The sequence below is a fragment of the Arthrobacter sp. SW1 genome (assembly GCF_001766675.1).
In the GTDB taxonomy this organism is placed as follows: domain Bacteria; phylum Actinomycetota; class Actinomycetes; order Actinomycetales; family Micrococcaceae; genus Arthrobacter.
Map to the genome: position 1 here is coordinate 111,762 of NZ_MJLT01000056.1, position 55,627 is coordinate 167,388.

56 protein-coding genes (2 of these 56 only partly in view) are annotated in these 55,627 nt (G+C 66.9%); 34 read left to right on the forward strand and 22 right to left on the reverse strand.

Annotation, left to right across the window (positions count from 1 at the left end; translation table 11 throughout):
- Window positions 1-252 carry the final stretch of a hypothetical protein gene (locus BIU82_RS16545; protein WP_216099037.1) on the forward strand. It extends 1,002 nt beyond the left edge of the window, so only the last 252 of its 1,254 coding nucleotides appear in the window; its start codon lies off the left edge, out of view; the stop codon is at window positions 250-252.
- Here BIU82_RS16545 and BIU82_RS16550 read toward each other — a convergent pair.
- Entirely contained in the window at window positions 218-1,468 is a 1,251-nt protein-coding gene (locus tag BIU82_RS16550) for an aromatic acid/H+ symport family MFS transporter (RefSeq protein ID WP_070350550.1), read from the reverse strand. The genes BIU82_RS16545 and BIU82_RS16550 overlap by 35 nt on opposite strands.
- Window positions 1,469-1,658: 190 nt before the next feature.
- Here BIU82_RS16550 and BIU82_RS16555 point away from each other — a divergent pair, with 190 nt between their 5' ends.
- Complete coding sequence (locus BIU82_RS16555; protein ID WP_070350551.1) at window positions 1,659-2,429, forward strand: IclR family transcriptional regulator; 771 nt, start codon at window positions 1,659-1,661, stop codon at window positions 2,427-2,429.
- 67 nt (window positions 2,430-2,496) lie between these two features.
- On the forward strand, window positions 2,497-3,681 hold the full coding sequence (locus BIU82_RS16560; protein ID WP_070350552.1) for a 4-hydroxybenzoate 3-monooxygenase: 1,185 nt from the start codon (window positions 2,497-2,499) through the stop codon (window positions 3,679-3,681).
- Between the two features lie 88 nt (window positions 3,682-3,769).
- On the opposite strand, the gene BIU82_RS16565 is transcribed toward BIU82_RS16560, so the two are convergent.
- Entirely contained in the window at window positions 3,770-4,798 is a 1,029-nt protein-coding gene (locus tag BIU82_RS16565; protein WP_074466461.1) for an ornithine cyclodeaminase, read from the reverse strand.
- Window positions 4,799-4,935: 137 nt separating this feature from the next.
- Between BIU82_RS16565 and BIU82_RS16570 the strand changes: the two genes are divergently transcribed.
- Window positions 4,936-5,367, forward strand: a complete 432-nt coding sequence (locus BIU82_RS16570; protein ID WP_070350634.1) for an Lrp/AsnC family transcriptional regulator — start codon at window positions 4,936-4,938, stop codon at window positions 5,365-5,367.
- Window positions 5,368-5,441: 74 nt separating this feature from the next.
- Window positions 5,442-6,338: an SDR family oxidoreductase gene (locus tag BIU82_RS16575; RefSeq protein WP_070350554.1), complete on the forward strand. Its 897-nt coding sequence runs from the start codon at window positions 5,442-5,444 to the stop codon at window positions 6,336-6,338.
- Between the two features lie 19 nt (window positions 6,339-6,357).
- Here the strand turns inward: BIU82_RS16575 and BIU82_RS16580 are convergent, their stop codons facing one another.
- Window positions 6,358-6,951 carry a histidine phosphatase family protein gene (locus BIU82_RS16580; RefSeq protein ID WP_070350555.1) on the reverse strand — a complete coding sequence of 198 codons (594 nt, stop codon included), beginning with the start codon at window positions 6,949-6,951 and terminating at the stop codon, window positions 6,358-6,360.
- 78 nt (window positions 6,952-7,029) lie between these two features.
- Window positions 7,030-8,934 (reverse strand): FAD-binding monooxygenase, encoded by a 1,905-nt coding sequence (locus BIU82_RS16585; RefSeq protein WP_070350556.1) that lies wholly within the window; start codon window positions 8,932-8,934, stop codon window positions 7,030-7,032.
- Window positions 8,935-9,113: 179 nt separating this feature from the next.
- Here BIU82_RS16585 and BIU82_RS16590 point away from each other — a divergent pair, with 179 nt between their 5' ends.
- Both BIU82_RS16590 and BIU82_RS16595 read left to right on the forward strand, forming a co-directional pair.
- Complete coding sequence (locus BIU82_RS16590; RefSeq protein WP_070350557.1) at window positions 9,114-9,617, forward strand: hypothetical protein; 504 nt, start codon at window positions 9,114-9,116, stop codon at window positions 9,615-9,617.
- A gap of 254 nt (window positions 9,618-9,871) precedes the next feature.
- Window positions 9,872-10,954 carry an FUSC family protein gene (locus BIU82_RS16595; protein ID WP_290439154.1) on the forward strand — a complete coding sequence of 361 codons (1,083 nt, stop codon included), beginning with the start codon at window positions 9,872-9,874 and terminating at the stop codon, window positions 10,952-10,954.
- A gap of 16 nt (window positions 10,955-10,970) precedes the next feature.
- Here BIU82_RS16595 and BIU82_RS16600 read toward each other — a convergent pair whose 3' ends face one another.
- Window positions 10,971-11,534, reverse strand: a complete 564-nt coding sequence (locus BIU82_RS16600) for a YdeI/OmpD-associated family protein (RefSeq protein ID WP_070350558.1) — start codon at window positions 11,532-11,534, stop codon at window positions 10,971-10,973.
- Between the two features lies 1 nt (window position 11,535).
- Window positions 11,536-11,961, reverse strand: a complete 426-nt coding sequence (locus BIU82_RS16605) for a VOC family protein (protein WP_070350559.1) — start codon at window positions 11,959-11,961, stop codon at window positions 11,536-11,538.
- A 195-nt stretch (window positions 11,962-12,156) separates the two neighbouring features.
- Here BIU82_RS16605 and BIU82_RS16610 point away from each other — a divergent pair, with 195 nt between their 5' ends.
- The 7 genes from BIU82_RS16610 (at window position 12,157) to BIU82_RS16640 (ending at window position 19,102) form a co-directional block, all read left to right on the forward strand.
- Window positions 12,157-13,632, forward strand: a complete 1,476-nt coding sequence (locus tag BIU82_RS16610; protein WP_070350560.1) for a fumarylacetoacetate hydrolase family protein — start codon at window positions 12,157-12,159, stop codon at window positions 13,630-13,632.
- Window positions 13,625-14,311, forward strand: a complete 687-nt coding sequence (locus BIU82_RS16615; RefSeq protein WP_070350561.1) for a GntR family transcriptional regulator — start codon at window positions 13,625-13,627, stop codon at window positions 14,309-14,311. Before BIU82_RS16610 ends, BIU82_RS16615 begins: the two co-directional genes overlap by 8 nt.
- Window positions 14,312-14,323: 12 nt before the next feature.
- Window positions 14,324-15,835, forward strand: a complete 1,512-nt coding sequence (gene hpaE / locus BIU82_RS16620) for a 5-carboxymethyl-2-hydroxymuconate semialdehyde dehydrogenase (RefSeq protein ID WP_070350562.1) — start codon at window positions 14,324-14,326, stop codon at window positions 15,833-15,835.
- A gap of 34 nt (window positions 15,836-15,869) precedes the next feature.
- The gene (hpaD, locus tag BIU82_RS16625; RefSeq protein WP_070350563.1) at window positions 15,870-16,952 is read left to right on the forward strand and encodes a 3,4-dihydroxyphenylacetate 2,3-dioxygenase; all 1,083 of its coding nucleotides are present in this window, start codon (window positions 15,870-15,872) and stop codon (window positions 16,950-16,952) included.
- A gap of 29 nt (window positions 16,953-16,981) precedes the next feature.
- Window positions 16,982-17,767, forward strand: coding sequence for a 2-oxo-hept-4-ene-1,7-dioate hydratase (hpaH, locus tag BIU82_RS16630; protein WP_070350564.1), 786 nt, complete (start codon window positions 16,982-16,984; stop codon window positions 17,765-17,767).
- Entirely contained in the window at window positions 17,752-18,579 is an 828-nt protein-coding gene (locus tag BIU82_RS16635; RefSeq protein WP_083292398.1) for an HpcH/HpaI aldolase/citrate lyase family protein, read from the forward strand. The genes hpaH and BIU82_RS16635 overlap by 16 nt, the downstream gene beginning before the upstream one ends.
- Window positions 18,580-18,670: 91 nt before the next feature.
- A complete protein-coding gene (locus tag BIU82_RS16640) occupies window positions 18,671-19,102 on the forward strand; it encodes a hypothetical protein (protein WP_139146664.1) in 432 nt (143 codons plus the stop codon).
- A gap of 24 nt (window positions 19,103-19,126) precedes the next feature.
- On the opposite strand, the gene BIU82_RS16645 is transcribed toward BIU82_RS16640, so the two are convergent.
- From BIU82_RS16645 to purB, 6 genes are all read right to left on the reverse strand, one after another.
- The gene (locus BIU82_RS16645; protein WP_070350636.1) at window positions 19,127-20,455 is read right to left on the reverse strand and encodes a potassium transporter TrkG; all 1,329 of its coding nucleotides are present in this window, start codon (window positions 20,453-20,455) and stop codon (window positions 19,127-19,129) included.
- A gap of 194 nt (window positions 20,456-20,649) precedes the next feature.
- Entirely contained in the window at window positions 20,650-21,006 is a 357-nt protein-coding gene (locus BIU82_RS16650) for a nuclear transport factor 2 family protein (RefSeq protein WP_253182820.1), read from the reverse strand.
- Between the two features lie 47 nt (window positions 21,007-21,053).
- The gene (locus tag BIU82_RS16655; RefSeq protein WP_070350567.1) at window positions 21,054-21,935 is read right to left on the reverse strand and encodes a hypothetical protein; all 882 of its coding nucleotides are present in this window, start codon (window positions 21,933-21,935) and stop codon (window positions 21,054-21,056) included.
- Between the two features lie 77 nt (window positions 21,936-22,012).
- The gene (locus tag BIU82_RS16660) at window positions 22,013-22,516 is read right to left on the reverse strand and encodes a GNAT family N-acetyltransferase (RefSeq protein ID WP_070350568.1); all 504 of its coding nucleotides are present in this window, start codon (window positions 22,514-22,516) and stop codon (window positions 22,013-22,015) included.
- A 104-nt stretch (window positions 22,517-22,620) separates the two neighbouring features.
- Complete coding sequence (locus BIU82_RS16665; RefSeq protein ID WP_070350569.1) at window positions 22,621-23,277, reverse strand: histidine phosphatase family protein; 657 nt, start codon at window positions 23,275-23,277, stop codon at window positions 22,621-22,623.
- Window positions 23,278-23,419: 142 nt separating this feature from the next.
- On the reverse strand, window positions 23,420-24,859 hold the full coding sequence (gene purB, locus BIU82_RS16670; protein WP_070350570.1) for an adenylosuccinate lyase: 1,440 nt from the start codon (window positions 24,857-24,859) through the stop codon (window positions 23,420-23,422).
- Between the two features lie 199 nt (window positions 24,860-25,058).
- On the opposite strand from purB, the gene BIU82_RS16675 reads away from it, so the two are divergent.
- Window positions 25,059-25,367, forward strand: a complete 309-nt coding sequence (locus tag BIU82_RS16675) for a hypothetical protein (protein ID WP_139146665.1) — start codon at window positions 25,059-25,061, stop codon at window positions 25,365-25,367.
- The gene (locus BIU82_RS16680) at window positions 25,367-26,824 is read left to right on the forward strand and encodes a hypothetical protein (RefSeq protein ID WP_070350571.1); all 1,458 of its coding nucleotides are present in this window, start codon (window positions 25,367-25,369) and stop codon (window positions 26,822-26,824) included. Before BIU82_RS16675 ends, BIU82_RS16680 begins: the two co-directional genes overlap by 1 nt.
- A 12-nt stretch (window positions 26,825-26,836) precedes the next feature.
- Here the strand turns inward: BIU82_RS16680 and BIU82_RS16685 are convergent, their stop codons facing one another.
- Window positions 26,837-27,265, reverse strand: coding sequence for a phage holin family protein (locus BIU82_RS16685; protein ID WP_070350572.1), 429 nt, complete (start codon window positions 27,263-27,265; stop codon window positions 26,837-26,839).
- 123 nt (window positions 27,266-27,388) lie between these two features.
- Here BIU82_RS16685 and BIU82_RS16690 point away from each other — a divergent pair, with 123 nt between their 5' ends.
- The 4 genes from BIU82_RS16690 to BIU82_RS16705 all read left to right on the forward strand — a co-directional run bounded on the left by BIU82_RS16690 (window position 27,389) and on the right by BIU82_RS16705 (window position 32,360).
- Window positions 27,389-28,507, forward strand: a complete 1,119-nt coding sequence (locus BIU82_RS16690; protein ID WP_070350573.1) for a histidinol-phosphate transaminase — start codon at window positions 27,389-27,391, stop codon at window positions 28,505-28,507.
- A gap of 143 nt (window positions 28,508-28,650) precedes the next feature.
- Complete coding sequence (gene pdhA / locus BIU82_RS16695; protein WP_070350574.1) at window positions 28,651-29,847, forward strand: pyruvate dehydrogenase (acetyl-transferring) E1 component subunit alpha; 1,197 nt, start codon at window positions 28,651-28,653, stop codon at window positions 29,845-29,847.
- The gene (locus tag BIU82_RS16700; RefSeq protein ID WP_070350575.1) at window positions 29,847-30,827 is read left to right on the forward strand and encodes an alpha-ketoacid dehydrogenase subunit beta; all 981 of its coding nucleotides are present in this window, start codon (window positions 29,847-29,849) and stop codon (window positions 30,825-30,827) included. The genes pdhA and BIU82_RS16700 overlap by 1 nt, the downstream gene beginning before the upstream one ends.
- Before the next feature lie 12 nt (window positions 30,828-30,839).
- On the forward strand, window positions 30,840-32,360 hold the full coding sequence (locus BIU82_RS16705) for a dihydrolipoamide acetyltransferase family protein (RefSeq protein WP_070350576.1): 1,521 nt from the start codon (window positions 30,840-30,842) through the stop codon (window positions 32,358-32,360).
- Between the two features lie 106 nt (window positions 32,361-32,466).
- On the opposite strand, the gene BIU82_RS16710 is transcribed toward BIU82_RS16705, so the two are convergent.
- The 3 genes from BIU82_RS16710 to BIU82_RS16720 all read right to left on the reverse strand — a co-directional run bounded on the left by BIU82_RS16710 (window position 32,467) and on the right by BIU82_RS16720 (window position 34,750).
- Window positions 32,467-32,805, reverse strand: a complete 339-nt coding sequence (locus BIU82_RS16710) for a hypothetical protein (RefSeq protein ID WP_139146666.1) — start codon at window positions 32,803-32,805, stop codon at window positions 32,467-32,469.
- Between the two features lie 206 nt (window positions 32,806-33,011).
- Window positions 33,012-33,443 carry a universal stress protein gene (locus BIU82_RS16715; protein WP_070350578.1) on the reverse strand — a complete coding sequence of 144 codons (432 nt, stop codon included), beginning with the start codon at window positions 33,441-33,443 and terminating at the stop codon, window positions 33,012-33,014.
- Window positions 33,440-34,750, reverse strand: coding sequence for a PLP-dependent aminotransferase family protein (locus tag BIU82_RS16720; protein WP_070350579.1), 1,311 nt, complete (start codon window positions 34,748-34,750; stop codon window positions 33,440-33,442). The genes BIU82_RS16715 and BIU82_RS16720 overlap by 4 nt, the downstream gene beginning before the upstream one ends.
- A 149-nt stretch (window positions 34,751-34,899) precedes the next feature.
- Here BIU82_RS16720 and BIU82_RS16725 point away from each other — a divergent pair, with 149 nt between their 5' ends.
- Window positions 34,900-35,883 carry a hypothetical protein gene (locus tag BIU82_RS16725; RefSeq protein ID WP_253182821.1) on the forward strand — a complete coding sequence of 328 codons (984 nt, stop codon included), beginning with the start codon at window positions 34,900-34,902 and terminating at the stop codon, window positions 35,881-35,883.
- Window positions 35,880-36,416: a hypothetical protein gene (locus tag BIU82_RS16730; RefSeq protein ID WP_070350581.1), complete on the forward strand. Its 537-nt coding sequence runs from the start codon at window positions 35,880-35,882 to the stop codon at window positions 36,414-36,416. Before BIU82_RS16725 ends, BIU82_RS16730 begins: the two co-directional genes overlap by 4 nt.
- Here BIU82_RS16730 and BIU82_RS20075 read toward each other — a convergent pair.
- Together BIU82_RS20075 and BIU82_RS16740 are read right to left on the reverse strand one after the other, a co-directional pair.
- The gene (locus BIU82_RS20075; protein WP_253182822.1) at window positions 36,411-37,256 is read right to left on the reverse strand and encodes a GerMN domain-containing protein; all 846 of its coding nucleotides are present in this window, start codon (window positions 37,254-37,256) and stop codon (window positions 36,411-36,413) included. The genes BIU82_RS16730 and BIU82_RS20075 overlap by 6 nt on opposite strands.
- A gap of 380 nt (window positions 37,257-37,636) precedes the next feature.
- Window positions 37,637-38,212 carry an NAD(P)H-dependent oxidoreductase gene (locus BIU82_RS16740; protein ID WP_070350582.1) on the reverse strand — a complete coding sequence of 192 codons (576 nt, stop codon included), beginning with the start codon at window positions 38,210-38,212 and terminating at the stop codon, window positions 37,637-37,639.
- 125 nt (window positions 38,213-38,337) lie between these two features.
- On the opposite strand from BIU82_RS16740, the gene BIU82_RS16745 reads away from it, so the two are divergent.
- The 9 genes from BIU82_RS16745 to BIU82_RS16785 all read left to right on the forward strand — a co-directional run bounded on the left by BIU82_RS16745 (window position 38,338) and on the right by BIU82_RS16785 (window position 48,568).
- A complete protein-coding gene (locus BIU82_RS16745; RefSeq protein ID WP_070350583.1) occupies window positions 38,338-38,955 on the forward strand; it encodes a TetR/AcrR family transcriptional regulator in 618 nt (205 codons plus the stop codon).
- Between the two features lie 276 nt (window positions 38,956-39,231).
- Window positions 39,232-40,215, forward strand: coding sequence for an ABC transporter permease (locus tag BIU82_RS16750; protein ID WP_070350584.1), 984 nt, complete (start codon window positions 39,232-39,234; stop codon window positions 40,213-40,215).
- Window positions 40,215-41,183, forward strand: coding sequence for an ABC transporter permease (locus BIU82_RS16755; protein ID WP_070350585.1), 969 nt, complete (start codon window positions 40,215-40,217; stop codon window positions 41,181-41,183). Before BIU82_RS16750 ends, BIU82_RS16755 begins: the two co-directional genes overlap by 1 nt.
- Window positions 41,180-43,426, forward strand: a complete 2,247-nt coding sequence (locus BIU82_RS16760; protein WP_070350586.1) for an ABC transporter ATP-binding protein — start codon at window positions 41,180-41,182, stop codon at window positions 43,424-43,426. The genes BIU82_RS16755 and BIU82_RS16760 overlap by 4 nt, the downstream gene beginning before the upstream one ends.
- A 76-nt stretch (window positions 43,427-43,502) precedes the next feature.
- A complete protein-coding gene (locus BIU82_RS16765) occupies window positions 43,503-45,209 on the forward strand; it encodes an ABC transporter family substrate-binding protein (protein WP_070350587.1) in 1,707 nt (568 codons plus the stop codon).
- 101 nt (window positions 45,210-45,310) lie between these two features.
- Window positions 45,311-46,369, forward strand: a complete 1,059-nt coding sequence (locus BIU82_RS16770) for a Gfo/Idh/MocA family oxidoreductase (RefSeq protein ID WP_070350588.1) — start codon at window positions 45,311-45,313, stop codon at window positions 46,367-46,369.
- Window positions 46,370-46,506: 137 nt separating this feature from the next.
- On the forward strand, window positions 46,507-47,220 hold the full coding sequence (locus BIU82_RS16775; protein WP_070350589.1) for a hypothetical protein: 714 nt from the start codon (window positions 46,507-46,509) through the stop codon (window positions 47,218-47,220).
- Between the two features lie 134 nt (window positions 47,221-47,354).
- Window positions 47,355-47,903, forward strand: coding sequence for an RNA polymerase sigma factor (locus BIU82_RS16780; protein ID WP_070350590.1), 549 nt, complete (start codon window positions 47,355-47,357; stop codon window positions 47,901-47,903).
- The gene (locus BIU82_RS16785; RefSeq protein ID WP_070350591.1) at window positions 47,900-48,568 is read left to right on the forward strand and encodes a hypothetical protein; all 669 of its coding nucleotides are present in this window, start codon (window positions 47,900-47,902) and stop codon (window positions 48,566-48,568) included. Before BIU82_RS16780 ends, BIU82_RS16785 begins: the two co-directional genes overlap by 4 nt.
- Window positions 48,569-48,726: 158 nt before the next feature.
- On the opposite strand, the gene BIU82_RS16790 is transcribed toward BIU82_RS16785, so the two are convergent.
- Together BIU82_RS16790 and ald are read right to left on the reverse strand one after the other, a co-directional pair.
- Complete coding sequence (locus tag BIU82_RS16790) at window positions 48,727-50,145, reverse strand: HNH endonuclease signature motif containing protein (protein WP_083292399.1); 1,419 nt, start codon at window positions 50,143-50,145, stop codon at window positions 48,727-48,729.
- A 117-nt stretch (window positions 50,146-50,262) separates the two neighbouring features.
- The gene (gene ald, locus BIU82_RS16795) at window positions 50,263-51,381 is read right to left on the reverse strand and encodes an alanine dehydrogenase (protein WP_070350592.1); all 1,119 of its coding nucleotides are present in this window, start codon (window positions 51,379-51,381) and stop codon (window positions 50,263-50,265) included.
- Window positions 51,382-51,772: 391 nt separating this feature from the next.
- Here ald and BIU82_RS16800 point away from each other — a divergent pair, with 391 nt between their 5' ends.
- On the forward strand, window positions 51,773-53,113 hold the full coding sequence (locus BIU82_RS16800) for a cation:dicarboxylase symporter family transporter (protein ID WP_070350593.1): 1,341 nt from the start codon (window positions 51,773-51,775) through the stop codon (window positions 53,111-53,113).
- A gap of 9 nt (window positions 53,114-53,122) precedes the next feature.
- Window positions 53,123-54,337 carry a helix-turn-helix domain-containing protein gene (locus tag BIU82_RS16805; RefSeq protein ID WP_070350594.1) on the forward strand — a complete coding sequence of 405 codons (1,215 nt, stop codon included), beginning with the start codon at window positions 53,123-53,125 and terminating at the stop codon, window positions 54,335-54,337.
- Window positions 54,338-54,359: 22 nt separating this feature from the next.
- Here the strand turns inward: BIU82_RS16805 and BIU82_RS16810 are convergent, their stop codons facing one another.
- Both BIU82_RS16810 and BIU82_RS16815 read right to left on the reverse strand, forming a co-directional pair.
- The gene (locus tag BIU82_RS16810; protein ID WP_070350595.1) at window positions 54,360-54,581 is read right to left on the reverse strand and encodes a hypothetical protein; all 222 of its coding nucleotides are present in this window, start codon (window positions 54,579-54,581) and stop codon (window positions 54,360-54,362) included.
- A gap of 95 nt (window positions 54,582-54,676) precedes the next feature.
- Entirely contained in the window at window positions 54,677-55,102 is a 426-nt protein-coding gene (locus tag BIU82_RS16815) for a helix-turn-helix domain-containing protein (protein ID WP_070350596.1), read from the reverse strand.
- Window positions 55,103-55,431: 329 nt separating this feature from the next.
- Between BIU82_RS16815 and BIU82_RS16820 the strand changes: the two genes are divergently transcribed.
- Window positions 55,432-55,627: the 5' end (the start) of a LacI family DNA-binding transcriptional regulator gene (locus BIU82_RS16820; RefSeq protein ID WP_070350641.1), read on the forward strand. The gene runs 821 nt beyond the window's last position; 196 of the gene's 1,017 nt are visible here — the first part of the coding sequence; the start codon lies at window positions 55,432-55,434; its stop codon lies beyond the right edge, outside the window.

The window sequence follows — 55,627 nt, forward strand, 5'->3', positions numbered from 1 at the left end:
TACCGCGACGGCGGCTGGGCCGCGACGTACGCCTCCGTGGTCTCGGTGGCGCCCGCCGCCGTCCTGATGAGCAACGGTTCCTGGACGGGGATCATCGGCGGGGCCGTGCTGGGCGCGGTCCTTGCCCCGCCGCTGGCCCGGGCCGCGGCCGCCCGCCTGCCGAAGGACTTCCATCCGTCCATCGGCAACGTGACGGCCATGGCCGTGGCCACTGCGGTCAGCGTGCCGGTTCTAGGACTGCTTCCTGCATAGCGGGCGACGTGGCGCGGGGGATGAGCACCAGGCCGGCAACGGCGAGCACCGCTGCTCCGGCGAAAACGTAGAAGCCCGCCGGGTAGGCGGCACCCGTGGCCACCAAAGTGCCGGTGACGGCCGGGCCCACGATCGCGCCCAAGCGGCCCACGCCGGCGGCGAAGCCGAGCGCAGTCCCGCGGAGGCGGGCCGGGAACAGCTGGCCCACCCAGGCGTAGACCAGCACCTGCGAGCTGAAGACGAAAACGCCGGTGACGAACACGGCCGCGTTCAGCAGGAACTCGTTGGGGATCTTGATGCTGAGGGCACCCAGCAGGACCGCCGACAGCCCGAACCACAGCAGCACCACCTTCCGGGTGCCATGCCGGTCGGCCAGGATTCCGGCCAGTACCAGCCCGGCCACCGCACCGACGTTCAGCACCAGCAGCAGCGTCAGCCCGGTGCTCACGGGGTAGCCGGCGGCCGCCATCAGCTGGGGCAGCCAGGTGTTCAGGCCGTAGACCAGCAGCAGGCCCATGAAGGACGCGATCGCGACGCCGAGCGCCACCAGCGGATACGGCTTGTGGATGAGGTCCCGGAAGCCGGTCCTGTTCGCGCCCGCGGAATGCCCGACGGCGGAGCCCGGCTTGGTGACGACCCCCGGCAGGGACTCGGGTAGCTTCGCCCACAGGAACGGCAGGAGGACCAGTCCGGCCACACCGCCGATGATGAACATGAGCCGCCAGTTTGGAATCACCAGGATCGCCAGGAACGCCGTGGCTACTGCGCCTACGTGGTAGCCGGTCATGGTGCGGGTGGTGGACTTTCCGCCGGAACCGGCCGGGGCGTAGTCGTTCATGTAGGCCAGCGCGGCGGGCAGGCAGGCGCCCAGCCCGACGCCGGCCAGCAGGCGCAGGACCGAGAAGGTGGTCACGTCCGGGGCCACTGCGATGGCGAGCGTGAAGAGGGAAAAGCCGGCAACGCAGGCGATGAGCAGTTTCCGCCGGCCGAACTTGTCCGAGAGCGGGGCGATGAACAGCGCGCCGAGGCCCACGCCCACCAGGGAGATGGTGGCGGCAAAGGTGGCGGCGACGGCGTTGAAGCCAAGGTCGCCGCTCTTGATGAGGGTGGGGATGACGGGGCCGAGCACCACCAGGTCGAATCCGTCCAGGACCATGGCAAGCCAGCACAGCCACACGGGCCACTGGGATCGGCGGGAAGATGGCAACGTTGACATGCTGACCTCGGCGTTGGTTGGGGAGACTGCCGGCCGCTCCGTCGTCGGCCGGTACGAATGTTCTAGCACCGCGGTGTGTGATCCCCGCCACGGCTTACCATTGAATGGAATTCGCGCGGGGTGGATTTCGCGGCGGTGGCGCCTGCCGCCGACGGGCGGGGCCTTCCGTCGGCAATGAAGGAGTGGCAGCGTGGCCAATTCGGTATCCGGGGACTCGGTGGTGGACCGGGTGGTCCGCGTCATTGAAGCGTTCCCCGAGGACGCCGATGCACTGCAGCTCTCCGAACTGGCCGAACGCGCGGGGCTGCCCCTCTCCACGGCGCATCGCCTGGTCCGCCAGCTCGCAGGACATGGGCTGCTGGAGCTTGGCGCCGGTGGACATGTCCGTTTGGGGCTGCGTTTCTGGGAGCTCATCAACCGCAATTCGCCCACCTTGGCCCTGCGCCAGGCGGCCATGCCGTTCATGGAGGACATCCAGCAGGTGCTCAAACAGAACGTGAACCTCGGCGTGCTGGAAGGCTGGGAGGTCCTGTTCGTGGAACGGCTTTCGCGTCCGGGTTCGGTGGTGAACCGTGCGCGGGTCGCCGGGCGCATGCCGGTGCACATTTCCTCGGCCGGCATGGCGCTCATGGCGTACCAGCCGCGCGGGCTCCAGGCGGAGTACCTCGAACAGTTCGAGGATCCGGAAGGAAAGGTGACGGCCGACGTCGTACGCCACCGGCTCGCGGAAGCCGTCCAGCTGGGGTACGCGCAGCTGGCAGGCGTGGTGGATCCGGAGACGTGGGGCATCGCCGTCCCGGTGCTGGACTCGAAGAAGCGCGCGGTGGCGGCGCTCGGCGTCGTGGTCCCGATCGCCGAGGTGCGGCTGCAGGCGCTGGTTCCCGCACTCCAGACGGCGGCGCGAGGGATCGGGCGCCAGCTGGGCGCACATAGCCAATTCCATTCAACGGAATCCATGTAACGCCCGTCACCGGCCAGCGTCCACACTTGTTCCAGGCTCATCACACCGCAACGAAGCGAGGAACACCATGGCACGCACGCCGATCACCACCCAGGTGGCCATCATGGGCGCCGGACCCGCCGGGCTCATGCTTTCCCACCTGCTGGCCGGGCAGGGCATCGATTCCGTGGTGCTGGAAATCCGCAGCCGCCAGGCCATCCAGGAAACGGTCCGTGCCGGCATCCTGGAACATGGCACGGTCAACCTCCTGGTGGACTCCGGCGTCTCGGACCGCGTGCTGCGTGAAGGCGACCGGCATGACGGCATTGAGCTGCGCTTCAACGGCGAAAGCCACCGCATCGATTTCAAGGAACTGGTGGGCGAATCCGTCTGGCTGTACCCGCAGACAGACGTGTTCATGGACTTCGCCGCGCGGCGGGAAGCCGACGGCGGCGACGTTCGCTACAGCGTCACGGACACCAGCGTCCACGACCTCGAAGGCAAACCGAAGGTCTGGTTCACCGACGCCGACGGGCAGGACTTCGAACTCCAGGCCGACTTCCTGGTGGGCGCGGACGGCTCGCGCAGCCACTGCCGCCGCCGGATTCCGGAAGCGGCGCGTACCCAGTACTTCCACGAATACCCGTTCGCCTGGTTCGGCATCCTGGCCGAGGCGCCGCGCAGCTCCGAGGAACTGATCTATGCCAACTCCGAGCACGGTTTCGCGCTGATCAGCCAGCGCACCGAAAACGTCCAGCGCATGTACTTCCAGTGCGACCCCGCCGAGCGCGCCGAGGACTGGGACGACGAACGGATCTGGGCCGAGTTCCGCAAGCGCGTCAACGGCAACGGCTTCGAACTCAAGGAGGGCCCGGTCCTGGAAAAGATGGTCCTGCCGTTCCGCAGCTTCGTGCACGCACCGATGCGCCACGGAAATCTCTTCCTGGCCGGCGACGCCGCGCACACCGTTCCGCCGACCGGCGCCAAGGGCCTCAACCTGGCCATCAACGACGTCAAGCTGCTGTTCGAGGGCCTTGAATACTTCTACGGCTCCGGTTCCACCGCGCTTCTGGACTCCTATAGTGACCGCGCACTGGACCGCGTGTGGAAGGCCCAGCACTTCTCCTACTGGATGACCTCCATGCTGCACACCCCCACCGACGCGGACGACTTCGCCCGCGCCCGCCAACTCGGCGAGCTGCGGTCCGTGGTGTCCTCCGAGCACGGCCGCGCTTATCTGGCCGAGGCATACACCGGCTGGCCGGGGCGGTAGGGCCTCCCTTACGCCCTTAACGCCCGACGGCGGGTGGCCACCTCAGGTGACCACCCGCCGTCGGGCATTCTGCTTTCCTGAGCGGCGGTCAGCTGACCGGCGAGAGCGCGGCGACCAGGCTGAACAGGTCCTTCGGGTCCTCGGGGTTGGCCACGAGGTCGATCTCTTCGAAGAAGGCGGTTCCGGCCACGGCATCGCGGACGTAGCGCAGTGCCGAGAAGTCCTCGATGGCGAAGCCGACCGAATCGAAGATGGTGATCTGCTCCGGCGAAATGCGGCCCGGCTTGGTGTCGTTGAGGACCTCGTGGAATTCGGTGACGGGGAAGTCCGCGGGTAGCTGCTGGATTTCGCCCTCGATCCGGGTCTGCGGGGTGAATTCGACGAACACTTCGCCGCGGCGCAGGATGTCAGCGTCCAGTTCGGTCTTGCCGGGGCAGTCGCCGCCGATCGCATTCAAGTGCACGCCTTCGCCAATCAGCTCGGCGGTGAGGATGGTGGCCTGGGCCTTGTCCGCCGTGCAGGTGGTGATGATGTCGGCACCCTGGACGGCGTCCGCCGCGGAGGCGGCCACCGTGACGTTGAAGTCGAGCGGTTCGACGTTCTTGAGGAACTTCGCGACGGCGGCGGGATCGGTGTCCCAGACGCGCAGTTCCGTGATGCCCAGTGCACCGCGGAAGGCCAGGGCCTGGAATTCGGACTGGCTGCCGGCGCCGATCATCGCCATCACCTTGGATTCCGGGCGGGCCAGGCGGCGGGCCACCATGGCCGAGGTGGCGGCGGTGCGGAGTGCGGTGAGGACCGTCATTTCGGCCAGGAAGGTGGGGTAGCCGTTGTGGACATCGGCCAACACGCCGAAGGCCGTGACGGTCTGGAAGCCGCGGGCCGGGTTGGACGGGTGGCCGTTGACGTACTTGAAGCCATAGCTTTCGTGGTCACTCGTGGGCATCAGTTCGATGACGCCGAAGGGCGTGTGGCTGGCCACTCGTGCGCACTTGTCGAACTGTTCCCAGCGGCGGAAATCGTCCTCGATGTATTCGATCATCCCGGCGATGACCTCCGCGGGGCCCTGTTCGGCCACCCAGCGGACCATGTTCCGGACATCGACAAAACGCGCCACGGCGTCCTCGTTTCTCTAGGCATCACTTTTGCTTCGAGAAACAGTACGGAGGGGCGGTTTGCAAGCTCAAGGGCAGAATTGCCGACTTTCTGCCTTGCTCCTGAGCGAAATGCTGAGGCTGGATATACATTGTGTTCATGGCGGAACTCGATGACCTGGACCGGCGGCTGATTTCGGCGCTGCGCGAGGACGGCCGCGCGCCCGTGGCGGTGCTGGCCAGGAAGCTCGGCGTGGCCCGGGCTACCGTGAACAGCCGGCTCGAACGGCTGGTGTCCTCCGGCGCGGTAGTCGGTTTCTCGGTCCGCGTGCGCGATGAACTGGATCCCCTGACCATCCGCGCGGTGTCCCTGATCGCCGTCGAGGGCCGCTCCACGGACAAGGTCATCCGGCAGCTCCGCGGCTTCCCTGAGATCAGCGCGCTGCACACCACCAACGGCGGCTGGGACCTCGTGGCCGAGCTCCAGGTGGAAAACCTGCCCGCTTTCGACGCCGTGCTGGGCCGCATCCGCTCGATCGACGGCGTGGTGAACAGCGAAACGAGCCTGCTGCTGAGTTCGGTGCTGCGGTAGTTCTTGCGGCAGGGGTGTTGGGCCGCGACGCTCCGTGCTAGGACTGGGGGAGGAGCGTATTTCCGGGAGAACCCATGGCTGAAGAACAACCCGTCCTCGTCGTTGGAGCAACTGGATACCTTGGCGGCCAGGTGGTGGATACCTTGCTGGGCCGCGGCAAACGCGTGCGTGCGCTGGTCCGCCCCGCCTCGGACGCTCGGAAGCTGGAAAGCAAAGGCGTGGAGATCGCCCGCGGGGACATGCTCGACGTCGGCTCCCTCCTCAAGGCGATGACCGGCGTCGCGGCCGTCATCTCGACGGCGGCAGGCTACACGCGGAACGACAGGAATGCCGAGGCGATCGACACCTTCGGCAACGCCAACCTCGCCACCGCCGCCAAGCTGGCCGGTGTCCCGCGCTTCGTGCTCATCAGCATCCTCACGTGCGACCAGGCGCCGCAGGTTCCGCATTTTTGGCACAAGAAGCTGGCCGAGGACAAGTTCGAGGAACTCGGCGTCCCCTTCATCGCGCTCCGGCCGGGGGCGTTCTTCGACATGGTGGCCAAGGCGGGCGGAGACCCCTTCGAGAAGGGCCGGCTGATCTGGCTTGGCTCCAAGTCCACGCCCCTAAGTTTCGTCCTGAGCAGCGACCTCGCCGGGTACCTGGCCGACGCCGTGGAGGCGGACATTGCCGTGGGGGAGCGCGTGGACATCGGATGGAACCGGCCGCTGAGCATCCAGGAAGCGGCTGAGCTGGTGGCGTCCCGGAGCGGCAAGGACGTCAAGGTCCTTTCGATGCCGACGCCGGCCCTGCGCCTTGCCGGGAAAGTCACCGGAAAGTTCGCGCCCCTGGTGGCCGACATGGCGGCGATGTCCGCCTGGTTCGAGACCGGCCGGTACGTCGCGGACACGGGCCGGCAGGCCCAACTGTTCGGCGCCGTACCGGCACCGGAGGACGCCATTGCGCGCCTGGCGGTGAGCCTGGGGCACTAGTGCCGCTTGTTTTTGATCCTTAAACCTCGGCGCCGGCCAGGAGCCGCTCGCCGTTGAAGTATTCGAGGTCCCAGCCGTCCACGGGGTGGTGGTGGACCAGGTTGAGGGCGGCGTTTTCGACGCTCGGCAGGGTCTGGCCGGTCGCCTGGTTGAGGGTCAGCCGGATCAGGGTGCCGTGCGCGACCACCAGGACGCGCTTCCCGCTGAACTCCTCCGCGAGGCTCTCCAGGGCAGCCAGTCCGCGGGCCGCCGTCGACTCTTCGCTTTCGGCGCCTTCGAAGCCGCCCGGGATGCGCAAGGCATCCAGTTCGGGGCCGGCCTGCAGGCCTTCGGCCTTGCCGTAACCGCGTTCCATGAGGCCAGGCAGCCGGCGTGCCACGTCCAGGCCCAGCCCGGCGGCGATGATGTCCGCGGTTTCCGCGGCGCGGCTGAGCGGCGAGGAAACCACCACGTCCCAGTCCTGGCCCGAGAGCACGGCGACGGCGTCGCGCGCCTGTCCGCGTCCGACGTCGTTCAGCGGAATATCGGTGGCTCCCTGGAGGCGGCGTTCCGCATTCCAGTCGGTCTGGCCATGGCGGACGAGGGCGAACGTCGTAAGGGTCATGCCTTCCATTGTGCCAAGGCTGCCGCGCGGGCCCGGCGAGTGTGACGTTCCCTCCCGTGTTCAAACGGGAGGGAACGTCCCGCAACGCTACGCCGGAAGCCGGTGTCCCCGGACCTTTTCGGCAGAGAGGATCGGCGCAAAGAACGCGGCGAGTTCCGTCGTCGCGGTCAACGGCAGCACATTGGCGACGTACTGGTCCGGCCGGACCACCACCACAACGCCGCCGCGGTCCAGGCCGCGCAGCTCGAAGATGTCCGCTTCGGGGTCGGTGGCGTAGACCTTCTCGTAGTCGGTGAGCTTGAACGGGCCCACGCTCGGCTTGAACACCGCCGGCACCTTGCCGATGTCCACGCCGGTGTGCGGCTGCTGGTAGATCACCTTGAGGTCGAACCACGCGTCCGGATCAGCGTCCGACGGCGTCGCGGCCAGCGGCGAGTCCGGGGCCGTCGCGATCCACTCGGCGAAGTCCGCTACCGGGCCGGGTGCCCCGGCCTCGGCGGCGTCGGCGAAGACGTAGATGCGCCAGCGGCCGTCCGCCTTGGCGTGATGGCCGAGGTGCATCGGGTTGGTGTCGCAGACGCGGGCCACGGGAGCGGACTTGAAACGCTTGCCGATGGTGAAGCCCGTGGCGAGGTCCTGGTGCGTGGCCTCGCCGACGATCAGCGACGGCGTGTACTGAGTCATGAAGCCGGCAGGGAATTCCGCGGTGCGGACGTAGAACTCCTCGAGCTCCGAGGGGTCCTCGAACTCCTCCGGCTTCTTGGCCATCATGGACGACCATTCCTTGTCGAAGTCGATGAGGTTCTTCGCCACCACCTGGCGCTCCGCGGAGTAGGTGGAGAGCAGGCTTTCCGGGCTGCGGCCTTCGAGCACGTGGCCCAGTTTCCAGCCAATGTTGAAGCCGTCCTGCATGGAGACGTTCATGCCCTGGCCGGCCTTGGCACTGTGCGTGTGGCAGGCGTCGCCGGTGATGAAGACGCGCGGGGTGCGGGTGCCGAGCTGCTCCGGGAGGACGTCGTCGAAGCGGTCGGTCAGGCGGTGGCCCACCTCGTACACGCTGTGCCACGCGACGTTGCGCACGTCCAGGGTGTACGGGTGCAGGATCTCATTGGCCTTGGCGATGATCTGCTCGATGCTGGTCTGGCGGACCGCGTGGTCTTCGCCGGCTTCGCCCAGGTCAACGTACATGCGGAACAGGTGGCCGCCTTCGCGGGGGATCAGCAGGATGCTGCCGCTTTCGGCCTGGATGGCGCACTTGGTGCGGATGTCCGGGAAGTCGGTGACGGCCAAGGTGTCCATGACGCCCCAGGCGTGGTTAGCCTGGTCGCCGGCCATGGTGCAGCCGATCGATTCGCGGACCTTGCTGCGTGCGCCGTCGGCACCCACCACGTACTTGGCGCGGACCACCCGGTCCTGCCCCTCGAGGGGACCCGAAGTGTGGGTGAGGGTGACGCGCACGGGGTAGTCGCCGTCGTCGGCTACTTCAAGGCTGCGGAACTCATAGCCGTAGTCGGGCTTCATCCGGGCGGGCGAGTTGGCCATGAATTCGGCGAAGTAGTCCAGCACGCGGGCCTGGTTCACGATCAGGTGCGGGAATTCGCTGATGCCCGCGGGATCGTCCACGGCGCGGGCGGCGCGGTGGATCTTCGACGGATCCGCGGGGTCCGGCTTCCAGAAAGCCATTTCGGTGATGCGGTAGGCCTCGGCGGTGATGCGCTCTGCGAAGCCGAAGGCCTGGAAGGTTTCGACGCTCCGGGCCTGGATGCCGTCCGCCTGGCCGATCGCGAGGCGGCCGGGGCGGCGTTCGATGATGCGGGTGGTGACATCGGGGAACTGAGAGAGCTGGGCCGCTGTGAGCATGCCGGCGGGGCCGGTGCCCACGATGAGCACGTCCACTTCGTCCGGGAGTTCTTCGGGCCGGTTAAGTCCGACGCCGGCGGCCGGCTCGACGCGCGGGTCGCCTGATACGTAGCCGTGGTGGTGGAACTGCACGGGAGGTCCTCACTTCTTTGTGGGTTGTTCAAATATAGAACACACAGTTCTTTATTTGAACTCAAGTCTTGCTCACGACTGTACCGCGGTGTGACCTGGCTGACAAGGTGCGGGGTGTTGGTGGGGCCTGGGCTGCCGCCTGGCGGCGCGGACGGCCGTTCCGTCGGTACGCTGTGCCCATGGAACATGGGGGAGTATCCAGGAATCGGCGTGCCGTTGCTGCGGCGTGCGTGGGCGTAGTGGTTATCGCGGCCTACGCGGTGGTCGGAGCGATGCAGATCCTTGTGTGGAATCCGCTCGCAGCTGTGCCAGGCAAGAGCCTGGACCAGATCAGGAACGAAATGGCGGCGGCCGGAGGATCCTTGGGTGAACCGGTTGTGGGCGGCTTTGTGGCGATCGGCATCGCGCTGGCGCTGGCCCTGTTGGCAGGCGCCGCGTTGGGGCGGGTCAGGCCTGGACCGGTGATCGTCTTGGGCCTGGTGTTGCTGGTTCTCGGGGCGCCGGCGTACTGGATCGCCTCATTCGGCGCGGGCATGAGCATTGCGGACACCTTCGCCACCCACGGCGGTGATCACGCCCCGTGGGGCTGGATGCTTCAGTGGATCAGCCTCGGGGCGCTGGTCGGCTTGGCGGTATTTGCCGTCACTCTGGGGTTGCGGCGTCGCCGCCCGCGGGCAGCCTGAGGGCTGAACTAAGGGACCCGCTTTCGTGTTCCCGCGGGTAACCGCCCCGCAATGAGCGCGAAACGATTCCCCGATATGTTTTCTGGCGCCGGGCCAAGGTGAGCGGAAGTCCGGCTCGTCGGTGTCGCCGTTTCCCCGGCGTGCACCGCATGGCGGGCCGGAAGAAAGCAGTGTTTCCCATGTCCAGCCGCTTGTTGGCCTACGTCCGTGAGGGGTACCACCGTTGCCGGGCGTCGGCGGGCGAGGCGCTCAAAATGGCGGTTTGCGCTGTGACAGCCTACGTGTTTGCCGAACGCGTCCTGGGACACGCGAATCCGGTGTTTGCCGCGATTGCTGCCCTTCTGACCCTTCAATTTTCCTCGGACTGGCGCACGCGCCGCGCCCTGGATGTTGCCGTGGGCTGCGCGCTTGGCGTGGCGGCCGGTGTCTTCTTCACCGGCGTGTTCGGCTCGGGTCCGGCCCAGGCGGTCCTGATCGTTTTTGTCGCCGTGCTGATAGCCAGGTTCCTGAACAAGAGCGCGGTGTTCGCCACCCAGATGGCCATCCAGGCTGCCCTTGTCGCCATGATTCCTTCATCGCCAGGTTCCTTCTTGCCGACCGTCACCGATGCGCTGGTGGGCGGGGCTGCTGCATGGGTCATGACGATCGTCGCTCCGCAACGAGGCCTGCGAAGGCAGCGGAAGGCCACGCGGAAACTCGCATACGAAATTTCCGCCGTCCTCTACGGCGCTTCCCGGGCGCTCGACCTGAATGACTCATCCCTGGCGTGGCACGCTTTGATCCGCGCGCGCCACGGCGAGGCCGTTGTCGCGGAGGCCAATGAGGCCTTGGGCCGGGCCTTGGAAACCGCCACGATCTCCCCGCTGTACTGGCGGCACCGGGAAAGCCTCCGGGCGTCCCAGGCGGCGGTGGAGAAGCTGGATCTGGCGCTTCGGAACAGCCGGGTCTTCAGCCGGCGCCTCATTCATGCCATCAATGCGGTGGCGCTGTCGGATCGTGGAACGCTCCGCCTCTCTGCCTTCCTGAAACGTGCGGCGCGGGCAGTGACCGTCCTGGCGGACGGGCTGTGGGAACGGGACCGGCAGTTGCGCGAGGAAAAGGTTTCGCAGGCGCTGGATCGCTTGGTGGACCTTGGCGTCGAACTTGACCCCGCCCGCTTTGGGGCAGAAACGCTGGACGCCCAGGCACTGGTCATGACCTTCCGGCCCCTCATGATCGACCTGATGCAGGCCGCGGGAGCGAGCCACGCAGAGGCTCTCTCGTCGCTGCCCAGCCTGGGTGGGCTTCAGGGCGATTCCTCGCCGGAGGCCGTTTCTGCCCCTGCGGTGGAGAGTTAGTTGCTTGGGCTTATCGTTATGCCTCCTCCGCCAGTTTCCGTACGACGCCGGCCAGGAGCTTTGCGCGGAATTCCGGCGTGCGGGCCTTGAGCAGCGGGAGGATGAGGCTGTAGCGAGCGGTGCGGCCAAGCTTTTCGAAGACGACGGCGGCGGCCGGGTTCGCGGCAATTGCCGAAGCAACGTCGTCGGGAACTTCCGCCGTGCGCTGGGATTCGTAGGCCGCGTCCCAGCGGCCGTCTGCCTTGGCCGCCTCGATTTCCGCGAAGCCCGGCGGCTGCATCCGGCCGGCCGCAATGAGGGCTTCGGCCTTGCCGACATTGACCTTGGACCAGGAACTGCGTTTTCCGCGCCTCGAGTACCGCTGCAGGAAAGAGTCCTGGTCAAAGCCTTTTCGCTGGCCGTCAATCCAGCCGAAGCACAGCGCGGCGTCCAAGGCCTCCCCGATTGAGAGGAGCGGTGTGCCCGCCTTCTTCTTGCCGATCAGCAGCCAGGCCCCGGCTTCCGTGGAGTGGTGTGCCGCGAGCCAGTCCGTCCACTCGGCGCCGTTCCGGAAGGCGAGGGGTTCGCCGGAGATGACCATGTCAGGATTGCCTGCCCGCAAGGATGTCCAGGTAGTGCGGATTGCTCATGATGCCCAGCACATTGCCGAACGGGTCCACCACGGAGGCGGTGACGAATCCTGAGTCGCCACGCGGAGTGATGGGTTGGTGCTCCGTGGCGCCCAGAGTCAGGAGCCGTTCCACCGTTGCGGCGAGGTCGTCCACGTGCCAGTACATGATGGCTCCGCCGGGCCCGGCTTCCTGTTCGGCAGGTGGCCTGAAGCGGCTGTCGATAATTCCGAGTTCGTGCTGGTAGTCGCCCACCCGGAATTCCACGTAGGCAAGGGCTCCGTCCGGTCCCGGGCGCGTGAAGTAAGGCGCGAACCCCAGGAAGTCCTGGTACCAGGCCGCGGCGGCTCCGACGTCGTCGGCCCAAAAACTGATCGTGCTGAATCCCCTGAGGCTCACTCGGCTTCCTTTCCTGGTGTCCCGCCGGCCGGGCACCACGATTCCGTTGAAGCGAAGCGGGGTCAATGGCGAGGCAGGCTATATGTGGAAAATTCCTCCGAAAAAGGAGGTTGACGCAGCTCACACTCCGCGGCATAGTTTTCGTATACGATTTCGTACCTGATGGATGCTCGATGGCGAGGAGATGCTGTGCCGATGGAAGTTGTGCCGATGGAATCCGGGCTGCTTGCGCGGACGCGTAAGGTGATCGCCGTCCACATCAACTATCCGAGCCGTGCCGCGCAGCGTGGCCGCACCCCGGAGCAGCCGTCGTACTTCCTGAAGCCGGCGTCGTCCCTCGCGCTGGGTTCTGCGGACAATCCCGGCACAGTGGAGCGTCCGGCAGGCTGCGAACTCCTTGGCTATGAGGGCGAAATCGCGCTCATCATCGGCCGCAATGCGCGCCGTGTCAGCCTCGAAGACGCCTGGGGGTACGTCGAATGGGTCACCGCCAGCAACGATCTCGGCGTGTACGACCTCCGCTACGCGGACAAGGGCTCCAACCTCCGGTCGAAGGGCGGGGACGGCTTCACCCCGGTGGGTCCGGCACTCATCCCGGCCGCCGCCGTCGACCCCGCCGCGCTCCGCATCCGCACCTGGCACAACGGCGAGCTCGTCCAGGACGACACCACCGAAGACCTCCTCTTCCCCTTCGCGCGCCTCGTCGCGGACCTTTCGCAGCTGCTGACCCTCGAAGCCGGGGACATCATCCTCACGGGCACCCCGGCCGGTGCGTCCGTCGCGCTGCCCGGCGACGTCGTCGAGGTCGAAGTCAGCGGCAACGGCCTCAGCAGCGGACGCCTCGCCACCGGCGTCGTGGAAGGTACGACGCCGTTCGCCGCCTTCGGTGCGCAGCCCAAGTCGGATGACACCCAGCGGGAGGAAGCCTACGGTTCGCGCGAAGCGGCGGGGCTGGCGCCGGCCGCCAAACCGGGCCTCGATCCGGATCTGAAGAAGAAGCTTGAATCCGTAGCCACGGCAACCCTCTCCAGCCAGATGCGCAAGCGCGGGCTGAACAACGTCAGCATCGACGGCCTGCAGTCCACGCGCCCGGACCGCCGCGTCGTGGGCCTGGCCCGCACGCTGCGCTACGTTCCCAACCGCGAGGACCTGTTCAAGACCCACGGCGGCGGCTTCAACGCCCAGAAGCGCGCGGTGGAATCCGTGAACGAAGGCGAAATCCTGGTCATGGAGGCCCGCGGCGAAAAGGGCACCGGAACAGTCGGGGACATCCTCGCCCTGCGCGCCCAGGTGCGCGGCGCAGCGGCCATCATCACCGACGGCGGCGTGCGGGACTATTCTGCCGTGGCCGGCCTCGAGATTCCCACCTACTTCGCCAGCCGGCACCCCGCCGTGCTCGGCCGGCGCCACGTTCCCTGGGACACGGACGTCACCATCGCCTGCGGCGGCACCACCGTGCAGCCGGGCGACATCATCGTGGCCGACTCGGACGGAATCCTGGTGATTCCGCCGGCCATCGCCGCTGAACTCGTGGACGAATGCATCGCCCAGGAACGCGAAGAAGAGTACATCTTCGCGATGGTTGAACAGGGCCACAGCGTGGACGGGCTCTTCCCGATGAACGCCGAATGGCGCGCCAAGTACGAGGAATGGCGGAGGGATAATGACTGACTTTTCCTGGAGCTCCGGCGACGTCACCGTAGCCACGGGCAGCAAGTCCGAGCAGGCCTATGCCGCGGTGAAAGCCAAGATTGTGGACGGCGCGTATTCGCCCGGCTACCGCCTGGTACTGGCCAAGATCGCCGAGGACCTCGGTTTCAGCGTGGTCCCCGTCCGCGAAGCCATCCGCCGCCTCGAAGCCGAAGGCCTGGTGACGTTCGAGCGCAACGTCGGCGCCACCGTGGCCGGGATCGACCCCACCGAGTACCTGTACACGATGCAGACCCTGAGCATCATCGAGGGCGCGGCCACCGCGTTGTCCGCACCGCTCATCGGTCCGGTGGACATCACCAGGGCGCGCGCCGTGAACGCCGAGATGCGCGACTGCCTGGAACATTTCGACCCCGTCCGCTTCACCAGGCTCAACCAGGACTTCCACAGCGTCCTGTTCGAGCATTGCCCCAACCCGCACATCCTGGACCTCGTCCACCGCGGCTGGAACCGGCTCGCCTCGCTGCGGTCCTCCACCTTCCGCTTCGTCCCCGGCCGCGCCAGGGACTCGGTGGAAGAGCACGAAAACCTGCTCCAGCTCATCGAAACCGGAGCCGACGCGGACACGATCGAGAAGGCGGCCCGCCGCCACCGCGCCGCCACGCTGGACGCCTACCTCACCCAGACCACCCACCAGTAAGGACCTTCAACGATGACGACCTCCGTGGAAACCAGCACCCACTACGTTCCCGAGAACCTTCCCACCCACATCCAGCACTACATCAACGGCCAGTTCGTTGACTCCGTCAGCGGCAAGACCTTTGACGTCCTGGACCCGGTCTCCAACAAGAATTACGCCACCGCCGCCGCAGGCCAGCAGGAAGACATCGACCTCGCCGTCGCCGCAGCCCGCGAAGCCTTCGTCAATGGCCCCTGGCCGAAGATGAAGCCGCGCGAACGCGCACGTGTCCTGAACAAGATCGCCGACGCCGTCGAAGCGCAGGAAGCCCGCCTCGCCGAACTTGAAACCTTCGACACCGGCCTGCCGATCACCCAGGCCAAGGGCCAGGCATTGCGCGCTGCCGAGAACTTCCGCTTCTTCGCCGACCTCATCGTGGCCCAGTTCGACGACGCCATGAAGGTCCCCGGCTCCCAGATCAACTACGTGAACCGCAAGCCGATCGGCGTCGCGGGCCTGATCACGCCGTGGAACACCCCGTTCATGCTCGAGTCCTGGAAACTCGCCCCGGCACTGGCCACCGGCAACACCGTGGTCCTCAAGCCCGCCGAGTTCACCCCGCTCTCCGCCTCGCTCTGGGCACAGATCTTCAAGGACGCCGGCCTGCCGGACGGTGTGTTCAACCTGGTCAACGGGCTCGGCGAAGAAGCCGGCGATGCCCTCGTGAAGCACCCGGACGTGCCGCTGATTTCCTTCACCGGCGAAACCACCACGGGCCAGACGATCTTCCGCAACGCGGCCGCCAACCTCAAGGGCCTGTCCATGGAACTCGGCGGCAAGTCGCCGTGCGTGGTGTTCGCCGACGCCGACCTCGACGCCGCGATCGACTCCGCCCTGTTCGGCGTCTTCTCCCTCAACGGCGAACGCTGCACCGCCGGCTCCCGCATCCTCGTCGAACGCCCCGTCTACGACGAATTCTGTGAAAAGTACGCCGCCCGCGCCAAGAACATCGTGGTGGGCGACCCCCACGACCCCAAGACCCAGGTGGGCGCCCTGGTCCACCCCGAGCACTACGAGAAGGTGGCCTCCTACGTGGAGATCGGCAAGTCCGAAGGCCGCCTCCTCGCTGGCGGCGGACGCCCCGAGCACCTCCCCGAAGGCAACTACATCGCACCCACCGTGTTCGCCGACGTCGCTCCGGACGCACGGATCTTCCAGGAAGAAATCTTCGGCCCGGTCGTTGCAATCACCCCGTTCGAGAACGACGACGAAGCCCTCGCCCTGGCCAACAACACCAAGTACGGACTGGCAGCCTACATCTGGACCCAGAACCTGACCCGGGCCCATAACTTCTCCCAGAACGTCGAGGCCGGCATGGTGTGGCTGAACAGCCACAACGTCCGCGACCTGCGCACCCCGTTCGGCGGCGTCAAGGCATCGGGCCTGGGCCACGAGGGCGGTTACCGTTCCATCGATTTCTACACCGACCAGCAGGCCGTGCACATCACCCTCGGGTCCGTGCACACGCCCAAGTTCGGCGCCTAAGACTTCCAGACCCTTTCAACGAAGAGAGACCATCATGAGCACCGTCATCCCCAAGCCATCCGTCCCGGCTCCGGACATCGTCCGCTGCGCCTACCTGGAACTCGTCGTCACCGACCTCGCCAGGTCCCGCGCCTTCTACGTGGACCTGCTGGGCCTGCACGTCACCGAGGAAGACGAGAACACCATCTACCTGCGCTCCTTCGAGGAGTTCATCCACCACAACCTGGTGCTCCGCAAGGGCCCGGTGGCCGCGGCTGCCGCCTTCGCCTACCGCGTCCGCACCCCGGAAGACGTTGACGCCGCTGAGGCCTACTACAAGGAACTCGGCTGCCGCACCGAACGCCGCAAGGACGGCTTCACCAAGGGCATCGGCGACTCCGTCCGCGTCGAAGACCCGTTGGGCTTCCCGTACGAGTTCTTCTACGAGGTGGAACACGTGGAGCGCCTCACCCAGCGCTATGACCTCTACTCCGCCGGTGAGCTCGTGCGCCTGGACCACTTCAACCAGGTCACCCCGGACGTTCCGCGCGGCCGCAAGTACCTGGAGGACCTGGGCTTCCGTGTCTCGGAAGACATCAAGGATTCCGACGGCGTCACGTACGCCGCGTGGATGCACCGCAAGCAGACCGTGCATGACACCGCCCTGACCGGCGGCAACGGTCCCCGCCTGCACCACATCGCCTTCTCCACGCACGAGAAGCACAACATCATCCAGATCTGCGACAAGATGGGCGCCCTGCGCATCAGCGACCGGATCGAGCGCGGCCCGGGCCGCCACGGTGTTTCCAACGCCTTCTACCTCTACATCCTGGATCCGGACGGCCACCGCGTGGAGATCTACACTCAGGACTACTACACCGGCGATCCGGACAACCCGACGGTTACCTGGGACGTGCACGACAACCAGCGCCGCGACTGGTGGGGCAACCCCGTGGTCCCGTCCTGGTACACCGAGGCCTCCCTGGTCCTGGACCTGGACGGCAACCCGCAGCCGGTCATCGAGCGGGAGGACAAGTCCGAAATGGCGGTCACCGTGGGCGCCGACGGCTTCTCCTACACCCGCAAGGACGAAAGCGGCGAAGCGACCGAAGGCTTCAAGCTGGGCGCCCAGGTCTAGGTTCAGGGTTCCCTGAAGAAAGGAACGGCATGCTGGACGCGACAACGATCGAGGCCATCGCAGACGAACTGGTGGAAGCCGGCCGCAGCCGGACCCCCGTACCGCGGCTGACAGCGCGGTACCCGGAGATGACGGTGGAGGATTCCTACGCCGTCCAGCAGCTCTGGCGGCGCCGCAACGAGGACGCCGGGCGGGTGCTGGTGGGCCGCAAGATCGGACTCACGTCCAAGGCCATGCAGGCCGCCACGGGCATCACCGAACCGGACTACGGCGCCATCTTCGATGACATGGTCCTGGAAACCGGGTGTTCCGTGGAGTGGGACCGCTACACCCATCCGCGGGTGGAAGTGGAACTGGCGTTCGTGCTGAAGCAGGACCTGGCAGGGCCCGGCTGCACTATTTTCGATGTCCTGAACGCCACCGACTACGTGGTTCCGGCCCTCGAGATCCTGGATTCCCGGATCGAAATGGAGGGCCGGACCATCGTGGACACCATCGCGGACAACGCCGCGATGGGAGCGATGGTGGTGGGCGGGCGCCCGGTGCGGCCGGACGCCGTCGACCTCCGCTGGGTGTCAGCCATCCTGTACAAGAACCAGACGGTGGAGGAGACCGGGGTCGCCGCAGGCGTCCTGGACCACCCTGCCGCAGGCGTGCACTGGCTGGCGAACAAGCTCGCCGCGCACGGCGACGGAATGAAAGCGGGGGACATCGTCCTGGCCGGTTCATTCACCCGCCCGCTCTGGGTGTACAAAGGGGACACCGTCCACGCCGACTACGGACCGCTGGGAGCCGTCACATGCCGATTCGAGTAGAGCCCGAACGCACCTTCACCCAAGCCCTTGCCGACGCCGGGCGGCCGCTCGCAGGGATGTGGGTCTGCTCCGGCAGCCCGCTGATCGCCGAGATCTGCGCGGGGTCGGGCATGGACTGGCTACTGATCGACGCCGAACACAGCCCCAACGGACTCGAGTCCATCCTGGCGCAGTTGCAGGCGGTCCACGGCTATCCGGTCCAGGCAGTCGTGCGCCCGCCGTTCAACGACACCGTGCTCCTCAAGCAGTACCTGGACCTGGGCGTGCAGAACCTGCTCATCCCCATGGTGAACTCCGCAGAGGAAGCCCGTGCCGCCGTGGCCGCCGTCCGCTACCCGCCGCACGGGGTCCGCGGCGTCGGCTCGGCGCTCGCCCGGGCGTCGCGCTGGAACCGGATCCCGGACTACCTCGGCCGGGCCTCGGAAACCATCAGCGTCACCGTGCAGATTGAGAGCGAAGCCGCCGTTGCAGCGGTGGAGCAGATCCTGGCGGTCGACGGCGTGGATGCGGTTTTCATTGGACCGTCGGACCTCGCGGCGTCCATGGGGCTGCTCGGGGAACAGGAGCATCCCAAGGTGCGGGCCGCCGTCGAGCACTGCCTCGCCGCAGCGCAGGCGGCCGGCAAGCCGGCCGGCGTCAACGCCTTCAACGAGGCGACGGCGCGCGCGTACCTCGAGGCCGGTGCGTCCTTCGTGCTGGTGGGTGCCGACGTCGCGATGCTCGCCCGCGGTTCGGAAACGCTCGCGGCGAAGTTCGTGCCGCAACCAGACCAGGATCAAGAGTCCGACGGCGGAGCTCGCCCGAGTTACTGAGCGTCATTTACGGAGGCGGCGTTACCGGGCAGGACCGGTGCGCCCGTGTAGTGTCGAGGCACTATTGCAAAGCCGATATTGGGGAGCGTGGATGAAGCGTCAGTTGGTTCCGGTGGTTGCGGCAGCTCTTGGAGCTGCGCTTTTGCTGGGCGGGTGCTCGAACGCAACAGGGATCAAGGCACTGGACCGCACGGCGACAGCTGAAGATGCGCTACCGGACAATTTCGACGCAGCGCCTGCGAAACCTGACAGCAGCCGGCTCCTGACCACGCATGACGGCGTTAGGTACTTCGTGGCGCAAGGAAATGACGCCGGCACTGCCTGCGTTGCTGCCATTGCGGAGACCGCTTCGAAAGGCTCGGTTGCCGGCTGCGGCCCGTTCACTTCACCCACAGACGTTGTCAGCGTCACCTCGCAGGACAGGACCGAAACCAAACTCGTCCGCGACGGTTTCGAAAGCAAGAAGCTTGAATCCGAGGGCTGGACGAGGATCCACGACAATCTGCTCGTCAAGACGAAATAGGCACCAAGGCTGGACAAACCGGGACTAGCCGATGATCGGCCTCTCCTCAGGCAGGCGGAACAGCCGCGGCCGCGAGGATAGCGCCAAGGAGGACGCCACGGTGATGGTGCCGATGCGGCCCGTGAACATGAGGGCCATCAGTACCCACTGCGCGCTTTCGGGCAGATGGTAGGTGATGCCGGTGCTCACGCCCACGGTGGCGAACGCGGAGATCGATTCGAACAGCACTTTTTCCAGGCTGTAGTCGGTGAACATCAGCAGCAACAGGGTCCCGCTGATCACTGCGGCGACGCCGAGAAGCGCCACAGTGAGGGCCTGTCGCTGCACGGACGGGCTGATGGAGCGGTGCGCGATCGTCACCTGCTCACGGCCGCGGATTTCGTTCCAGATGGCGAAGCCGAGCACCAAGAAGGTGGTGACCTTGATGCCGCCTGCCGTTCCAGCGCTGCCGCCGCCGATGAACATGAGGATGTCCGTGACCATGAGGGTGTCGGAGGAGGCCACGCCGTAATCGATGCTGTTGAACCCGGCCGTCCGCGGGAACACCGTCCCGCCCAGGGCGCCGAGGATCTTCCCGCCCGTGCTCAGCGGGCCCAGGGTCTCCGGCCGGTTCCACTCGAAGGCCGCGAACGCCACGAAACCGAGCACCAGGAGCAGCAAGGTACCGAACACCGTCAGCCGCAGGTGTACGGTCCAGTCCTTGAACCGGGTCCCGCTGAGCAACTGGATGATCACCGGAAAGCCGAGGCCGCCCGCAACGATCGCCAGGCAGATCGGCACCAGGATCCACGGGTCTTCCGCGAAGCTGATCAGGCTGTCGCTGTACAGGGCGAATCCGGCGTTGTTGAACGCGGACACCGAATGGAACACGCCATGCCAGAGTGAGAAACCCGGGTCGTGCCCGTAACCGAGCCAGAAGCGGAGCGAGAGCATGACGGCGATCGCGGCCTCCACGGCAAGCATGATCCGTGCGACGCGCAGGAGCACAGAACGGACATCGCCGAAGTTGAGCGTGTGGGTTTCGGACTGGGCCACCAGCTGGCCGCGGAGCCCAAGGCTTTTCCGGACCAGAAGCGCCAGCAGCGTGGCCAGGGTCATGATGCCGAAGCCGCCCACCTGGATGAGCCCCAGGATGATGACGTGCCCGAACGGCGTCCAGTACGTCGCCGTGTCCACAGTGACCAGGCCGGTGACACACACGGCGGATACCGCGGTAAAGAGGGGAGCGAGGCCCGGGTCTGCGCCGGGATCCACGCGCGAGAACGGCAGCGCCAGTATCCCCGCACCGATCAGGATGACCAGCAGGAATGCGAGGGGCAGGGAGCGTACGGGGTGCAGCAGTGCACGGGCGATGCCGCTTTCCTTCTTTGGCCCGTGACCGTCCGGCCCCCGGAGTTTCCGCCCGGGTACCGGTCTCCACGTTCTCGACAACGGCTCCGACAACGCCGCACTCCTCCATAGGCCCTTGAGCGCAGGCACGAATCAGGCCGGCGCTCAGGGAGCCTAACACCGCAAAATCGGCGTGGACCGAGGTTTTAACGAAACCTTTACGCGGCTTTCCGCGCCATGTACCACTCGGTGAATTCGGAGGCCCGGCCGTCGGGGGCGAAGCGGATCACCCAGAGGTTGTCGTAACTGGGCTGCCCGTTGAGGTAGGTGGTGAGGCCCTGGACGAATGCAAGGTTCCCGTCCTGGCCCAGGAGGGTCCATTCGAAGGTCCAGTCTTGCGGGGTATCGCCCGCACCGATCCAGCCGTCCACGATTTCGTCATGTCCAAGCCACGGCGATTCGGTGTCCGGCCGGGTGGCGTACACAGCGTCCTCCGTGAACAGCGCCCGGATATCGTCGGGGCTGTTCGAAGTCCACGCCGCGATGTACTTGTCCATCCACGCGTTGACGTCCATCCTTAGGTTCTACGCCCGCCCCGGCCCGCCAGCAAGGGCGCCCGCCATCAAGGTCCGCCCGAGTACCGTTCCAGCCAGCGCCGGGCCTGTCCGGCGATCCGCCGTTTCTGCGCGGCCAACTTCTCCGCGGCGTCCGCCGTCCGCCCCGCGCGCCGCGCATCCTGCTCCGCGGTAGCGAGCTCTTCCTCCAGGGAGGCGAGCCGCTCCCTGAGGTCCTTCATCTCCGCTTGGAGATCCCGACGCCGGATCGTCGCCTCTTCCAGGACGCGTGTGGCTTCGGCAAGCTCCGCCTCTGCCTGTTCCGCCGCGCGCTCGGCGTCCTCGGCTTTCGTCCGCAGGCTGTCGCGGGCTGCCGCGCTGCCCGCAGAAGCGCCGCCGTCGTCCGCTTTCCGGGAAGGCGCAGGAGGCGCGGCAGGAACGGCGCCGCCTTCCACTGCTACCGCACCCGACAGGTCCACCGCGTCGACGCCGTCGCCCTCCAGCCCGCGCACCAGCAGCCCGCTGCGGACGGCCGCCGCAGCCGCCTCATCGCCGAGCGCGGCACGCAGGGTTTCGGTCACATCGCTCGCCGCAGCGGCGCTGAGCCGCACACCGAGACCGGCGGCGATGTCATCGGCTTTCCCGACGGCGGCCGCCAGTATGTGCGGACGTTGCTGTCCGAGTTCACGCAGCTTGGCCGGATCGAGTTCCGCTTGCGCCTGCCGCAGGGCAGCACCCAAGGTGAGCAGCTCATCGAGTTCCGCGGCGCCGCTGCGTGCCAGCATGTTGACCGCCCACGCCGCGGCGCCGGGCTTTGGCAGGCGTCCGATCTGCGCGGCCAGTGCAGAGTCGCCGGAGGCCTTTGCTTCCTTGGCGCGGGCATTGCGGGCGGCGATGAAGCCGGCGGGCAGCAGCCCGTACAGTTCTGCTGCCACCGCACTCAGCTCCATGCGGAGCATCCTAGCGGCAAGGACTGACAGCCGGAACGGACGCCGTCGGCAGAAGCCGCTGGCCGCAGCGCGGAGAGTTAAGCCATGGCTGTGTGCGCGGCGCTGTGTGAATCCAGGGTTTTGGAATAGCACTGGGACCCGGCCACGCCAACATACGGCCCGAAATTGGGCACGGGCGCGAACCCCGAACTTTCGTAGAAGCTCCGCCCGTCGGTCTGCGCCGAACCCGCCTCCGCCGTGATCATCCGATATCCCCGGGAATGTGCCAAGCCCTCCAGGCTCGCCAGGATCGAACTGGCCACCCGGGATCCCCGGGCGTACGGCACCACGTAGAGCCGCTTGATCTCCACGGTGTGCTCATCCACGATCCGCAGCCCGCCGCATCCCAGCGGCTGCCCTGAACATTTTTCGTACGCCACCACGAAGACCGCGGTGTCGGCCTCCGACGGTGCCGGGCCGGGTTCATGGGCTGAGGTGCCGAAGCGGGAATCGAGCTCGGCCTGCTGGGCAGCGCGGAGGTCGGCACCCACGGGGTTTGCCCAAGTGACCTGACGGATATTGAGCCGCGGATTGGTCTGCATCGCTACCTCTTTCGCCGGAGGGGGTTATGCACACCAAGCCTAGGAAGCAGCGGTTACCGCCGTGTTTCTTCCGCGTAAGGGTCCGGAGAACTGCGGACGGCGGGCTAGAGCGCCTCGCCGGTGGGGTCCTCCGCGGTCGGATCCGCGAGAGCAAGCCCGCCCACCGGGATCCGGTCCCAGTGCAGCACGCGCCAGCCCTGCTCCGGATCGCCGTCCAGCACCACGATGCCGGTGTTGGGCAGTTGGTGGGTTTCGGCGAAGAGGGTGTCGATGTCTTCGCCGCGACGGCCTGCCCAGCAGCGGATGGCGGCGCCGTGGCTGACAATCGCCGCGGTTGCGTGGCCCGCGGCCGCCACCTTGTTCACTGAGGCGTCGAAACGCTCGAAGAAGTCGTGGCCTGTGAAGGCGCCGGGCATGCGCACGTCCAGGTCTCCGCCGGCCCAGGCGAAGACCGTGCCCATGTACCGCATATGCGATTCATGGTCCGTGTTCTTCTCCAGCGCCCCGGCCTCGATCTCATGCACACCGTCCAGGACGACGGGTTCCAGCCCGCATTCCTTGGCCAGCGGTGCGGCGGTCAGCTGGGTCCGCAACAGCGTGGAGGTGTAGATCGCCTCGATGTTTTCATCGGCCAATGCTTCCGGCAGGGCGGCGGCCTGGCGCTCGCCGAGCTCTGTCAGGCCAGGGCCCGGGAAGGCGGTGTCCAGCTGGCCAAGTACGTTGCCGGGAGTCTGGCCGTGGCGGATTAGCAAGAGCCTCATGCTGGCACTGTACTAGCGGTGGCTGACAGGATGCGGAAACGACGACGGCGGCGGGCCGGGACGCCCTGTCCATGGGGCTGTGTCCCGGCGCGCCGCCGTCGTGATCTGCTGGGAGGGGCCGCCCGGACGCGGCCCGCGCAGCTTACTTGAGGTGGTCCACCAGCTGGTCTGCGATGCCGGTGTAGCCGCCCGGGGTGAGCGCGAGCAGGCGTGCCTCGGCGTCGGCCGAGAGGCCCAGGCCGGAGACGAATTCCTTCATGCGGTCCGCGTCCACACGGTGCCCGCGGGTGAGGTCCTTGAGGCGTTCGTACGGGTTTTCCATGCCGGGGACGCCCGCGATCGCTTCGGCGCGCATGACCATCTGGATGGCTTCGCCCAGGACTTCCCAGTTGGTGTCGAGGTCGCCGGCCAGGACCTCCGCGGCGACATCGAGGGCCTTCAGGCCCTTGGCGACGTTGGAGATGGCCAGCAGGGAGTGGCCGAACGCCACGCCGATGTTGCGCTGCGAGGAGGAGTCGGTGAGGTCGCGCTGCCAGCGGGAGGTGACCAGCGTGGCGGCCAGGGTGTCCAGCAGCCCGTTGGAGATCTCCAGGTTCGCTTCGGCGTTTTCGAAGCGGATGGGGTTGACCTTGTGCGGCATGGTGGAAGAGCCGGTGGCGCCTGTAACCGGGATCTGGCGGAAGTAGCCGATGGAGATGTAGCTCCAGATGTCCGTGCAGACGTTGTGGAGGATCCGGTTGAAGCGGGCGATGTCCGAGTAGAGCTCAGCCTGCCAGTCGTGGCTTTCGATCTGGGTGGTGAGCGGGTTCCAGGTGAGGCCCAGGCCTTCGACGAAGGACTTGGACACGGCCTGCCAGTCGGCGCCCGGAACGGAGGCGACGTGCGCGGCGTAGGTGCCGGTGGCGCCGTTGATCTTGCCCAGGTATTCGGTCTTGGCAATACGGTCCAGCTGGCGGCCCAGGCGGTGCGCGATCACGGCCAGTTCCTTGCCCAGCGTGGTGGGCGTGGCGGGCTGGCCGTGGGTGCGGGACAGCATGGGCACGGCGCGGTTTTCCTCCGCCATGGCCTCGATCTGGCCCACCAGGGAACGGGCGGCCGGCAGCCAGACATCCTCCACGGCGCCCTTGATGCCCAGGGCGTAGGACAGGTTGTTGATGTCCTCGGAGGTGCAGCCGAAGTGGACCATGGCGGTCAGGTTTTCGATGCCGATGGCCGGCAGGCGGCGGCTGATGTAGTACTCGACGGCCTTGACGTCGTGCACAGTGACGGCCTCGATTTCGGCCAGTTCCGCAACCGCGGCGGCATCGAATTCAGTGACGATGCCGCGCAGCTTCTCCTGCTGTTCCGCGCTCAGGGGGCCGGCGCCGGGCAGCACGCTGTTGCCGGTCAGGTGGATCAGCCATTCGACCTCGACGGCCACGCGGTCGCGGTTGAGGGCGGCCTCGGACAGGTAGTCGACCAATGGCGCGACGGCGGACTGGTAGCGGCCGTCCAGGGGGCCGAGGGCAATCTGTTCCGGCGACGCGGCGAGGGCCAGGCGTCCGGAGGGCGTACGGGTAACAGCGGCGGCGGTTTCAGGCATGGGCCAATTCTTTCATGAACTGCCGCCGGCGCCTTAAGCGGAGCCGGCTATGTGAATACCGCCGCGGCCTGTCCTCCACAGCCGGCTTGTCCACATAGCGGCCGACGGTGGTTCCGCGCCGTCGGCGGGCGGCAATAGCGTCGGTGGACAAGCGGAAGCGGAAGGGCCGTTTCCGAAGACCGGCAAGGAGGCAAGGCAGATGGGGAAGCTGATGATGGCAGCGGCGGAAGGTACCTTCGACCCGGCGATCTGCGCTCCGCATGGCTTCGAGGTCCATGACCTTGCCCGCCGCGTGGCACAGTGCGCCGATGAGGCGGACGGAGTCCTGTCACAGCTCGGCCGTCTGCTGATGGAGCAATGGCAGTCCCCGGCGGGGGACGCCTACCGCAGGACCCTCGCCGTCCACATGGGGAGTCTTCGGAATGCGCGCGATGCGCTGCAGGAGGCCAGTGCGGTGGTCACACGCCATGCAATGGAACTTGCCGCCGTCACGAGGCGGGGTTTCTGATGGCCGAGATCTGGCCCCAAAACGGCACCGCGCTGCGTCCGGTGGAGCGTCCACCCGACGGAAACCTGCGCGTCCGCGGCGGCATCGGCGGCATCCGCTTCCAGTTCGAAGAGCTGCTCGCCGGGGCCAATGCCCTCGACGGTGCAGTCCGGCAGCTGGCCGCCATCGCCGCCGAAGCGGACGCCGTCCGGCACGCCCTCTTTCCTTCCCAGATGGAGGCGTACGACAGCGGCAGCAGGGCGATCATCGCCGTCGGGGAAAGCGGTGACGCCGTCGTCCGGGCGTGCGACAGCATCGGGCACACCAGGGACCAGGTGCGTGCCAGTTACCGCGAGTACGAATACACCGAGGCCATGAACGCCATCCGGTTGCGCACGGGGTTCCTCTACCCGGTTCCGCAGGAGGGCGTTGGGTTGTTTTCCGGGGGTTCCGGAACCCATCTTGGCGATGTCGACCGCGCTGAACACCTGGTGGCCCAGGTGCCGCTGATCGTAGGGACCTTGCTCGGCTCCGTCATCGGGGTACCCATGCTCGGGCAGCTTGCCGGTGCCCTCGCCGGCAAGACTGACGTGCGGACCATCCTGAAGACTGTCGCGGGCCTGCCCGGGCTCGAGTTCCTGAAGCCGCGGGCTGTCGCGGCGGAAAAATTGGAGACAAGCGTGGGGCCGGTGGATACCTCTCCTGCCGGGCTGCTACGGCGGACCGGGGAATTGCACGGCGCAGGCCAGGGGGAAATTGCCGTGATCAAGGTGGAAGGCGCGGGCAGCAAGCCGGCGTGGGTGGTCCTCGTCCCCGGGACGCAGCCCGGGCATCCCCCGGGTGGAAGCAATCCAATCGACGAAGGTGGAATTGTCGATGCGCTCGGCTACGACTCCGCCCACCTCGCGCCGGCGATCATGGCGGCCCTGAGGGAAGCTGGAGCGGATGCCGGGGACATGGTCGTTGCGGTAGGCCACAGCCAGGGAGGCGCGCACGTTATGAACCTCGCAGCCAACAAGGCCTTCCTCGCCACGTATGACCTCAAATATGTCCTGACGGCCGGCTCCCCGGTCGGCGGCATCACGCCGGCTCCCGGAATCAGCAGCCTGCACCTGGAACACAGCCAGGACTGGGTCCCGGGCACGGATGGAGTCCCCAACCCGGACACCCGGGACCGGGTGACGGTAACGCTGGAAAACCCGGTCCGGACCCCGGACGGTGAAAGTCCCGGGCTGGGTCCGGGCCATCGCCTGGAAACTTATGCAGAAGGCGCCGAGCTTGTTGAGGCCAGCCGGGATCCCTCGCTGCTGGCATCCACCGCAGTCCTTGCTGGCGTGATCGGTAAAGGAAAAGCGACGGCGGTGACCCGCTTCAAGCTCACCCGGGAACCCATGCAGCAGCGGCCCAGGCCCTCGCAGCTTCCGGAGCAGGACAGGCCGCGGATCCCGGCGAACCGTTCCATGGCCGGGCCGCGTTGAACTTGGCCCGGTTCAGCGCCGGTGGGCTCCGGGGATGCGGTTGGCCACCATCGAAATGATGCTGATGATGATCGCTGCGAGAACCGCGGTCCAGAAGAAGGAGTCGATGGTCAGGTGGACGGGGGTGTAGCTGCTCAGCCATGCGGTCAGGTAGAGCATTGCCGCGTTGATGACGATCGTGAACAGGCCCAAGGTCAGGATGGTGATGGGGAGGGAAAGCAGCTTCACGAGCGGCCGGACGAAGGCGTTGACGATCCCGAAAATCAGGCCGATAAAGAGGTACGCGAGGATGATCCCCAGGGTTTCACCGCCCTGCGTGATGCCGGCATTGTTGACGGCGTTGCTCGTGGCCGTGGTGGAAATATCCAGGCCGGGAAGGAGCCAGCTGGCCACCCAGAGGGCAAGGCCGTTGATCAGGACTCGGACAATGAATGCACCCATGCGCCCATGCTGTCACAACCCGGCCCTGTCCCACATCGGCCCCATCCCGCATCGGCTCAAGGGGCCTCCGTCTCATGGCGGAAAACCTGACCCCGGAAAAGACGGCCAAGTAGGCTTGGAACCATGACTTCTTCTGACATTGCGCAGGACGGCGTGCGGCCCCGCCCCGTGGTCGACAGCCTCCCCAAATACGCGGCAGGGAAGCCTCCGGCGGTGATCGAAGGCCTGGCCAGTTACAAGTTGTCCTCGAATGAGAACCCACTGCCGCCCATCCCTGCGGTGCTCGCGGGCATCGCCGACCAGACGGACATCAACCGCTACCCCGATCCGCTTGCAACGAAGCTGCGGAACGCGCTCGCGGCCTTCCTCGATGTTCCCGCCGAGGACGTGGTCACCGGCGCAGGAAGCCTCGGAGCCCTGAACCAGATCCTCGCAGCGTTCGCCGGGCAGAATGCTGACGGCAAGGCCGACGAGGTGATCTACGCCTGGCGCTCGTTCGAGGCCTACCCCATCTGCGTGGGCCTCGCCGGTGCCGAAAGTGTGCGGATCCCGCTGCTCCCGGACGGACGGCACGACCTCGAAGCGATGGCCGCAGCTGTTACGGTGCGCACCAAGGTCATCCTGCTGTGCACACCGAACAATCCCACCGGTCCCATCCTCACCGCGGAGGAGACCGAGCGTTTCATCCAATCGGTTCCCGCCGGCGTCGTGGTGGTCATTGACGAGGCTTACCAGGAATTCGTCCGCGACGCGGGCGCGGTGGACGGCATCCAGCTCTACCGGAAGTACCCCAACGTTGTGGTGCTGCGGACTTTCTCCAAGGCGCACGGCCTCGCCGGTCTCCGTGTCGGCTACAGCGTGTCCGGTCCGGAAATCACCCAGCACCTCCGGGTTGCCGCCACTCCGTTCGCGGTCTCGCAGATCGCCGAACGGGCGGCCGTCACCTCGCTGGAACATTTCGATGAGGTGGCCGAGCGTGTCCAAGGGCTCGTGGACGAGCGCGAACGCGTCGTATCGGGTCTGCGTGAGCTCGGCTGGTTTGTTCCGGAGGCCCAGGGCAACTTTGTCTGGCTCAACCTCGGGGTGCACAGCGCAGACTTTGCGGAACTGGCCGGAGAGCAGGCCCTCTCGGTCCGCGCCTTCGCAAACGAGGGCGTCAGGGTCAGCATCGGTGAGGTCGAAGCGAATACGCGTTTCCTGGATCTCTGTGCCGGATATACAAATGCGCCACAGCCTTTGTAGTGGTTCACAAATGTCTTTGGGCCCCTTACTGCGGATAAAGTAAGGGGCGAAAGCCAAATATTCCATTTGGGGAATGCATTCCTCAAATGGAATATATCAGCGAAAAATGCTCAGCGTCGGCTGCGGCAGGCAAAGGAGACGGAATGGGCTCAACCCAATTGCCCACCCCGGGAATCGACGGTCTCGGTCAGCAGTTCCTCGAGGGAACGGCATCCGGAGACCCCGCAGCGGGGATGGTCCAATTGCTCGGGCCGGACGGCACGCTCGGCAGTGATCCGGTGTTCTCGGACTACGCCAAGCGGCTCGAACCGGAGCAGCTCCGCGGCTTTTACGCGGACATGGCCAAGATCCGGCGCTTCGACCAGGAAGCCACCGCCCTGCAGCGGCAGGGCGAACTGGCCCTCTGGGTTCCGCTCACCGGACAGGAAGCCGCCCAGATCGGCTCCGGCCGCGCCAGCCAGCCGCAGGACTACATCTTCCCCACGTACCGGGAACACGGCGTCGCGCTGACCCGCAACGTGGACCTCGCGGAACTGCTGAAGCTCTTCCGCGGCATCTCCAACGGCGGCTGGGACCCCAACGAAAACAACTTCCACCTCTACACCCTGGTCCTCGCCGCCCAGACCCTCCACTCGGTGGGTTACGCAATGGGCATCCAGCGGGACCAGAAGCTGGCCGAGGCTGCCGGCTCCAACGATCCCAAGGCGGCCGTCCTGGCCTTCTTCGGTGACGGCGCGAGTTCCGAAGGCGATGTCCACGAGTCCATGGTGTTCGCCGCGTCCTACAACGCGCCGGTGGTGTTCTTCTGCCAGAACAACCACTGGGCTATCTCGGTTCCCACCGAGGTCCAGACCAAGATCCCGCTCTTCAACCGCGCCAAGGGCTACGGCTTCCCCGGCATCCGGGTGGACGGCAATGACGTCATCGCGGTCCACGCCGTCACCGAGTGGGCCCTGGAGCACGCCCGTGAAGGCAAGGGCCCGGTGCTGATCGAGGCCCACACCTACCGCCTGGGTGCCCACACCACGGCGGACGACCCCACCAAGTACCGCCTCTCGGACGAAGAGAACGAATGGCGGAGCAAGGACCCCCTGGACCGCCTGGAGAAGTACCTCCGCGCCGAAGGCCTGGCGGATGACGCCTTCTTCGAACAGGTCAAGCAGGACGGCAACGAGCTCGCTGCTTATGTCCGCAGCACTGCCCTCGCGCTGCAGGCGCCGGACATCCACGATGCCTTCGCCGGTGTCTACGCCGAGCCGCATCCTCTGGTGGATGAAGAGCAGGCGTGGTTCCGCGAATATGATGCAGGCTTCGAAAGCGAAGAGGAGGCGGGTCGCTGATGGCCACCATGACCGTAGCCAAGGCCATCAACGAAGGCCTGCGGGCAACGCTTGGCAACAACCACAAAACCCTGCTCATGGGCGAGGACATCGGTGCCCTCGGCGGCGTCTACCGCGTCACGGACGGCCTGCTGAAGGACTTCGGCCCGGACCGCGTCGTGGACAGCCCGCTGGCCGAGTCTGGCATCGTGGGAACCGCCATCGGCCTGGCCCTGCGCGGCTACCGGCCCATCTGCGAGATCCAGTTCGACGGCTTCGTGTTCCCGGCGTTCAACCAGATCACTACCCAGCTGGCCAAGATGCACTTCCGCAGCAGCGGCAAGCTCACCGTTCCCGTGGTCATCCGCATCCCCTATGGCGGCGGCATCGGCTCGATCGAGCACCACTCGGAATCCCCGGAAGCGCTCTTCGCGCACACAGCAGGCCTGCGGATCATCACCCCGTCCAACGCCCACGACGCCTACTGGATGATCCAGCAGGCCGTCGAATGCACGGACCCGGTGATCTTCTTCGAGCCCAAGCGCCGCTACTGGCTCAAGGGCGAAGTCGACACCGAGAACCCCGGCCCCTCGGCCGATCCCTTCAAGGCACATGTGCTGCGCGAAGGCAGCGATGCCACCATCGTGGCGTACGGCCCGCTGGTTCCCGTGGCCCTTGCCGCGGCCGCCGCGGCAGCTGAGGACGGCCACAGCATTGAAGTCATCGACCTGCGCTCGATTTCCCCGATCGACTTCGACACCGTGGAAGCCTCGGTGAAGAAGACCGGACGCCTGATCGTGGCCCACGAGGCGCCGACCTTCGGCGGCATCGGCGGCGAAATCGCGGCCAGGATCAGCGAACGCGCCTTCCTGCACCTCGAAGCTCCGGTCATCCGCGTGGGCGGCTTCCACATGCCTTACCCCGTGGCGAAGGTCGAAGAAGATTACCTGCCGGACATCGACAAGATCCTCGAAGCCCTCGACCGTTCGCTGGCTTACTAGCTAAGGACCGAAGTGACTGTAAAGAAATTCAACCTCCCGGACGTCGGTGAGGGCCTGACCGAGGCCGAGATCGTCTCTTGGAAGGTCAAACCGGGCGACACCGTGGCCATCAACGACGTCATCTGCGAGATCGAAACCGCCAAGTCGCTCGTCGAACTGCCGTCCCCGTACGCAGGAACGGTGTCCGAGCTGCTCGTGGCCGAAGGCATCACGGTCGAAGTCGGCACGCCCATCATCGGCATCTCTGACGGAGCTGCAGGCGCCGCAGGTGACGCGCCCGCCGCGGCGGCTCCCGCCGTCGTCGACCCTGCGCTTGAGGTGCCGGATTCCAGCCAGCCCCTGTACGGCAAGCTTTCCGAGGACACTCCCGACGCCGGTTCCTCCGACGGCGGCCCGGCCGGCGGTCCGCTGGTTGGCTCCGGTCCGAAGGCCGACGCCGTCAAGCGGCGCCCGCGGCGGAACGCAAGCTCCGCCGTCGCACCCTCCGCCCCGGCAGCGCCCGCTCCGGCAGCGCCTGCGCCTGCGCCAGCTCCCGCTAAAGCTGAGCCCGCCCCGGCTCCCGCCCCCGCTGTTGAACCGCCCCCCGCCCCGGGCCTCGGCGGCGCCCTCGGTGCCACGGTGAGCGGCCTCGTCAGCCGGGTGCTGGCCAAGCCGCCGGTCCGCAAGATCGCGCGGGACCTCGGCATCGACCTGGCCGACGTCGTGCCCACCGGCGCCCGCGGCGAGGTGACCCGCGAGGACTTGGTCAGCTACCAGGCCCAGCGCGACGCCGAACTGGACCAGGCCGACACCTTCTGGGGCGCATCCCGCAAGCCGCAGGACCAGCGCGTCGAGCGGATTCCGGTCAAGGGCGTCCGTAAGGCCACCGCGAAGGCCATGGTGGACTCTGCCTTCACCGCCCCGCACGTGAGCATCTTCGTGGACGTTGACGCCAGCCGCACCATGGAATTCGTCAAGCGCCTCAAGGCCTCCCGCGACTTCGAAGGCATCAAGGTCTCCCCGCTGCTCATCCTCGCCAAGGCCGTCATCTGGGCCGCCGCGCGCAACCCCAGCGTCAACGCGAGCTGGGTGGAAAACGCGGACGGCAAGGGCGGCGCTGAAATCCAGGTCAAGCACTTCATGAACCTCGGCATCGCCGCCGCCACGCCGCGGGGCCTGATGGTGCCGAACATCAAGGACGCCCAGGACCTCTCGCTCAAGGAGCTGGCCCTGGCGTTGAACGAGCTGGCCACCACCGCACGCGCGGGCAAGACCCAGCCGGCCGAGATGCAGGGTGGCACGCTCACCATCACCAACATCGGAGCCCTCGGCATCGATACCGGCACGCCCATCATCAATCCGGGCGAGGTGGCGATCGTTGCGTTCGGCACCATCAAGCAGAAGCCGTGGGTGCTGGACGGCGAGGTCATTCCGCGCTGGATCACCACGCTGGGCGGCTCGTTCGACCACCGCGTGGTGGACGGCGACCTGTCCGCCCGCTTCATGGCCGACGTCGCAGCCATCCTTGAGGAGCCGGCCCTGCTGCTGGATTAGCGTTCCTGCAGGGCCCGGGGCCCTGCAGGCTTAAACAGGAAAGCCCGACGGCGCCGCGCGAGTGAATCTGCGCGGCGCCGTCGGGCTTTGTGTCAGTGCGAGGGACTCAGTAAATCGAGCTCGTGTAGGCCAGCTGTGCCAGCTGCTCTTCGTCCATGTTGCCCATGAGGCCAATCGAGATGGCGGCGGCGAGCAGGCCGAGGGCCAGCATCATGGCCGTGCCCATCACCAGGGCGCGCCAGTCGGAGCGCAGCACGCTGCCGAGGGTTTCCGGCATCTGCAGCAGCGGGGAAATCATGTTCGGGGCGCTGTCCGTGGTTCCGTCGTCCAGGACCGCGACGATGCGGTCGTTGGCGCGGTCGAAGCGCATGGAGCTGATGTGGTTTCCGTGGCGGGCAAGGAGGATGTCATGCCCGACGCGCTGGCGCGGCTGAAGAGTAAGCAATTGAGGTCCTGGAGGTCGTGTGTGATGGGCGGCTCGCGCCTTCGGGGGCCTTCCTCAATTTTATCGGCGAGGTCCTTGACAACCGGCCGAAAATGGGGTGAGACCGCCCACCAGGCGGCGTGATTCCCGTCAACAAAGCCTCAACAAAAAAGCCGGCCGGCTCCCGCGCTTTCGCCCGGGAGCCGGCCGGCTAGGGGAACCTGCCTTTAGGCGGGTTCGTCCGTCTTGGCGATGTACACATCGCAGGGAGCATTGTGCGCCACGGTGTTGGCGACGCTGCCCAGGATACGGCCGATGCCCTGCATGCGGCGGTTGCCCACCACGATCAGCTGGGCGCCGATGCGCTCGGCCTCCTTGACCAGGGCTTCGCCGGCACGGCCGCGGACGGCGCCGTAGCTGGTGGTCAGCTGTTCGCTTTCGAGTTCGCCTGCGATTCCGCGAGCAACCTTCTCAGCGGCATCCGCGTCGGAAAGAACCCACTTGTCAGCGCCGCTCTCAACGATTTCAACGCGGTCGCTTTCAAATGCCGTGACAACGCGCAGCTCCGCCTTCAGGGCCGTGGCCAGCCGCTTGGCCGACTCGGCCGCCCGACGTGCCGTTTCGCTGCCGTCGACGCCGACGAGGACTACACCGCTCATAGATCTGCTCCTTTGCTGGATCCTTTTTCAATTGCTTCCGCGAGTACTTTCGCGAGCCTCCGGACGCCTTCGGCAATAGTATCCGGAGGCACGGCGCTGAACGCCAACCGCAGCTTGTTCGACGGCCCGTCCGACGGCGTGAATGCCGCTCCCGGAATGAACACGACGCCGGCGTCGATCGCCTTCTGCAGCAGCGGGTAGGTGTCCACGCCTTCGGGCAGGGTCACCCAGACGAAGAAGCCGCCGTCGGGCCGGGTCCAGCTGAGGCCGGCCGGCATGTGCTCGTCCAGTGCGGCGAGCAGCGCCTGGCAGCGCTCCTGGTACAGCGCGCGGTAGGTTTCGATCTGTCCGCGCCAGTCGTAGTCGCGCAAGTAGGCGGAGACCAGCATCTGGTTCAGCGTCGGCGGGCAGAGGGTGACGGCCTCGGAGGCCAGATAGAAGCGGCGCTGGAGGTGCTCCGGAACGAGTGCCCAGCCGATCCGCAGGCCCGGGGCGAAGATCTTGGAGAACGAGCCCATGTAGATGACGTCGTGGGAGTTGTCGGCCCGCATCGGTTCCAGCGGACGGCCGTCGAAGCGCAGCAGTCCGTAGGGATTGTCTTCGAGCACCAGAATATTCGCCGCGCGGCATATATCGACGATGCGCTGGCGGCGGTCCTGGGCCAGGGTGATCCCGGAGGGGTTGTTGAAGTTGGGGATCGTGTAGAGGAACTTGATGTTCTTGCCCTCGGCCTGCAGGGCGGCAATCCGGGCTTCGAGCACCTCCGGGATGAGGCCGCTTTCGTCCATGTCCACGGTCTCCACCTGGACCTGGTAGGCCTCGAAGGTGTTCAGGGCGCCTACGTAGGTGGGGTTTTCGACGAGCACCACGTCGCCGGGGTTGCAGAAGACCTTGGTGGCTACGTCCTGGGCGGACTGGGAACCTGCGGTGATCACGACGTTTTCCGGCGTGGCATCCGTGATGCCTTCCGCGGCCATGATCTCGCAGATCTGTTCGCGGAGTTCTTCGGTGCCCTGGCCGCCGCCGTACTGCAGGGCGGTCATGCCTTCTTCGGCGATGATCCGCGCCGCGGTCTGGCCCAGCTTCTCCAGGGGCAGGGACTGCAGGTAGGGGTTTCCGCCGGCAAGGGACACAAGGCCCGGGCGCATCGAGATGTCGAAGACATCCCGGACTGCTGACTGCTTGATGTTGGCGGCGCGCTCCGAGAAGAGTTCCTCGTGGCGGTGGGCTGCGGTTGCAGCCCTCTCGATGGCATCGATCGCTTCGGCGGGCAGCTGGGGCCCGGCGTCCAGTGTTTCGTGGGTCACAGTGACAAGGATACTCCGGTGAGTTGCCAATTGGGCAACAGTTGTTTCTAAGACCGCATTAGTTCCCGACGGCGGTGTGAATGTCAGTGCCTCGGCGTAGCTTTGGCGTAGGCGACTTGGTGGTGGTTGATGGAACGTGGTGATGGCTGATGAAGCGAAGCGTGCAGTTCTGGCGGATCGAGCGGCTGAACGGTGACGAACTGCTGCGGCCGTTTCCCGCACGCCGGGTGGCGGAGGTTCTCCGGCAGGCGGAGGACGACGGCGTCGAGCGCCACTACTGGTGCACGGACGGGACTGTGCTGCTCGCCCAGGCGGCCGCCGTCGCGCCCGTTCCGGTGCTGCTGCTGGACCGCGTGCGGGGCGGGAACCTGCCGAGCGTCGGCGACAGTGCGGGCCGGCGGAAGCCGCTTCCTCTCGACGCCGGAGACCACCTTTTGGAGACCACGTACTTTGCGTTCCTGAAGCGGAACGTCCTGGCCGTACTGGGCAGCGGGAACGGGCCGCGTGCCGCACGGCTGGGGGAGTACCTCGGCGGGATGCTGGGCCTGGAGCCGGCGCTGGCCCCCGTGCTGCGGGAGGATGTCGAAGAGATCCTGGACCGCCTGGACGTCAGCCGTTTCGAATTCTCCCTGCCCGCCGGCCGGCTTTCCGGCAAGCTCATGGAGGGTGAATGGGCGGACGTCCTGGACAGCGCTTCGCGGCTCATGAGCGAGGGGACGTTCAAGGTCTCCCTCAGCGTGGGGCGCAGCGGCAATGCCAAGGATAAACAGCGGATCCGGGAACGTATCCAGCAGCTGATCGAGCTCTTCCGGCGTTCGGGCTCCATGGAGCAGTTCGACCATGTGGTGGCCGAAGGCCGGGACTCTGCCAGCGGGGACCGGGAAGTGGTGGACCTGCTGAGGGAGCGGTTCATCTCCTACGTGGATGTGGATGCCGGGATCTTCAACGACCCCGCCCGTGCCGCCGCCGAGGCCGTGGACATCCTCCGTAAGCAGGCCGCCAACCACGAAGCCTTCTTCGCCCGCACCCTGCCTGAGATCACCGGCTCGCCGGACAACTCCGTGGTTCCGGGGCTCGCCGCGGATGGCACGTCCCCCGGCGAGCGGGAACCGGCCGGGAGGGCGGCACGATGAGCCTGTACGAAGTGGGGATTTCCCGCCCGCGCCGGAACGCTTGGTGGCGCTGGTTCCTGGTGCATCCGCGGGCGGACCTGCTCTGGGCCGCAGCACTTGTCGGCATATGGCTGGTGGTTTCGGCTGTGCTGGGGCAGCCGCTGATGGTGGAGGATGTGGCGGAGGATTCCCGCAGGACCGTCTTCCAGACCCTCGCCACCCTGTCCGGTGCGGTGGCCGGCCTGATCCTCAGCAGCATCTCCATGCTGGTGAACGTGCTGGGCAAGAAGGCCCCGCCGGGGCAGCGGGCCTTGCCATTGGAGCGCCTGGCCCCGGACCATCGCCGGCAGATCGGTGAGGCGTTCCTCTCGGTCATTCCGGTCCTGGCGGTGCTTCTTGTTGCCGCGCTGGCCACGATCCTGGTGGAGGGTGATTCCGCCACGGGAATCTGGCCGCTGGAAGCAGTGGTGTTTACCTTCGGAGCCGCCGCGGCGCTGGGCCTCGTGCGGATGGCGTGGGCGTTGCGGCGGCTGATCGCGATCGCCACGTCATGAGGCGCGCTGCTCCAGCAGCTCCGTCAAGGGCCGTCCGCCGATCCGGATCTCCGCACGGACCGCCCCCGCGGCGGCGACGGCGGTCTGCGTGAGCTGGGCTTCGATCCTTGGACTGTCGCACACCCCGCCCTGGCGCAGCTCGCCGCTGAGATCGACTGTCACTACGCTGCCGTCCATGGTGCCCGAGACGAACGTCAGGGTCGACCCGGACAGGGCGTTGTACAGGCCGGAGCCGGCCGGGACGCTGTCCGGGCCGAGGAGCCTGGCCATCGCCGCCTCCAGCGGATCCTGCCGTGCAGCCGTCGGAGAAGGCGCAGTTTCCTGTCCGTCGGAACCGGCGCCGTGTGAAGAACCGGCATCCGGCGCAGCCCCGCCACCCGGCGCCGCTCCACCGTCCGGCGAAGAGCCGGCAACGGGGACGGCGACCAGGCTGTCATTGCAGCCAAAGCGCGCCCCGCGGCTGCCGCCGTCGTCGATCGCTACGAGGTAAATCGCCGGACCCGGGGCGAGGGCCTCATCCTCTGGAACACCGCCGTAGCCCCAGGGCGCGCCGCCGTCGGAGACCGGTTTGTCCGCGGTAGCCGCCGGCGCGGGTACAGGGCCGGGCGCCGGCGAGGGATCCGGGACAGGCGGCGCTGGTGCCGGACCCGGAGCGGTGCTGCTTGAATCCGTACTGCCCGGAGTCGGGCCCGGAAGCGGGGCGTCCGTTGGCGTGACCGGAGCGGTGGCCGGTGTCGTCAGAGCACCGCCGGCCCCGTGCAGCGGTTCAGTGCCGGAAAGCCTTCCCGCGCCGCCCCCGCCCGGCTCGGAGCCCGCTCCCGAACCGCCCGGGCCAGTCACTGAGCCATCAACCGCGGACCCGCCGCCAACGCCCGTGACCGTCACGGTCGGCGCCGACGCCACATCGGCGGAGGAAGCGCAGCCGGCGAGCCCGAGGATCAAGGCAATCGCGGCGCACAACGGAACAACCGCCGCAGGGCGTGTGAATCTGCGCCTGCCCGCCATGACAGCCCCCGTGCTCCAAGGCAGCGCCGTCCGGCGCGCCTGTCCCCGCCTCCTGCCTCAACCGTAAATCCGGCGCATCCCGCACGGAATCCCGCTGCGGTGACGGTTCTGCATCAGCTCCGTCACGGATTGGTAGCGGGTCCGGGCAAGGCGAAAGGCCCCGGTCCGGACGGAAAAATCCGTGCTGACCGCGGCCTTTCGAAGCAGCGGGAAGACTAGGCGGCGGTCTCTTCTTCGGACGCCTCTTCGGTGGCGGTCAGCGGCTCGAAGATGCCCTTGATCTGCTCAACGACCTCGGCGTCGTCCTTCGGGTGCAGCTCGGCGAAGCGGACCATGGAACCCGGAACAGCCAGCTTGACGTCCTCGAGCACCTTGGCGCCGGCGATGCCGACGGCCTTGCGGGCCTCGTCCTGTGCCCAGACGCCGCCGTACTGGCCGAAGGCGGTTCCGACGACGGCGGTCGGCTTGCCTGCGAGGGCACCTGCGCCGAAGGGGCGGGACAGCCAGTCGATGGCGTTCTTGAGGGAAGCCGGCATGGTGCCGTTGTGCTCCGGGGTGACCAGGAGGATGGTGTCGGCGTCAGCGGCGGCGGCACGGAGGGCTGCGGCTTCGGCCGGAACCTGGCCTTCGACGTCGATGTCTTCGTTGTAGAACGGGATGTTGCCCAGGGATTCGTGGATGCGGACCTCGACGCCTTCGGGGGCGTTCAGGGCGATGGCCTCGGCAAGCTTGCGGTTGTGGGAGTCGGCGCGAAGGCTGCCGACCAGGGCGAGGACGGTGTTCGTGGTCATGGGAACTCCTTGTTTCTGCCGGCAGCGGGGGCCGCCGGGTTTGGCTTCTGAGGCGTGTTTACTGCCTTCACCCAAGCTAAACGGACTGCGGTCCGCTTTGTATTCCCGTGACTAGAATATTTTTTGTGAGCCTCATCCCCATCCGGCCGGAAGGACCATCGGGGCCGCCCTCCGAGCGCAGCGACGCCGCCCGCAACCGGGAGCGGCTCCTCGAGGCCGCCCGGGACCTGGTTGCCGAGCACGGCGCCGACGCCCTCACCATGGACATGCTCGCCTGCCGCGCAAACGTGGGCAAGGGGACCGTTTTCCGCCGCTTCGGCAGCCGCGCCGGGCTCATGATGACCCTGCTCAGCGACGCCGAAGCGGAGTTCCAGCAACTGTTCATCTTCGGCCCGCCGCCGCTTGGCCCGGGCGCGCCTGCGGCGGAGCGGCTGATCGCTTTCGGTGAGGCGCGCATCGCCTATATCGACAGGAACGGCGAGCTCGCCCGGGCTGCGGAACACTCGCCCCATAACCGCCACGAAGCCCCGCCCGCGCAACTGTGGCACCGGCACATCGAGATGCTCCTGCGGGAGGCCGGCGTCGGCGATCCCTGGCTGACGGCGTCGTTCCTTCTCTCTGTCCTTGACCCCGAAAGGGTGCTGTACGCGCTGCGCACGCAAGGGGTTGAACTGGGGCGCCTGCAGGCGGGCTGGCGGGAATTTGCAGGCCGTCTCCTTGCCCGCCCGGACGCTCGAGACTGAACGTTTCCCCACGTCAGACGCCATAAATCGGCGCGGCTGTTTTATAACAATCCGGTAGTCGGACCCCACTTGACTTGGCGGAATGGCATTTTCCGTGCATCTCCATGTGATAGCTTCCTCTGGGATGTGATTCGAAGCACATCCTTCGAAGTTGATCCTTCATGATTGGAATGCACGTGGACGTTGTACAGCCATTGCCTGCCCGGCCCAGGGAATACTCCCGGACGCCGGGAGCCCGCACACCCCGGACCGGGCTGATCGCGGGCTAGGCACCCCATGCTCCGCTACCTGGGCAAACGCGCCCTCACGTACCTGGTGATGATCTTCCTGACCACCACCGCCGGATACTTCCTGGCCGTCAGCTCCCTCAAGCCAGCGCTGCTTGAACAGGAAAAGATCCCCCGGCCCACCCCCGAACAGGTGGCCAACTCTTTGCGGCTCCTGGGCCTTGATCCGAACCTCAGCCCTTGGGAACGCTACGTCCAGTGGCTGGGCGGCATCGTGACCCGTTGGGACTGGGGCCGCAGCCCCAACGGGGCCTACGTGAACGCCGAATTCGCGGACCGCGTGATGATTTCCACCCGGCTCTTCATCGCCTCGATCATCCTCACGCTCATCATCGGCGTGGCACTCGGCGTCTACTCCGCCGCCCGGCAGTACAAGTTCCAGGACCGCGCCATCACCTCGTACAGCTACTTGGTGTACATCCTGCCCGCCCCGATCGCCTACTTCCTGGTGCAGCTGGGCGCCATCGGCATCAACGACGCCGTGGGGGAGCGCATCTTCTTCGTGACGGGCATCTCGACGCCGGGAATCGAGCCGGGCTGGCCGGCCTTCGTTGACCTGATGGCCCACTACGCCGTGCCCACCTTCGCGATGACCGTGTTCGGTTGGGCGGGGTACCAGATCGCGCAGCGGCAGTACCTGCTGGACAACGTCAACGCCGACTTCGTCCGCACCGCCCGCGCCAAGGGCCTCACCCGGTACCAAGCCATCACCCGGCACGCCCTGCGGGTGTCCTTCATCCCCGTGGCGCAAACTATCGCCTTCGCCGTCCCCGCGATCTTCACCGGCGGCTTCTTCGCCGAGACCATCTTCGCGTGGCCCGGCGCCGGCCTCTGGAGCATCGACGCGATCGGCAAGCAGGACGTCAACGTGGCCACCGCCATGCTGGCCTACGGTTCGGTGATCTTCGCCATCGGCGCCATCCTGGCCGACTTCGCCACCACCCTGGTCGATCCGCGAGTGAGGGTCCAGTAATGACCAATCTGACTGACACCGTCGTCGAAATCGACGAGGCCAAGGCTGCCGACGTCGTCATAGGCAAGGGCCGCATCATCTTCCGCCGCTTCATGCGGAACAAGACCGCCGTCACCGGTCTGGCCGTCTTCCTGGCGCTGTTCGCCTTCTCCCTGTTCGGCGGCTTCCTCACAAGCTGGGACAAGGACACCATCGACCCCCTCAACATCGGCATGGGCCCCTCGCCCGAGCACCTGCTGGGCACCTCGCAGGCCGGCATCGACCTGCTGGCCCTGGTGGTCGAAGGCACCCGGGTCTCCATCCTCATCGGCCTGATCGTCGGCGGACTGTCCGTGCTGATCTCCGCGATCTACGGCTGCACCATGGCCTTCTTTGGCGGCAAGGTGGACTCGGTGATGCTCTTCATCCTCGAAGCGCTCATCATGATGCCCGCCATCCTGGTGGTGGCCGTCGCCACGAGCGGCGGAGGGCAGAGCCTCAAGGAACTGCCCAGCTGGCTGCTGCTGACCGCCGTCCTGCTGTTCTTCAGCTGGATGGGAACCGCCCGCCTGGTGCGCTCCCTGGCGATGTCCCTGATGCAACGCGATTACGTCAAGGCCGCCAAGTACATGGGCGTTCCGTCCATGACGATCGTGCGCCGCCACCTCGTCCCGAACATCGGCTCCCTGCTGGTGCTGGACTTCACCCGCGGCATCACCGGCGCCATCCTCGCCGAGGTCGCGTTCTCCTACATCGGCATCGGCATCAAGCTGCCGGACGTCAGCCTTGGCGTGCTGATCGGCGGGGCCACCGGGCAGGTGTCCTCCTTCCCGTGGATGTTCTGGGTGCCGCTCACGGTGATGTTCCTGCTGACCGGCTCGCTGGCCATGATGAACGACGGCCTCCGCGACGCGTTCGACCCCAGCTCCACCTCGATCGGCCGCGCCCGGACCACGAAGACGCTGAACGCAAAGAAGAAGAACAAATGAGCGAGCTTTCCACCCAAACCGGACCGACCGCCGTCGAACGCCAGACCGTCGAACGCCTCCGCGACGCCGGCATGTACGCCCCCGGTGATGCCGTCCTCAGCGTCCGGGACCTGAATGTCCGCTTCAACTCGGAGAATGGCGTGGTCCACGCGGTCCGCGGCGTCGACTTCGACCTCAAGGCCGGCAAGACCCTCGGCATCGTGGGCGAATCCGGCTCCGGCAAATCGGTCACGTCCATGGCGATCATGGGCCTGCTGCCCGAAACCGCGGACATCACCGGCTCGGTGCGTTTCAAGGGCCAGGAACTGCTGGGCCTGAGCGACAAGGCCATGTGCAAGCACCGCGGCAGCGACATCGCCATGGTGTTCCAGGACCCGCTGTCCTCCCTGACCCCGGTGTACACCGTGGGACACCAGATCATCGAGGCGCTCACGGTCCACAACCCGGGCATGAGCAGCAGGGCAAAGGAAGCCCGCGCCATCGAGCTCCTGCAGATGGTGGGCATCCCCAGCCCGCAGGCCCGCCTGAAGTCCTTCCCGCACGAGTTCTCCGGCGGGATGCGCCAGCGCGTGATGATCGCCATCGCTATCGCCAACGATCCGCGCGTGCTGATCGCGGACGAGCCGACGACGGCGCTGGACGTCACCATCCAGGCCCAGGTCCTGGAGGTGCTGCACGCCGCTCAGGAGGAGACCGGGGCCGCCGTCGTGATGATCACCCACGACCTTGGCGTGGTGGCCGGCATGGCGGACGACATCATGGTGATGTACGCCGGCAAGCCGGTGGAGACCGGCGCTGTGGAGGACATCTACTACCGCCCGCGCATGCCGTACACCATGGGCCTGCTGGGCGCCGTGCCGCGCGTGGATTCTGCCCAGAAGAGTTCCTTGGTGCCGATCGAGGGCACTCCGCCGAACCTCATCAAGCCGGTGACTGGCTGCTCCTTCGCCGACCGCTGCCCGCTGGTCACGGACGAATGCCGCGCCGCGGAACCGGAGCTGCTGTCCGTCGTCGACGGCGGTGCCCCCGCCAGCACAGCCGGCAGCGGCGACGGCGGCCACCGCGCCGCCTGCATCAAGAGCGGCGCGCTGCTGGACGTGGACGCGCACAGCATCTTCCACGCCCCACCGGTTCCGGTGTCCAAGTTCGACGGCGTCCCCCGGGATGAGCGGTCTGCGGTCCTGGAGCTCAAGGACGTGAAGAAGCATTTCCCGCTGCTGAAAGGTTCCCTTTTCAAGCGGCGCATCGGCACGGTCAAGGCCGTGGACGGGCTGAGCTTCGATATCCGCGAGGGCGAATGCCTGTCGATCGTGGGCGAGTCCGGCTGCGGCAAGACCACCACGCTCCTGGAAATCATGGAGTTCCACCCGGAGCAGGTGGGCGAGGTGGTGATCGGCGGCGTCAGCAACAAGGCCGCCACGGACGGCAAGACCAAACAGGCCATGCGCAAGGAAATGCAGATGGTCTTCCAGGACCCCACGGGTGCCCTCGACCCGCGCTTCACGGTCTACGAAGTCCTGGCCGAGCCGCTGGAAAACCTGGGCTACCCCAAGGACGCCATCCGCAAGCGGATCATGGAGCTGATGAAGCTGGTGGGCCTGCAGCCCGACCACGTGAACCGCTTCCCCAACCAGTTCTCCGGCGGCCAGCGCCAGCGCATCGGCATTGCCCGCGCGCTCGCGGTGAACCCCAAGCTGGTGGTGCTGGACGAGCCGGTGTCCGCCCTGGACGTCTCGGTGCAGGCCGGCGTCATCAACCTGCTGGACCAGCTCCGCGCGGAACTCGGCCTGAGCTACCTCATGGTGGCGCACGACCTCTCCGTGGTGCGGCACATCTCCAACCGCGTGGCCGTGATGTACCTGGGCAAGATCGTGGAAATGGGCGATGTGGACCAGGTCTTCGACAACCCGCGCCACCCGTACACCCGCGCGCTGCTCTCCGCCATCCCGGTCCCGGATCCAGAGCTGGAACGGACCCGCGAGCGGATCATCCTGCAGGGCGACCTGCCCACTCCCTTGGACGCCCCCAAGGGCTGCAACTTTGCCACCCGTTGCCCCGTCTTCGCCGCCCTCCCGAAGGCGAAGCAGGAAAAGTGCCTCACGCTCGAACCGCCGCTTGCGGCGGAAGCTTCCGCGGCGGAAGGCGCGACGGCGGGTGGAAGGGTTCCGGAGGAAGCGCAGCAGTTCGCGTGCTTCTTCCCGGACGGCGAGATCGACGCCGACATGCTCGTGGTGCATGCCTGACAGGGAAACCACGGCTTCAAAACTTCATTCGCAAGCCATTCACGGCAAACACAACACCGTATTGAAGGGGAACACCATGAAGAAGTACCTGGCCATCAGCGGCGTGGCAATCGCCTCGGCGCTGATGCTGACCGCATGCGGCGGCGGCTCGTCGTCGTCCGGCCCTGAGACCCAAAAGGCACAGTCCGCCGGCGGCGACATCAGCAAGCTCATCAGCATCAACGAGAAGGACCCGAAAGACCTGGAGCAGGGCGGCACGCTGACCCTCGCCCTGGGCAACATCGGCCCGGACTTCAACGGCTTCTCCAACGTAGGCAACAGCTCCGACAACACCGCGCTGCACCGTCCGATCGACGGTGCCGGTACCTGGGGTTGCTGGAACTTCGACTTCGACGGCACCGCGACGCCGAACAAGGACTTCTGCGAGACCGTCAAGAGCGAGGTCAAGGACGGCAAGCAGACCATCACCATCAAGGTCAACGACAAGGCGACCTTCAACGACGGCACCCCGATCGACGTCAAGACCTTCGAAAACACCTGGAAGATGCTCCAGGGCAAGGACAAGGCGATCGACATCGTGTCCTCCGGCGCCTACGAGTTCGTGGACTCGGTCAAGGCCGGCGCCAATGACAAGGAAGTCATTGTCACCACCACCCAGCCCGTGTACCCGCTGGACGCCCTCTTCACCGGCCTCATCCACCCCAAGGTGAACAGCGCCGAGGTCTTTAACAACGGCTTCACCGGCAACATGCACCCCGAATGGATGGCCGGCCCGTTCAAGGTGGAGAACTACGACTCCGCCGCCAAGACCGTGGTCATCGTGCCCAACGACAAGTGGTGGGGCGCCAAGCCCGTGCTCTCCAAGGTGATCTTCCGCCAGATGGAACCGAGCGCAACCATCGCCGCCTTCAAGAACGGCGAAATCGACGCTACCAGCGGCCGCACCCTGACCCGCTACAAGCAGTTGGACGGCACCAAGGACGCGGACATCCGCCGCGGCCAGCGCCTCTTCGCCGGCGGCCTGAACCTGAACGCCAAGCGCGCCTCCCTCACCGACGTCGCCGTCCGCAAGGCCGTCTTCGCCGCCGTGGACCGCGAAGCCATCCGCAAGGTGCGCTTCGGCGGCCTGAACTGGGAAGAGGAGAGCTCGGGATCCATGATGCTGATGCCGTTCTCCAAGAACTACCAGGACAACTACCCGGTCAAGGAAAGCGGCCCCGAAGCCGCCAAGAAGATCCTCACGGACGCCGGCTACACGCTGAACAGCAAGGGCATCATGGAGAAGGACGGCAAGCCGGTGGCCTTCAAGATCACCAACTTCGGTGACGACCCCACCTCGCTGGCCACCACCCAGACCCTGCAGAAGCAGCTCCAGGCCGCCGGCATGGATGTGGGAATCGACCAGAAGGGCGACGGCGAATTCGGCAAGGTTGTCGGCTCCCGCGAGTTCGACATGACCATCTCCGGCTACACCGTCGGCTCCGACGCTACGGACGCCGTGAAGCAGTACTACGACTCCAAGACCAACGAAAACGGCCTGGGCGACGCCGAGCTCGACGCCGAGATCGCCAAGCTGTCCAGCATCGAGGACAACGCCGAGCGCAACAAGGCCGCCATGGAGGTCGAGAAGAAGCACATGGCCAAGTACTACTCCATGGGCGTCGTCATGAACGGCCCGGAAATCCAGTTCGTCCGCAAGGGCCTGGCCAACTACGGCCCGTCCCTGTTCAAGAGCCTGTCCAACGTTCCGGACTGGACCACCATCGGCTGGGAAAAGAAGTAACAACCACCGCTGACTGAAGGCCGGCACCCGCGGAAGATCCTGCGGGTGCCGGCTTTTTCTGTTCCTCCCGCACCGGCCCGCCCGCGGGTAGCCTTGGCAGCATGACCGCCGCTTCCCATGCCCCCATCCGCGCCGCCGTCGCCGGTTATGGCCTTTCCGGCAGCGTCTTCCACGCGCCGTTCCTTGCCGCTGACCCGGCGTATTCGCTGGACGCCATCTCCACCTCGGACGCCGGCCGCCGCGCCGCTGCGGCGGAGCGCTATCCCGGGGTGCGGCTCGTGGACCGGCCGGAGGACATCCTCGCGCTCGCCGGTGAACTGGAGCTGATCGTCCTCGGCACGCCGCCGGCAAGCCACTACCCGCTCGCGAAAGCCGCGCTGGAAGCCGGGCTCGACGTCGTCGTCGACAAACCGTTCGCCGTGCATAGCGCGCAGGCGCGGGAGCTGATCGAGCTGGCGGAGCGGCTGGGGCGGGTGCTCACCGTCTACCAGAACCGCCGCTGGGACGGCGACGCGCTCACCGTGAAGAAGCTGCTCGACGGCGGCGTGCTGGGCGAGGTGCTGCGCTTCGAGAGTTCCATGGAGCGGTGGGCGCCGCAGATCAGCAAGGCGTGGAAGGCCGGCGCGGGCGTGGACGACGGCGGCGGGGTGCTGTTCGACCTCGGCACCCACGTGCTGGACCTGGCCGTGCAGCTGCTGGGGCCGGCGACTGTTAGCTACGCGGAGATCGCGGCCCGCCGCCCGCAGGAACGCGCCGATGACGACGTCTTCCTTGTGCTGCGGCACGAATCCGGCGTGCTCAGCCACCATTCGCTGAACCTGAGCAGCCGCCTGCACGCACCGCGCTTCCGGGTCCTGGGCGGCGAGGCCGGTTTCGTGAAGTACGGGATCGACCCGCAGGAACCGTACATCCTGGGCGGCGGCCTGCCCACGGACCCCGCGTACGGCCTGGACTCGCGGGAGCACTACGGCATCCTGGAGCGCGACGGCGTCCGCACCCCGGTGCCCACCGAACGTGGCGCGTACCAGGAGTTCTACCGGATCCTGGCCGAAAAGATCGCCGACGGCGGCGCCTCCTCCGCGCTGCCCCTCCCGGTGGATCCGGCGGACTCGGCCGCGGTGCTGGAACTGATCGAACAGGCCCGGAAACTGGCCGCCTGAGATTTTTTTGAGGAAGGTGTAACTTTTCCGCGACCCCTGGCGATGTAGGAAGAGTGCGGGCAACGCCCCGCCCCCTGAACCACCGGCAGCCCCCCGTTGCTGCCGGAGCAGAAGCTACACGTTAGTCGGAGGGTCTCATGTCCTTGTTTACTGTCCTTGGTACCAGCAAAGTAGCGGCCGGAATCCTCGCCGCCGGCGCCCTGACCGTGGGCGGCTCCGGTGCCGCTGCGTTCGCCGGTGCGCTTCCCGCCAATCTCCAGCAGAAGGCCCACGAACTGGTGGGTGCCCCGGCTCCGTCGCTGCCTGAAGTCGCCGTGCCGGATGTTGCCGCTCCGGATGTTCCCGCCGAGGCTGACGCTGCGAAGACTGAGGCACTTGGCGCGGTCGAGGGTGCGAAGGCCGAAGCCCAGGGTGCTGTTGAGGGCGCCAAGGCCAAGGCCGCCGAGGCCAAGGAAGCCCTTGAAGCGAAGATCGCCGACGCCGTGGCGGACGCCAAGGAGAAGGCTGCCGACGTGACCCTTCCCGAGTCCTTCGGCCTCTGCAAGGCCCTGCTGAGCGACGGCCTGAGCGCCGAAGCCAAGGTTGCAGGCTATGAGTCCCTGGCCGTCACCCTTGGTGGCGAAGGCAAGGTTGAGGCGCACTGCGAGCAGCTGGTTGCCGACGTCGAAACCGAGCTTAACGGTTCCGCATCTGCGTCCGCCGACGCCGGTGCTGACGCCGCTGTTCCTGCTGTGCCTGCGGTTCCGGCCGGGCCGGAACTGCCTGCTGTTCCGGCGGTACCCGCCGTTCCGGCCGCTCCCGCTGAGCTGCCTGCCGCCGTCGACGGACTGCTCGATTCCGTCCGCCCGTAAGGCTGTGGCTACCCTTTAAAGCCGCGGGGTTCCCTGTGTTCGGGCGGGGAGCCCCGCATTTTCTTGCAACAAACCGCAGCGCCGACGCTTCCACGCGGGAAGGTCGCGCCGCTGCGTGGGATGGAGGGCCGCGGGTGCTGGACCCTTTGGCTGACGAATACACGGAGACGGTCGGGGAAGACCCTGCGCTGTTCTTTACTGCTGCCTACAACAGCTATTCCGGCCAGGTCCTCGGATACCTCCGCGCCCGCGGCGTCCACGATCCCGAAGCGGTCATGCAGGACGTCTTCCTTGCCCTGTATCCGAAGATTCCCACCCTCGAAGGCGGGCTCGCCGGGGCCAAGTCCCTGCTCTTCACTATCGCGCACGCGCGGCTGGTGGACCACTACCGCAAGCGCGAACGGGAACCGGCGCTCAGCAGCTTCGAACCGGAGACGGACATCCGGCGTGAGCCCTCCGCAGAGGCGCAGGCGCTGGGACATGGCGGAATTGCGGCGACCGAACTGTTGGAAGGCCTCCGGGACGACTACCGCGAGGTACTGGCCCTGCGCGTTGTTGCAGATCTTTCCCTTGAAGAAACGGCGGCCGTCATGGGCAGGACGCAAGGCGCCGTGAAGCAATTGCAGCGCAGGGCCCTCCACGCACTCCGGGAGTGCGCCTCAGGAAGGAATGGCAGATCATGAGCGAACAAGCCGCCCGCGGCAGCGCAACGGGCATCGACAAGCTGCTCGCCGAAGCCGGACTTGAGGACGCCGCCGATATCCGCGCCGAACTCATCGAACTCCGGGCCCTTGGAGCGGACCGCCCCGAACCGTCCGAGGCCCTCCGCGCCCTGATGGTGCCGGGCGCTTCGCTTGCCTCCGGCGTGGCTCCTGCGCCCGTTGACGAACTGCCCGCCCGCCGCAGGAAGCGCCGCCTGGCGGTGACCGCCGTCGCCGTGGCCGCTTCCCTCGCCGCCGGGGCCACCGCCGCAGCAGCGTCCGACGGCGGGATCCCCGGAACCTTGAACCAGCTGGGTTCTGCGGTGGGCACCGCCGTCTCGAAATTGTTCCCCGCGCCGCAGCCGGCGCCGCCGGTTGAGCCAGAGGTTCCCGCGCCGTCACCCAGTCCTGCGCCTGCCACGACGCCTGTGCCTTCGCCGTCTCCCGAAACGGTGACGCCCGGTGCCGGATCTCCTGCGCCGGTTCCGGTGAGCCCGAAGCCTTCCGGGATTCCTGCGCCTCCGAGTCCGGAGCTGCCCGCGCTTCCCTCGGACCGCATCGTCGAACTGCCCGTACGTGTGCCGCTGCCCTCCTTGCCGGCACCGTCACCCTCGCCTTCGTTGCCGGAGTTGCCGACGGCGCGTTGAGCCGGGCATGGTGCGGCCGTCACTCGGCCGTTCGCCGGTTCCGGCCGGATTGACCCCCAGGGATTCCGGCCGGAATTGAAGACTCGTGCCGGGGAATCTGCGAACGTACTAACCGTCAACAGTGTTAGCTGCCAGCCGTTGGGCTGGGCCCGGGATATTCAGAAGGGTGGCGGCTTGTTGGCGGTATCGCCCGGCGGTCCGCCAACGGTGGTGGTTGCCGGGGTGGGTGGCTTGTCTGTGTAGTTCCGGCCGGTGGGGCTGGTCCATTGCAGGGTTCCGTTGCCGGTTTGTTTGACGGTCCAGCGTGAGTGGTGTTTGAGGACGTGGTGCCGGCGGCAGAGCGCTGCAAGGTTCCCGGTGTCGGTGGGTCCGCCGCGGGCAGCATCGTGGGTGTGGTCCAGGTCGAGATCCCGGGTCGGGATGCCGCAGCCGGGAAAACGGCAGCGCGAATCCCTCGCCGAAAGAAGGCGTTTGAGGTCTTCGCCGGGCCGGTACCGGTCCACGGCCAGCACGGCACCGCTCACCGGATCGGTGAGGACCCGGTTCCAGGCAGTGGCTTTGCCGGCGAGGTGTTTGGCGGTGGCGGGGTCGATGGGGTGGCGGCCGCTCAGTTCGGCCGAAGCACCGCTAAGGAGGCCTTTCGTCCGACGCTTTCCGGACCGCGAAAACTTGCCACCCATCAGCGTCAACACCGGCACCGTGACATCCACCCGGGCCGTGATCGCCGCCAGCAACCTGTCCGGAGTGTCGTGCCCGGTAGGTGCGCCGCTGAGGAGCAGGTCTGCGAAGAGATCAGCTCGCAACTGGTCCATGGTGCGGGAATCCCCGGCAGCCGTGCTTGCAGCTGTGCCCAGCGCAGCGGCCGGTCCTGTTTCTTTTCCGGCCAGTTCCGTGTGCTTCTTGGCCATCTGGGTCAACCGGTCGTGGATCCCGTACGCCACCGCGGCGGGAAGGGTCGCGGCGAGTTCGGCCATGCCATCCGGCAACGGGTTCACCCGCACACACCGCCCCGCCACAGCCCGCTCGTGCCGGACTACCAACGCCTCCGGGTGGGCTTTCTCTGCTTCGCGGGCCGCGAGCCGCCGCAAACGGTTCGGCGCCTGCTTCTCGGCGCAGGGCAGCACCGCCGCCTCAAAGCCAGCCAGGGTCTCGGGGTCTTCCAGGGAGGTTCCGGCGTCCTGGATCACCCGGGCGTGGGTAATGCTGATCCGCCCGTCCGCCAAAGCGTGGAACGTGCCGGGGAAACGGCCCAGCAACTCCAAGGCCTGGCCCATCTGGCGCTGCACCACCCGGTCACTCATCCGCGTCGCCGCGGCGATCTCCGCCGCCACCGCACGCTGCGCCAACTCCACCGCACCCAAACCAGCCACACCTGCGGCACCCGGTCCGGGTCCGCCGTCGGCCATCACCTCCGCGACCCTCGCCGCGACCGCAAGCGTGTACTCACGGAACGCCTGCAAACTCGCCATCACAGCCTCAACATGCTGCAAAGTCGAGACCAGATTGTCCAAGGCCACGGCAGGATCAAACACCGCATCACCCTGCGGCGCATCGTCCAAAACCGTGTTGGCCTCCATGAACCAATCCAAGCAGCAGGCTCAGACATTTAAACCCCGACGGCGGGTCCCCGGCCCGCCGAAGCGAAAGCCGGGAACCCGCCGTCGGGCGGTATTAATGCAGTACTAACCGGAAGGCTAGGCCGAAACCAGTTCGTGCCAGTCGGCCACCAGCGGCAGGCCGTGGGCCTCGGACACGGAGTGGTGTGCCACGTGGCCGGCGGCGATGTTGAGGCCGGCCGCGAGGGCGGGGTCGCGGTCGAAGGCGGCCTTGACGCCCAGGTTGGCCAGGGCCACCGCGTAGCGCAGGGTGACGTTGGTCAGCGCGTAGGTGGAGGTGTTCGGCACGGCGCCGGGCATGTTGGCCACGCAGTAGAAGATGGAGTTGTGCACCTTGTAGGTGGGTTCCTGGTGCGTGGTGGGGTGGGTGTCGGCGAAGCAGCCGCCCTGGTCCACGGCGATGTCCACCAGCACGGAGCCCGGCTTCATGCGGGACACGAGCTCGTTGGAGACCAGCTTGGGAGCCTTGGCGCCCGGGATCAGCACGGAACCGATCACCAGGTCGGCGTCGACAACGGCCTTCTCGATCTCGTAGGAGTTGGAGGCGACGGTCTTCAGGCGGCCCTGGTACTGGGCATCCAGTTCGCGCAGGCGGTTGATGTTGATGTCCATGATGGTCACGTCCGCGCCGAGGCCCAGGGCCATGGCGGCGGCGTTGGTGCCCGCCACGCCCGCGCCCAGCACCACGACCTTCGCCGGGCGCACGCCCGGGACGCCGCCCAGTAGCACGCCCTTGCCGCCAGCCGGAGCCATCAGTGAGTTGGCGCCCACCTGCACGGAGAGTCGGCCGGCAACCTCGGACATCGGAGCGAGCAGCGGCAGTGCACGGCCGTCCTGCACGGTCTCGTAGGCGATCGCGGTGACGCCGGAGTTGATGAGCTCCTTGGTCAGTTCCGGCTCGGCGGCCAGGTGCAGGTAGGTGAAGAGGATCAGGCCCTTGCGGAAGCGGTGGTATTCGGCGGCAATGGGTTCCTTGACCTTCATGACCATGTCGGCGCGGGCCCACACGTCGTCGGCGTCGGCAACGATCTCGGCACCGGCAATGGCGTATTCCTCATCGGTGATGCCCGAGCCCAGGCCTGCGCCACGCTCCACCAGCACGGTGTGGCCGTGGGTGCGGAACTCGTGAACTCCGGCCGCAGTGATGGCTACACGGAATTCGTTGTTCTTGATCTCTTTGGGGACACCGATGATCATTTTGGGCTCCATTGTCGAAAGGCTTGGTAGGCCTTTGTGCGGTGGGGGACTGTGATTCCAGAATAGGTCCGCTGTGAGCCACCAGACAGGAAAGCGTCCGACGGCGGCCGGCGACTTCCGCGTGATTCAGCGGTTTTTGCGAAACTCGGCTCGACAAATGTCGAGTGAGCGGGCGGCAGGTGTCGCCTGTTGTTGGTGCGGCGGCTGTGGCCGTTGGAGGCTCCGATGGAACCGATGTTTCAAGCATGATTCAGGCCGTGATGTTTGTGCCACATCGATGAAACCAAGCTTCCCTATCGTGGATGGCCAGTCCCCTGCGCCTACCAGTACCTGTGCCGCCGTTCCGGCCTGTGTTACCCATGACCAGCGTCCCCACGATTGGACCCTTCCCATGAAATCCACCCCAACTCCGGCATCCTCCGCCCCGAAACCGCTCCATAAGTCCCTCTTCCTGCAGATCCTGATCGCAGTGGTGGCGGGCGTCCTGATCGGCCACTTCTGGCCCGGGCTCGGCTCCGCGCTGCGTCCCTTGGGCGACGGCTTCATCCAGCTGATCAAGATGATCATCGCCCCGCTGGTCTTCCTGGTGATCGTCACGGGCATCGCCGCGGTTGGGGACGTCAAGGCGGTGGGCCGGGTGGGCGTGAAGGCGCTCATCTACTTCACGGCGGCTACCTCGTTCGCGCTGGCATTCGGCCTGCTGGTGGGCAACCTGGTCCAGCCGGGTGCGGGGCTCAACATCGACCCCAACTCCCTCAACCAGGACGCCCTGGCCGCCAAGACCAGCACCGCCCCTCCCAAGGATGTGGGCCAGTTCCTGCTCGGCATCATCCCGAGCAGCGTGGTGGGCGCCTTCGCCAACAACAGCCTGCTGCAAGTGCTGTGCTTCGCCATCTTCTTCGGATCCGCCGTGGTGGTGATCGGCAAGGAACGCTGCGCCCCGGTGATCACGCTCATGGAGACGGTCCTGGAGATCTTCTTCAAGATCATGGCCTGGGTCATGAAGGTGGCGCCGGTCGGCGCGTTCGGAGCCATGGCGTTCATCATCGGCCAGTACGGCCTCGACTCCCTGGGCACCTACGCCGTGTTGATCGCCGCCTGCTACGGCGCCGCCGTCGTGTTCATCGCCCTGCTGTTCGTGGTCGCCTGGAGCGTGGCCCGCGTCCCGCTGTGGCAGTTCATGAAGTACACCCGTGAAGAATTCCTCCTGGCGCTGGGCACGGCGTCCACCGAATCCGTGATGCCGCGCATCATGACCAAACTGGCCAACGCGGGATGTTCGCGCAGCACCACCGGCCTGGTCATCCCCACCGGCTACTCCTTCAACCTGGACGGCGCCGCGATCTACCTGTCCATTTCGCTGCTCTTCCTGGCCCAGGCGTTCGGCCACCAGCTCGACCTCGGCCAGCAGCTCGTCGCCCTCGGCGTCCTGATGCTCACCTCCAAGGGCATGGCCGGCGTGCCCGGCTCGGCGTTCCTCGCCCTCTCCGCCACGGCCGGTGCCTTGGGCATCTTCCCGGTGGCCGGCGTCGCGCTCTTGCTGGGCGCGGACCGCCTGATGGACTCCATGCGCGTGGTGGTGAACCTGCTCGGCAACTGCGTGGCGACATTCGTGGTGGCCAAGTGGGAAGGGCAGTTCGACCGTGAAGCCATGCTCCGGGCCTTCCGCGGCGAGCCCGGCCCCAGCGCGGGCGCCGTCAGCGAAGCGGAAGCGGTGCCCGCCCGGCAGTAGTCTTGCTGCATGCAGCAGGACGTGGAACAGCTGGTGGAGGACGTGGCCCTGAAGCTTGGCCGCGGCCTGTCACTCGAGGACCTCGACGGCGTATTGCTCGCCTACAGCTCCAACCAGTCCCACGCCGACCGCGTCCGCGTGAACTTCCTCCTCAGCAAGAAGGTTCCGGCGGACGTCAGCGCCTGGCAGCTCTCGCACGGGATCGCGACGGCGGTGCGCCCCGTGGTGATCCCGGCCAACGATGAGCTCGGCATGCTCGGCCGCGTCTGCGTTCCGCTGCTGGTGCGCGGTTTCCGGGTGGGGTACCTCTGGGTGCAGCAGGACCTTGAGGAGCAGAGCGCGACGGCGATCCTCGCCCAGCTGCCCGGCGTCCGGGACGAACTGGACCTGCTGGCCGGGCTGCTGCTGGAATCCAACACCGCAGAATCCGAATTCCGGCGCCGCCGCGAACGTGAGTTCCTGGCCGCCTGCGAGTGCGAATCGAACGCGCTCGCCGCGGTGGCCGGCTGGAAGGAAATCCAGGGCAAAGCCCCGTGGCAGCTGGTGGTGGTGCTCGACGCCGGAGGGGGCGACGGCGTCGGCGATCCCCTGGCGGCCACGCTCATCCACCGCACGGCCGCGCTGCAGTCCTCCATCGGCGTCGACTCCGTGCTGTTCAGTGCCGGAACTGAAACGCACGCCGTGATGCTGTTCCGGGAAACCGCGGGCCGGGCCGTGCACGCCCAGGTGCTGGTGCATTACCAGCTGGAACTGGCCAAGCGCGCCGGCCGCGCGGTGGAGCGGGTCATCCTCGGCATCAGCGAACCGCTGCAGGTGATCCGCGGTCTCGGCCCCGCCTACCGGCAGGCGAAGCTCGCGGCGCAGGCGGCCGCCGTCGAGCCCCGGCTGGGCGAACTGGTGGACAGCCGCTCCGCCGGGGTCTACCAGATGTTCGACCGGCTGACGGCGCCCGGCGGCTGGGATGACCACGGCTCGGTGCGGTTTGCCGAACTGGAAGCCGCGGACCGGAACGGGGAACTGCTGCCTGTGCTTGAACTGCTGTACGACAGCGACGGCTCGGTCCAGGAAGTCGCCAAGGAACTGCACCTGCACCGCAGCAGCATCTACAACCGGCTGGGCCGCATCCGCCAGCTGATCGGCGTCGACCCGCTCAACGGATCCGTCCGGCTGGAACTGCACGCGGCGCTCAAGGCGCGGAGGTGGGCGGCGCGGCCGCGGATCTGAGCGTTTCCGGGGATCTGAGGATTTAGCTGTCCGCGGGGTCGCGGAGCGGGATCTCGCCGACGTCCGGCTTGGCGGCGCGGCGGCGGGCGAGCTTGTGGTCAACCCAGAACGCCACGGCCACGAAGGCCACGCAGGCGAACATGAAATCGGCTACGAAATTCAGCCCCATCAGGGAGCCCAAGGGTGCGGCAATGGCCATGGCCGCCAGGCCCGCCAAGATATGCCATCCCTTGAAATTTCGCACGGATTAAGGTTAGCGCCGGGCGTGGCGGGCAACCGCCGCTTCAGCGCGATTGTTGCTTGATCCTTATCACCTTGTCATGTGCGTGCCGGCGGGCGTCATGCTTCGCCGTCGGCGTCTTCTGCCGCGTCCGTGGCGGCTTTCCGGGCTTTCTGGGTCTCGAGCCAGGCCATGATGTCGCTGAGCCGGATGCGCCGGTGCGTGCCGCGGTACTCCACGGGGATCTCGCCGCGGTCGGTCATATTCCGCAGGTACGTGTGCGAGATGCCCGCCAGCTCCGCCGCCTGGGAGGTGGTGAGCATTTCCTCGACGCTGCTGACGCTCACCGCTTCGCCGCGGCTGAGCCTCTGCAGCATGTCGACGACGGCGTCCCTCGCCTGGGCGGGCAGCCGGTGGACCGTGCCGTCCACGAACACGGTGATGTCCTTGCTGTCCTGCTCGCCCTCGCCGTGGAGTGAGCGGGCCAGGCTTCGGGCGTCCTCGGCGGGCAGGCCGGGAGTGATGCGGGGAGCTCTCAATGCCATGGCAGAAGCCTAATGGTCGGGAAGGCGTTGCTTTGTCCTGTGCCAACTCGGCGAGGGAGAGCCCGATGAAACTCCGCTGAAATTCTTCGTTGACACCTCCGACTAACGCGCGTAACCTGAATCACACCTTCGCAGGTAACGCGCGTTAGCTACGAGGGCCGGAACATCAGTCAGGGCAAGCGGAAGCATTGTTCAACGAAGAGCAAACGGAGCATTCAATGGCGAGGAGCACCGCCGAGGGCAAGGCGCCCGGCAAGGCCGCAAAGGCCCCCAAAGCCGGCAAAACAGCCCCGAAGCCTGCTGCCACCACCCGGCAGCGCGGGGTCACCATGACCGACGTCGCCAAGCACGCGGGAGTTTCCCGCACCACCGTCTCCTTCGTCCTGAGCAACCGCGAGAACGCGGGGATCTCCGAAGAAACCCGCAACCGCATCGCCCAGGCCGTCCAGGAACTCGGCTACCGGCCCAACGCCGGCGCCCGGGCCCTGGCCTCCCAGCGCAGCGATTGGTACGGAATCGTCACCG

Bases quoted from the DNA above. Each gene is read 5' to 3' on its own strand.
- BIU82_RS16665 (WP_070350569.1), bottom strand. From the start codon at position 23,277: ATGAGGCTCTTGCTAATCCGCCACGGCCAGACTCCCGGCAACGTACTT.
- ald (WP_070350592.1), bottom strand. From the start codon at position 51,381: ATGATCATCGGTGTCCCCAAAGAGATCAAGAACAACGAATTCCGTGTA.
- BIU82_RS16640 (WP_139146664.1), top strand. From the start codon at position 18,671: ATGAAGCGTCAGTTGGTTCCGGTGGTTGCGGCAGCTCTTGGAGCTGCG.
- BIU82_RS16570 (WP_070350634.1), top strand. From the start codon at position 4,936: ATGGCGGAACTCGATGACCTGGACCGGCGGCTGATTTCGGCGCTGCGC.
- BIU82_RS16725 (WP_253182821.1), top strand. From the start codon at position 34,900: ATGAAGCGAAGCGTGCAGTTCTGGCGGATCGAGCGGCTGAACGGTGAC.
- BIU82_RS16580 (WP_070350555.1), bottom strand. From the start codon at position 6,951: ATGGAAGGCATGACCCTTACGACGTTCGCCCTCGTCCGCCATGGCCAG.
- BIU82_RS16680 (WP_070350571.1), top strand. From the start codon at position 25,367: ATGGCCGAGATCTGGCCCCAAAACGGCACCGCGCTGCGTCCGGTGGAG.
- BIU82_RS16790 (WP_083292399.1), bottom strand. From the start codon at position 50,145: ATGGAGGCCAACACGGTTTTGGACGATGCGCCGCAGGGTGATGCGGTG.
- pdhA (WP_070350574.1), top strand. From the start codon at position 28,651: ATGGGCTCAACCCAATTGCCCACCCCGGGAATCGACGGTCTCGGTCAG.
- BIU82_RS16595 (WP_290439154.1), top strand. From the start codon at position 9,872: ATGGCGGTTTGCGCTGTGACAGCCTACGTGTTTGCCGAACGCGTCCTG.
- BIU82_RS16685 (WP_070350572.1), bottom strand. From the start codon at position 27,265: ATGGGTGCATTCATTGTCCGAGTCCTGATCAACGGCCTTGCCCTCTGG.
- BIU82_RS16755 (WP_070350585.1), top strand. From the start codon at position 40,215: ATGACCAATCTGACTGACACCGTCGTCGAAATCGACGAGGCCAAGGCT.
- BIU82_RS16600 (WP_070350558.1), bottom strand. From the start codon at position 11,534: ATGGTCATCTCCGGCGAACCCCTCGCCTTCCGGAACGGCGCCGAGTGG.
- hpaD (WP_070350563.1), top strand. From the start codon at position 15,870: ATGAGCACCGTCATCCCCAAGCCATCCGTCCCGGCTCCGGACATCGTC.
- BIU82_RS16690 (WP_070350573.1), top strand. From the start codon at position 27,389: ATGACTTCTTCTGACATTGCGCAGGACGGCGTGCGGCCCCGCCCCGTG.
- BIU82_RS16550 (WP_070350550.1), bottom strand. From the start codon at position 1,468: ATGTCAACGTTGCCATCTTCCCGCCGATCCCAGTGGCCCGTGTGGCTG.
- BIU82_RS16775 (WP_070350589.1), top strand. From the start codon at position 46,507: ATGTCCTTGTTTACTGTCCTTGGTACCAGCAAAGTAGCGGCCGGAATC.
- BIU82_RS16610 (WP_070350560.1), top strand. From the start codon at position 12,157: ATGGAAGTTGTGCCGATGGAATCCGGGCTGCTTGCGCGGACGCGTAAG.
- BIU82_RS16805 (WP_070350594.1), top strand. From the start codon at position 53,123: ATGCAGCAGGACGTGGAACAGCTGGTGGAGGACGTGGCCCTGAAGCTT.
- BIU82_RS16700 (WP_070350575.1), top strand. From the start codon at position 29,847: ATGGCCACCATGACCGTAGCCAAGGCCATCAACGAAGGCCTGCGGGCA.
- BIU82_RS16785 (WP_070350591.1), top strand. From the start codon at position 47,900: ATGAGCGAACAAGCCGCCCGCGGCAGCGCAACGGGCATCGACAAGCTG.
- hpaE (WP_070350562.1), top strand. From the start codon at position 14,324: ATGACGACCTCCGTGGAAACCAGCACCCACTACGTTCCCGAGAACCTT.
- BIU82_RS16715 (WP_070350578.1), bottom strand. From the start codon at position 33,443: ATGAGCGGTGTAGTCCTCGTCGGCGTCGACGGCAGCGAAACGGCACGT.
- BIU82_RS16765 (WP_070350587.1), top strand. From the start codon at position 43,503: ATGAAGAAGTACCTGGCCATCAGCGGCGTGGCAATCGCCTCGGCGCTG.
- BIU82_RS16660 (WP_070350568.1), bottom strand. From the start codon at position 22,516: ATGCAGACCAATCCGCGGCTCAATATCCGTCAGGTCACTTGGGCAAAC.
- BIU82_RS16770 (WP_070350588.1), top strand. From the start codon at position 45,311: ATGACCGCCGCTTCCCATGCCCCCATCCGCGCCGCCGTCGCCGGTTAT.
- BIU82_RS16730 (WP_070350581.1), top strand. From the start codon at position 35,880: ATGAGCCTGTACGAAGTGGGGATTTCCCGCCCGCGCCGGAACGCTTGG.
- BIU82_RS16800 (WP_070350593.1), top strand. From the start codon at position 51,773: ATGAAATCCACCCCAACTCCGGCATCCTCCGCCCCGAAACCGCTCCAT.
- BIU82_RS16815 (WP_070350596.1), bottom strand. From the start codon at position 55,102: ATGGCATTGAGAGCTCCCCGCATCACTCCCGGCCTGCCCGCCGAGGAC.
- BIU82_RS16655 (WP_070350567.1), bottom strand. From the start codon at position 21,935: ATGGAGCTGAGTGCGGTGGCAGCAGAACTGTACGGGCTGCTGCCCGCC.
- BIU82_RS16615 (WP_070350561.1), top strand. From the start codon at position 13,625: ATGACTGACTTTTCCTGGAGCTCCGGCGACGTCACCGTAGCCACGGGC.
- BIU82_RS16750 (WP_070350584.1), top strand. From the start codon at position 39,232: ATGCTCCGCTACCTGGGCAAACGCGCCCTCACGTACCTGGTGATGATC.
- BIU82_RS16760 (WP_070350586.1), top strand. From the start codon at position 41,180: ATGAGCGAGCTTTCCACCCAAACCGGACCGACCGCCGTCGAACGCCAG.
- BIU82_RS16635 (WP_083292398.1), top strand. From the start codon at position 17,752: ATGCCGATTCGAGTAGAGCCCGAACGCACCTTCACCCAAGCCCTTGCC.
- hpaH (WP_070350564.1), top strand. From the start codon at position 16,982: ATGCTGGACGCGACAACGATCGAGGCCATCGCAGACGAACTGGTGGAA.
- BIU82_RS16590 (WP_070350557.1), top strand. From the start codon at position 9,114: ATGGAACATGGGGGAGTATCCAGGAATCGGCGTGCCGTTGCTGCGGCG.
- BIU82_RS16650 (WP_253182820.1), bottom strand. From the start codon at position 21,006: ATGGACGTCAACGCGTGGATGGACAAGTACATCGCGGCGTGGACTTCG.
- BIU82_RS16740 (WP_070350582.1), bottom strand. From the start codon at position 38,212: ATGACCACGAACACCGTCCTCGCCCTGGTCGGCAGCCTTCGCGCCGAC.
- BIU82_RS16560 (WP_070350552.1), top strand. From the start codon at position 2,497: ATGGCACGCACGCCGATCACCACCCAGGTGGCCATCATGGGCGCCGGA.
- BIU82_RS16575 (WP_070350554.1), top strand. From the start codon at position 5,442: ATGGCTGAAGAACAACCCGTCCTCGTCGTTGGAGCAACTGGATACCTT.
- BIU82_RS16675 (WP_139146665.1), top strand. From the start codon at position 25,059: ATGGGGAAGCTGATGATGGCAGCGGCGGAAGGTACCTTCGACCCGGCG.
- purB (WP_070350570.1), bottom strand. From the start codon at position 24,859: ATGCCTGAAACCGCCGCCGCTGTTACCCGTACGCCCTCCGGACGCCTG.